Here is a 57,671-nt window from a genome sequence, read left to right as displayed (position 1 = left end):
CATAAAGCTCCTGAGAAACAAGTCCAACCTTGTTCCGAGAGGACGGCGGCCTACCCCATCAGGGGCCGCCGGCAGCACGTCGCGGTTCGCGACGTATTACTGCGCCCTTGGACGCATTCCTTCGGAACGCTGAGATGATCTCTCAAAGAGACGGGTCTCTCGACCCGGCATTTCTGCCGGGATGCGCTGAACGCGCACCCGGGTGATTCTGCTCATGGCTTTCAGCCATTCGCGAGAACCGGGAGCACACGGAATGAAAAAGTCCTCATCGAAGATCAAGGAAGACATCGCCAGACTACAAGAGCAGCTCAAGGCCGCAGAAGCACGCGAGGCCGAACGCATCGGCCGGCTCGCACTGAAGGCCGGTCTCGGAGAGATCGAGATCGACGACGCCAAGCTCGTCGAAGCCTTCGAGGATTTGGCGAAACGGTTTCGTAGCGGCGGCAGCGACTCCCGGAAATCTCCCCTCACGCAAAACCCGGTTGGCGCGTCTTCGGGCGCGAATAACGAGGCTTGAGCGCATGCGACAGGCAAGCCAGTCCGACGCGCGCAGGAAAGACACCCGCGAGAAAATCCGGCTTGGCGGTCTGATCGCCAAGGCGGGCCTGCGCTACGAAAGGCGTGCCCTTCTGCTCGGACTGCTGATCGACGGCGCCAGCCGGATCAGGGCGGACGAAGCGGAGCGCGAACGACTGACAGCAATCGGAGCGGAGGCGTTTTCAGATGACGCTGAATAAGCTCCTCCTCGTGATCGCTCCCGTCGGCCTGATGATGGCCGTGTGTCTTGGACTAACCGGCTCCGAAACCTGGTTGGCGCAGTTCGGCAATTCGCCTGAGGCGCAACGGACGCTGGGGCAGATCGGCATCGCCCTGCCCTACGTCTCCGCCGCAGCTCTTGGGGTGCTCGTTCTCTTCGCCGCGCGTGGCGCCATGGCGATCAAATCCGCCGGCCTTGGTGTCCTTGTGGGCGCGGTCGGCGTGATCGGCATCGCGGGAATGCGCGAGTTTTCGCGCCTCAGCGGCTTCGCGGACGCGGTCCCCGATGGACACCGGTTGATCGAATACGCCGATCCTTCGACCGGCATCGGCGCAATGGTGTGCTTCATCGCCGGCATGTTCGCCCTGCGCGTCGCGCTGCGCGGCGATGCCGCTTTCGCAAGCATGAAGCCACGTCGTCTCACAGGCAAGCGCGCGATCCACGGATCGGCGGACTGGATGTCACTCGGCGAGGCAAAACGGATGTTTGGCGAAGACGGTGGGATTGTCGTCGGCGAGGCCTATCGCGTCGACAAGGACAGCGTCGCGAGCCACACGTTTCGGGCTGATGACAAACAGTCCTGGGGGGCGGGTGGCAAGTCCCAGCTCCTGTGCTTCGACGCCTCCTTCGGATCGACGCACGGCTTGGTCTTCGCCGGCTCGGGCGGTTTCAAGACGACGTCCGTCACGATCCCCACAGCGCTCAAATGGGGCGGCGGGCTGGTGGCGCTTGACCCATCCAACGAAGTCGCACCCATGGTCATCGACCACCGGCGCAAGGCGGGCCGCGAGGTCTTCGTGCTCAGTCCAAAGGATGCTTCGGTCGGCTTCAATGTGCTCGACTGGATTGGCCGTTATGGCGGGACGAAGGAAGAGGATGTCGTCGCCGTGGCGAGCTGGGTCGTTACCGATATCGGCAGACAGACGTCGATGCGCGACGATTTTTTCCGCGCCTCCGCCCTTCAGCTCATCACCGCGCTGATCGCCGATGTCTGCCTCTCCGGGCATACGGCAAAGGAAAACCAGACGCTGCGCCAAGTGCGCATGAACTTGTCCGAACCAGAACCGAAACTGCGCGAGCGCCTGCAGTCAATTCACGACAATTCGGAATCCGATTTCGTACGGGAGAACGTGGCCGCCTTCGTCAACATGACGCCGGAAACCTTCTCCGGTGTCTATGCAAACGCGATCAAGGAAACCCACTGGCTGAGCTACCCGAACTATGCGGCGCTGGTGTCCGGATCGAGCCTGTCGACGGACGACCTTGCAAACGGAGAGACGGATATTTTCGTCAATCTCGACCTGAAGACTCTGGAGGCGCATCCGGGCCTGGCGCGCACGATCATCGGCGCACTGCTGAACGCGATCTATAATCGGAATGGAGAGACCAAGGGCCGGACGTTGTTCCTGCTCGATGAGGTGGCGCGGCTCGGCTATCTGCGCATTCTGGAAACCGCGAGGGACGCCGGCCGCAAATATGGCATCAGCCTGCTCCTCCTCTTCCAGTCGATCGGGCAGATGCGCGAAATCTATGGCGGTCGCGACGCCACATCGAAATGGTTCGAGAGCGCGTCCTGGGTCTCGTTCGCCGCGATCAACGATCCGGAAACCGCCGAATACATCTCGCGGCGATGCGGCAATACCACCGTCGAGGTCGATCAGTTGAGCCGGACATCGCAGATGTCGGGGTCGTCGCGAACACGCTCAAAGCAATTGGCGGCGCGGCCTCTGATCCTGCCCGAAGAAGTGCTGCGCATGCGCGGTGACGAACAAATCGCTTTCACCTCCGGCAATCCGCCGCTCCGCTGCGGGCGTGCGATCTGGTTCCGGCGCGGGGACATGAAATCGGTCGTTGCGACGAACCGGTTTCATCGCGAAGGCCAAGGATGAATGACGTGAATCGCTGACGGGTTATCGATTCATAGAACTGATTGGACACAAGAGTCTCTCTCAGCGAGACTCTTCCCATGTCCCTACGCGAGCCAGAGCCGGTTCATCTTCGCCGCATCGACCCGGCACAGAACATGCGGCGCTTTTATAGCCTGAGCGTTCAGCCGACGCTGTTCGGCGGCGCCTCGCTCATTCGCGATTGGGGGAGGATCGGGACGCGCGGCCAGACAATGATGGAGACATTTGACACGGCCGATGATGCCGATTTGGCATTCGACCGTCTGGAGCGAAGCAAGAGACGCCGCGGGTATCGCGGTGCGTTAGGGGATCAAGCCGCATCAGTGAGTGCGATCGATAAACGCTGACATGCGAAAGGCCCCGCCTTGCGGCGAGGCCCTTGTCTTCCAGGGAGATCAGTCGCGCTTGCTGTTCGGGCGCGACCAGATCAGCTGCATGCCGTCTTGGCCTTCCACCTCAACCAGCGTGGCGTAGATCGGAGCCGCGAAGCTCGGGTCGTCCAGCTTGACCGAGAGGTAGTCGCGTTCGGTCTCCTTGGCCTGCTTCTGCCACCCGGCGCCCAGTTCAACGTTGCCGGAGAAGATGCGGAACTGCGGGCCATTGTCGGAGGGGTTCTCGACGCGCTCGAAGCGGGCCTTGATGTTGAGTGCGAGGGTGTTGATCTGACCGGTGAAGCCGTTCTTGGTGGTGGTGAAAGTGCCGATGTTTGCCATTGTCCTATTCCTTTTCGATGTTTCGGGCCGCGCCCATCGCGGCCTCGATGGCTGTCGAAGAGACCGGCAACGATCGGCGCGCATCCCGAAAGGGCCGCAATGAAATGGAGGACGGCGGAACGGGGCTTTCTTGTTTCGCGAGGAATGGCGGCGCAGCCGCCAGGGGAAGAAAGTTCCGGCCCGCCGTTGCGACAAGCCGGGCGAGGCGAAGCCGCTTGCCGGTCAGACATGCCAAATCGAGACCGCGTTGGGCGAGCTCCGTGAGATACGACGGAAAAAGGAATAGGCCGAGACGTGGCGAACATGCCGACTACCACCCGCTACAGGCTCCCCATCGGCAGATCGATCTCGTCACAGAGCAAGGTAGCCCAACTGACGGATCAGGAATCCCGGCACTATTGGCCAGCCATCTGCCCATCTTCGGTGACCGAACGCGCGACCGGAAAAGAGAGAACAGGCAACGGTCCGAAAGTGGCATCCCTCTGCAAGGCGCGCGGCTATTGCCAGGGTTGTGCTCCAGCACCGCATGGTGAGATTAGGCGAGCGCCGCAGGTGCTCTGTCGTCCAGGGTCATCGAACTGAACTCTGATGACGAGAACGCGCCGCTGAAGCGGTCTGACATCAAACGCCGCACATTCCCTCGCATTCGTTCGGCCAGAGATCGAGTTGACCATGGTCGGCCAGCGTCGAAAGGTCGGCCTCTTTGAGGGGAACACCGGACCGGTGCAGATAGACCTCGCCGCGAATACCCCGGATCCCGGTCCGGATTGCGCGGTCGATGACGATGGCATCCGTCCAGGCCTCTTCGTCATGGTCGCGCATGGCGCGCCATCGGGCATTGTCGTGGAAAGGACATCCGATGCAGGCCGATTTCGGCGGATCGGGATAGCCGCGTTCTCGCAGCCAGGCGAGGCAATCGCGGCGGGTCATCCGCTCCTCGATGAGCGGCCAGCGGTTGCGCTGCCAGGCCTCGCGGCAGGGCTTCATGCGGATCACCTCGTCGAAGGAAATCCCGATCCATTGTTCGACGACCGCGAAGGTTGGCGAGCGTTTGCGGGTGAGTTGGACGAGTTCCCGAACCTTGCGGCGGATCGGCTCGATCTTGTAATCGCCAGTACATTGGCGGCGGATCATGCCGATGGAGACATTGCCGCGAAGGTCAACCGATCGGGCGAATGCGGGGATCGACGCCCACCGTTCGCCGCGAGCGGCGGCCAGCAGATTGTCCCGCATGTTGCCAGGCCCGACGATGATGACGGGGAACGGCAGCACGTTTGGCGACATAAGCCAGTCGAGATGCTCATAGACGGCTCTCGGCTCCCAGCCTGTATCGGCAAAGATGGCACAGTCCGGCATGGGCCCAACCGCGCCATGCGCTGCCATCAGGGCGAGTGTCGTCGACTTGACGCCGGCGCCGAGCGAAAGCGCGCGCAGCCGGATGGCGGATGGCTGGAAGCCCTCCGCACCTCCATTGGAAAGGGAGAGCATCAGGCTGCCTCCCGCTCTTCAACCACCTCAGCAGGCTGGAGCCCGTGGAGATAAGTCACGGCGCGTTGCGCGTGCGCCGCCGCTTGGAAGATTGCCCGCTTGTCATCCTTGAGTACACGCAACCACGAGTGCAGGTAGCTGGCGTGATCCGGCCGCGGCTCGAGCTCCGGCACGACGCCGAGATCGGCGCACAGGAAGCAGCTCCCGACCTCGGCAATGAGTTCTTCGCGGGCGCGTTCGGTGCGATCCTTATGATAACGCGAGAGATCGCGTCCGACGCGGTGCGCTGGCGCCGTCCAGTGAGTGGCCTCATGGCTGAGAACGGCGACGTACGATTCCGCATCCCGGAAGCTCTCGAAGGGTAGCATCTGGATGTGGTCGCTCCCGGACGCGAAGAAGGCCTTCGACCCGCCATTACGGATCACCGCGCCGGTATTCTCGAAGAAGCGGTCGGCGTGCTCGATCCGCGAAACCGGATCGATGATCCTGTCTGGCCGGTGATAATAGTGATCCGGCAGCCCATCAATCTGATCGCAATTGAAGACTGTGTAGGTCTTGAGAAACGGGATGTCCCGCTCGACCTCGTCGCCACGGGAATCCGTTTCGGTTTTGATGAAGCGGCTCGCATAAACGACCGTCGTGCCGGATTCGCCCTTTCGGACCTGTGCCCCGATCTGCCCGGCCTGCCGATAGGTCATCCAGAGCGGTGCTTCGAAGCCGCGGGCGATACTCTCCGACCAGAGAAGGAGCACATTGATCCCCGTATACGGCTCGCCGGTGTGCCGGAGTGGCCGCGTGATCCGGCCTTGGAGGCCCCCCGCGCTCCAGGGTTTCATCCAGGGGCGCACGCCGTTCTCAAGATCCGCGACGATCTTCTCAGTGATCCGCTCGTAGATGTCGACGCGCGGGCCTTTCTCTTTCCTTTTCATTTTCAGACCTCCTGATTTTCAGGACCGCGCCGATCGCGGTCCGTCACGAGGTCGGCCAATGGCGGGGCTGAAGGCAGGAGCGGCACCCGAGCCGGGGCCCCGGTGTGCGCAGCACAGCGGGGTGGCGAAGGGCCGGAACGAAGAGGAGGACGGCGAAGCCGTTGCCGCTGCTGCCGGCCCCGCCCGGACCTTTCCCGGGACGGACCATGGTCGGTGCCTCCGCGCAGCGGAAAAGCGGCGCAAAGCGCCGCCGGTGAGAAGTGAGAGGGTGACCGGTCAGTGGACCGAGTGACCGCCGGTATAGGGGTCGTATTCGAAGAGGATGACGATCTCTGCGTCGTCGACTTCGTCGGCGGGGAGGACGCCGTATTCGTCGTCGAACTTGAAGATGACGATCGGGGTCATGAGGGTGCGGGCGAGGTTCCAGGCGTGTTTCTGTGCGAGGGAAAGATCGTGCTGCATCTGAGGGCTCCACCGTTGGAGCGGGCCAATCCCGCTCTTGATGGCTCCGTCAGTGTGCGGCTTAGCGGACGCGATCACCGCGCAGGCCAAAGACAAGCGGCCGCCGCTTGCGAGCGGACCCTTCATGGGTTGATCGTGGAAGTCCGCGCCGCACCAGGAATGCCATCCCTAAAAAGAGCGGGATTGGACGGCCACGATGGACGCCTGGTGCATAGATCGGGACGCGTAGATAGGCGAGACCGTCTCGGCGGCCGTGCGGATTGACGGGGTCTGTATCGAGGTGGGCACGGTACACTCCTGCACACGAGAGTTGTTTTGCGCACGATATTGTGTTTTCGTGCGTAGTATCTATATTTGCTGCGTGACAGCGACATTGCAGGACCTGTGATCATGACATTTCGAGCAGACGAAGCGGCAACCAACGGATTTGAGCGAGCCAGGAATTACCTCGTTTCGAGAAATTTCTCGCCGAAAGAGCGCGAACAAAGCGAAAAGGCGCTATTGGATATCATCGAGGAACACGGCCCAGTGGTGGAAGGCTACCCGACCTGGCATCCGTTGGTGGTCAATCACGACGACCGCAATCCAGAAACATATCCCAGCGACCGCTGCGGATACCGAGGCCTTGATCACACCATCTGCTTCGCCCACGCCTTCCTGACCTGTCCCTATGTGAGCGGCGAGGAAGTCGTCCGGTCCGTGGAGCAGCTTCCTTCCCACCCGCGCGCTACGGTCAGCGCGGATATTCTGGACGTGCCCTTTTACAATACAGGTACGCAGCCGGTGCTGGTAAGCTGCGAATGGGAATCGTTACTCGATACGGGTCATATGATTCCAAAGAAGTTGGCCCTCCCGCTGATGCTGGAAAAGGAGCTTCCGGTATGGCGTTGGTCGTCGCGCGCCGAGAACTGGGAGACCATGCGGCCCTACATGCTGGGCGCGCCCCATGGCAGCAGGTCATCACTTTTCGTCAGTCAGGACACGGCTCTCGCGATGAAGAAAATCTATGTGGCGATGGCGGAGAGCGGGATGTTCGGTCCGATGAAAATGGGCTGATGTCCGGCTCAGAGTCGCCAATGTAAAGGCGAGTTAGGGGCGGAGCCAAAGCTCCGCCCCAGCGGTTCAACCAAGAGCCGCCATCTGCAGTTCAGCCGCCTTGCGATCGACCGTCTGGCCAGGATTCTCGACCTGGCGCTGGAAGGGCTTCCACGCTTCGCCGACGACTTCTTCATAGGCCGTTACGACGCCTTCTGCGGCGCAACGAAGCGCATGGGCCTGAACACCCATGTCGGCCGCGAATTCGCGCTTGCGTTGGGCACTGCTCTCGAACCCGACCGGACCGTCGAGATCCTCGTCGCGGGCGTCGTTTGCCGACTTCGCGGTCGCGTCTCGGGCTTCAGAGACCGCGCGGGAGTAGAACTGGCCGGCGCCATGGGCGGAGCCGACATAGGAGCCGACGATCCGCTGAAGGTGGATCTGCATGGCCCGTTCGCCGAGGCCTTCGTTCAGGGACTCGGCTGTGTCGACGATGATCTTGCGGTGGAGATCGCAAATACCGTCGCTGTCGATGACGGGAAGGCCGAAGCTTTCGGAGATGAGTGAGGCTTGGGCGCTGTCGGGGCAGGCGAGCCGGACCATTTCGAGGGAAGCGCCCTTGCGGAGTTGGACGATCTTGCCGGATTGACGAGAGGAACGAGCGTTGCTGGTCATGTGAATTCCTTTCCTTCACGGTTTGACCGAAGGCTCGAGCCGGCCCCTGCCGGCCCTCCCTTCGGGCGCGGGCAAAACAAACCGGCGGAAGAACGGGGGCTTCAGGGTCCGCACGGACCGGGACGAGCGAACCTGTCCTGCGGGCCAGCAGGGCTTATCAAGCCCTCGCGCAGTCCCGCGGGACCGGTTTGGCGAGGATGGGACGTGCGGCCGCACCGCGGCGCGTCAGCGGCCTTGAATGCTCCGGCCGCCGGTTTACGACCGCGACCAGAACCGAAGGGAGGCCTGCGGGGGTGGCACTCCACCGGCGCCCGACGTGAAGGAAATGACCGTGGCCCGCCGCACATTCTCCTGCCGGGTGAGCTTCCGGCTGAGCGCATCGATTTCGCCGCGCCGCTCGAAGCTGAGCTGTTCGACATAGGCCCGGAATGCGGCCTCATCAGACCGTGTCCAGCGCGATCCACCACGGGGATGTCTTCGGGCCTTGGCCTTGGCTGTCGTGGTCATGCGTTCCGCTTTGGCCAATATCTGGCGTTCGATCCGTTCAAGATGCACCCTCGTTTGCCGGTGTGCCGCTTCCATCCGAAAGAGGAGGTTCGTTCCCCCGGAGACACTCACGCCGCTCTCCCTGTATCCGGCGCCGGCACCGTGACCTCCTGCAGCTCGGCTTCTGGATAGCCGTGCCGAGTGAGCCAGTCTTCGGCCTCGCTGCAGTTTGCGGCGAGATGGACCAACTCCCCGAGGTCGCCCGGCCGGCTCATGACGAGGACCGACCCGGGCTCCGGCTGCTCGCGCACCGTGAAATCACGTGGTGAGTTTACGTCGAAGGTCTTGTGGACCCGCATGACGATCGTCCCATTCGACCCGTAATCGCCTTCATGCAGGGTGAAGGAAGCGGGGATCGTGTGCGCGCCCCGCACGACGGCGGCACGTTTGCAAATCAGCCGACCGGCCCCGTTGCGGTTCTTCCAGTCGGCAAGTTTCCTGCGGTGACGATCGGGCGGCCGCGGCGTGCCATCCGAATAGGCGATGATCGCGTCGATGGGCGCATGGTCGAAGATGAGCTTGGCGGACATGGTGTCCTCTTGGTTTGATAAGTGGAAACGGAAACGCCGCCGGACGATGCCGCCGGCGTGATCTGCGTTCGAAAAGGAAGAAGACCGCTATTCGGCGGCTTCGCGAAAACCTTCGGAGACGGCATCCGGGTCGATGTCGCCCTCATCCGGCTCTTCGACGGAGCCATCGACGTCGGTGGCGTCTTCGTCCTCGACGATCTCGTTGTGGGCCTTCCAGTCGGCGAGTTCGTTCGCTTCGGGCGCGAACAGCGCCGACGCATGCACGAAGCGTTCTTGGCTGAAATGCTCGACAAGCGCGGCACGAGTGTCGCGGACCTTGTTGCGGGGTAGAACCGAGGTCTCCGCGCACGCGGCCTCAAGCGCCTGCCGTGAGAGGCAGAGGAGGAAGTCCTCCGTTCCCATATTGGGCAGGAAGCTGTCGGCTCCGACAACCGCGCCGGCGATCCGCGAGACAATGCCGCTGTTCGACATGTTGCGGCGGCACGACAGCACCTCAATCAGCACCGAGCGCACAGCAACGCGCAACGTGTCCTTGTCAAAGGCGAGATTGCCGGTTTCATCGACGAGCATCGCGGCGTGCGGTGCGATCTGGCTGCGGAACGAACCGGTATTGCCCGAGCCGGAATCGACGCGGATGTTTTGACCGGCAAAGGCGATGACGAGCAGCGCCATCAGCGTGTCGTCCTCGATCGGTGCGCGTTGAAGCGCTTCGTGCAACGCGTCAGTGCGGAAGTCGCCGATCATGTCCTGTCCCTTCTGGGTAACATCGGGGCGCTGCGCCGGCGCGACGGCGCCTCCGTCGGCGGCCTTGCCTTTCGCCGCCTTCGGCTCGGGCATCCGGTAGACGACCGACTGCACCTTGCCGTCGCGGTCGAGATACATGGCCGTATGGTCGGATTTCTTCGGCTTGCCGTAGACGCGTTCGGCCTTCTTCGGCAATTCCGGCTGGCCCCAATTGTTGGACTCGGTGATCATGCCGTTCTTGGGCAGGTTGTTGGTCATCCACTCCTGCTGGGCGCCAAGGAAAGCCTCGACGTCGGTTGTGTAGCGGCTGTCCTCGTCCGCGGGCGCAAAGAGGTCCTCGACCCAGGCGATGCCGTAGGCCTGAGCGAGCTCGTCGTCGAAGCTGGCGTCACGGGCATACATGCGGGTCTTGGAGAGGCCGTTGGCGACCGACCACCACGAGGTGGTCTCATTCTTCTTCGGCTTGTGGGCCTTCCAGACTTCTTTCTGCTCGGCAATCGACGCGGCCGCGATCGTCCTGAGCTGCCGCTCGTCCGGCATGTCGCCCTTCGCCATCTGGTCCAGCATGGCGGGAAGCACATTAGCGAGCAGCCGCAGCTTCTTGATCTGGCGCACCGAAAGCGACAGCGCCGCGGCGATGCCTTCCTCGGTCCAGCCGAGCGCGACGAGCCGCTCGATGGCCCGCCACTGATCGACGGGGTTGAGCGGTTCGCGGGCGATGTTCTCGACCATGGAGCGCATGGCGCCGCCATCCTCTGCGGCATCGGTCACGATGACCTCGATCTCCTCGAGTTCAGCCGCGATCGCGCCCCTGGTCCGGCGATGGCCGGCCTGGATGATGAAGCCGTTACCGCCATCGGCTTCGGGGGAGACGACGGGCGGCTGGATGATGCCGACGGCCTTGATGGTCGCGGCGAGCAGCGCATCGCCCTGCGGCGTGGATTTGCACTTGCGGGCGTCGTCGGGATTGTCCTTCAGCGCGCGCGGATCGATCTTGATGATATGCATGGGAAGCTCCTGTTCGAGGATTTTGGGGCCAGCACCACGCTGGCTCCCTTTCTCGTCTTCTTCTCGAAGACATCCCCGGGACCGCGGAGCGGGCGGGCCGGTGCAACTGCGGCCGAGCGTCCCTGCCCGGCCGGACAAGCGGGGCTGACAAGCCCTGCGAAGGACGACGGGCCGGGATGGCGCAGGCGGCGGTTGAGCGGAAGCGTCACTGGACCCGACCGGTCTGCGACCGGTCCCCCTCCCGCTCTTTTCCTTTCCTCAGGCCGCCTCCATGGCCTTCTTTCCCTCCTCCAGGACCTCGTCTGCCAGATCGGCCTCGATTTGATCGAGCTGCCGGCGTTTGTCGGCAAGCTCCTCCTCGAAGCCGAATTCCCCGCCCTGGCGGGACTGGTATGAGGCGAGCCGGCGCTTCGCGTCATCTAGCCGAAACCGGTATTGCGACCGCTCGTCCTCGAAACCGGCCAGGACATGTTCGATGCGCGAGACGGCGCCGAGCGGGGTGACGGTCAGGGCGAGATCGATGTCGGTCTCCGCGCCGGTTCGAGCCAGTGCGACATCGTATTGGAATTCGTCGTTGCCGAAGCGCTGGCCGGAGAAGACCAGATCGAAGCCGCCGATCTTCCCGAGAGTCATCTCCTCCTCCTCCCGCAGATGCACGAGGGTCATGATTTCTTTCATCAGCGCGCGGCCCGCAGGCTTGCGCTCGGTGAAGGATTGTTCGCCGACCGTCATGGCGAAGGCGTCGCCGGCAGTCGGAATTCTGCGCTCGATATCCTTGCCGATCTCACCGATCCGCCGCGTATCATGTTCGATATCGCGCTCGGCATTGCGGATCTGGCGGCGAACGGCGAAGAGATCGTCGCGATGGGCCGCGCGCAAGCGTTCGAGCCGCGCAATGTCGGCTTCGAGGCCTGCCTTCTGCATCAGCCGCTGATCGCCGGATGCGATGGCCTTGGCCATGGCGAACTGGTTGGCCTGGCCCTCGCCCAGATCGTCCAGCCGGCGCACGGACGTGTCGCCGGAGAGCGCGGCGGCAATGAAGCGGGCCTTGCGCTCGTTGTTCTGCCACATCTGCGCGTCCATCGAACCTTCGGTGGCATAGGCGAAGATATCGATCTCCTCATGCTGGTTGCCCTGCCGCTCGATGCGGCCCTCCCGCTGTTCAATCTGCGAGGGGAGCCAGGGCACGTCGAGGTGGTGGAGCGCCTTGAGGCGAAGCTGCGCGTTGACGCCGGTGCCCATCGTTTCCGAGGAACCAATCAGGAAGCGGACCTTGCCGGCATTCACATCGGCAAACAGCCGGTGCTTGGCCTCGGTCTTCTTGTAGTCCTGCATGAAGGCGATTTCGGAGGCCGGAACGCCAAGACGGACGAGTTCGTCGCGGATCCAGCGATAGGCGGAAAAGCCACGGGATTTCTCGACACTGATCGTGCCGAGATCGGAAAAGATCATCTGCGCCCCACCGGGCAGATCGAAGGGCTTGCCGTCGCGGGTCAGGTAGGTATTGGCGGCCGTCTCGCGCCAGATGCGCAAAGCATTGGCGATCAGCTTGTTGAGCTTGTTGTCCGGCTCATTGTCATTGTCGGGATCGACCAGGCGGAGATCGATCGCTGCGTGGCGGCCATCCGTGATGACGGAGAGCAGGATGTCATCGCCGGGCTGCGCCGGACCCTCGCGCTTTTCTATTCGCTTGATGCGCGCCTCGAGGACCTGCTGGTAGAGCTCGAAGTCGTCGGTCGGTTTGACGGTGACGATCTGCCGTTTGCCGGTCGAGACGGCCGGGATTTTCACATATTGCTTCAGATCCTCCGGCAACACGACATCGGCGAAGGAGCGGAACATGGCGATCAGCTCCGGCACATTGACGAAGGTCGCGAACCGCGAGACGGGCTTGTATTTGCCCGAGGGCTGCAGCTCGAGTTCGGTCGCCACGTCGCCGAAGGTCGAGGCCCAGGCGTCGAACTCGTGCAGTCCGCGCTCTTTCAGTGCGTCGAAACCGAGGAAGCGCTGCACCGAGAACATTTCGCCGAGCGTATTGGTGATCGGCGTGCCGGATGCGAGCACGAGCGCCCGGCCGGGGTTCTTCGTGTCGATGAACCGCGACTTCACATAGAGGTCCCAGGCGCGCTGCGAGCCGTTGGGGTCGACGCCCTTCAGCGTCGACATGTTGGTGGCGAAGCTCAGCTTGCGGAACTCCTGCGCCTCGTCGACGATGATCTGGTCGACCCCAATCTCGGAAATCGTCAGGAGATCGTCCTTGACCGAGCCGAGCGATTCCAGCCGGTCCTTCAGGCCCTCCTTCAGCCGCTCGAGCCGCTTGCGCGACACCCGGTCGTCGCCCTCGACCCGGGTGAGCAGCTCCTCGTAGAGCGCCAGCTCATCCTCGATCATCTGCCTTTCGAATTCGGCCGGGACGGCGATGAACTTGAAGGCCGAGTGGGTGATGATGATCGCGTCCCAATTGGCCGTCGCGGCGCGCGACAGGAAGCGATGGCGTTTGTCTTTGGTGAAGTTGGTCTCGTCGGCAACGAGGATCCGCGCCGTCGGATAAAGCGCCAGGAACTCGCGGGCGGCCTGCGCCAGGCAATGGCCGGGCACGACCAGCATGGCTTTCGAGATCAGGCCAAGCCGGCGTTGCTCCATGATGGCGGCTGCCATCGTCATGGTCTTGCCGGCGCCGACGGCGTGGGCGAGATAGGTCGCGCCCGAAGAGATGATTCGCCAGATGCCGCGTTTCTGGTGGCCATAAAGAACAAAGGCGCCAGAGGCGCCCGGCAGCTGGAGATGCTCCCCGTCGAAGGATCGGGGCGCGATATTGTTGAAGGTGTCATTATAGACCCGCGCCAGCCGGTCGGACCGGTCCGGATCGGACCAGACCCATGTCTGGAAGGCGGTCTTGATCTTGCTGAGCTTCTCCTTGGCCGCCTCGGTGTCGACGACATTGAGGACCCGGCGCTCGCTGTCCCCGTCTTTCACCGTATCGAAGATCTGCGGGATGCGGCTGTTCAGGGCATCGGCGAGCAGCTCGCCGGCATGCCGGCGCTTGGTCCCCCATTCGGACGTCCCCTCGGCGCGGTAGGCGAGCATGCGGGCGTCGACCGTCCAGGAGGCGAGTTCTGGCATGTGACGGATTCGGATGTCGGTCCCCATCGTCTCCCAGACGAAATCGACGACATCGCTGGCGGGAATCCACGGCGCGCCAAGCCGGGCGGTGATCTCGGACGGGCTGAGATCGGCCGGTTGTACTCCCTCGAGCGCCTCGACATTGCGGCAGTAAGCCGGGTCGAGCTCAGCGGCCGCCTCTGCGATCGCCAGCTTGTCGCGCACCGGGCCGGAGAGATAGGCGTCGGATGTCTGCCAGGAGCCGTTGGCGGGATCCCGGTAGATCGCGCTGCCGAGTTCCTCGATGACGGTGTCGCGGTCCTCGTGCAGCAGTTCGGCGATGTGATCGGGATCGACATGGCCGCGCTCGTTGAGGACGACGGCGAGCGCATCGGCGGCATTGGTGATCACGGGCGGCGATGGCGGGGCGATCACCCGTTCGGAAAAGATCGGTCCGGGCTTGGCCGTATCCGTGTCGAGATCGTAGGTCTCGATGGAGGCGACCAGCCAGCAGTCCGGATCGTCGAGGAAGGGTTGCAGGTTCGGGCGGCGATGCGTCTCGCGGGTCTCCCCCGTCGCCTCGTTCTCCGTGATCGACACCTTGGTGTGATTGATCGGACCGAAGTCGCGCACGAAGCTCGACCAGGCGATGCGCAGCTTCACCTGAAGGTCGCGCCACGACTGATCGGTCTCCTGGGCCTTCAGGACCGCGCGTACCGCGTCGCGCACCGGGATCAGCTTCCTGACGATGTTGATCTGCTTTTCCGAGAAGCCTTCGCCGGATCGGCCCTTGCGGACGGGAACCGGAGCGGGTTTGCCGTCGAGCACCTGCATCAGGCCCCTCGACGCATCTGAGACAAAACTGCCCTCGCGGATATGGGCATCCTCGGTTTTGACGACGTCGGTCTGGGCCATCCCAAGTTCGAGATCGACATCGATCACGTCAGGCTTCCCGTCATAGAGGTCGTCCGGAAGGGAGAGGATGGCCGCGTCCAGATCGGCCGCGAGGTCGCCGTCACCGGCGAGGCAGGTGTAGGCTTCGCCGAAGGGACCGGATGTGGTCGCGTGGCGGCCAAGGACATGATCGGGGTGGTCGGCGAACCAGCGGTTGACCCGGATGGCGTCGCTGTCCTCGCTCGCGGGAACGACTTCGGCAAGATCGAGCCAGCTTGCGTCGCCCTGCGGCTCGCCCGGCTTGCGCTTGCGGAAGAACAGGATGTCGACCACCACGTCCGTGCCCGCATCGGCCCGAAAGCTGCCTTCGGGCAGACGGGTCGCGGCGATCAGATCGGCCGACTTGGCAATGTGCTCGCGGGCCGTCGCGTCCGTCTTGTCCATCGTGCCCGAAGAGGTGACGAAAGCGGCGAGCGCGCCGGGTTTCAAAAAGTCGATCGACCGAGCAATGAAATAGTCATGCAGCCGCAATCCCATCGACCGATAGGCCCGATCCGAGCGAACGGTCCGGTCGGAAAACGGCGGATTGCCGATGGCGAGATCGAAATGCGCCGGCAGATCGGTGCGCGCGAAATCGGCCTCGATGATCCGGGCGACCGGCTGCAGGAGCCGGGCGATGCGCGCAGTGACCGGATCGAGCTCGACGCCGGTCACGAAAGCAGCTTCTCGCAACGCCTTCGGCATGAGTACGGGAAACAGTCCTGTGCCTATCCCCGGTTCGAGGACGCGGCCGCCGCGCCAGCCGAGCCGTTCGAGACCCTTCCAGATTGCCCGGACGATAAACTCGGGCGTGAAATGGGCATATTGCGTGCAACGGGCCAACAAGGCGTAGTCGGCCTCGTTCACGGATGCCTGCAGCTCCTCACCCAGCTCTTCCCATCCCTTGCGGAATCCCTCCTCGCCGGGCCGGGTGAAGATGGTATTGGCCAGATCGGAGGCGCCGAAGCCGGTGAACCGGATGAGGCGCGCCTGCTCGGCTTGAGTCGCGGGCCGATCCTCGGCCACGATCGCCCCGGCTAGAGCAATGGCATCGAGATTGTCGCGGGCGCGGGCTTTCCAGCCTTTTGCCAGAGCGCGGTGTCCGGAAAGATGGAAGTTGTTGCCGCGCTCGGGGACTTCGGCGCCCGACTGATCGAGCAGTCTTTCGGTTGCGGGGGACTTGGGTGATCCAACGGCCGGCGGATCGGGTTCGGTGATTTCGGTTTTGGGTGCCGGACTTTCGGCAAAGGCGGTTACGCCAAGGCCGAGCCCCGAGGACAAGGCCGAGCTACCGAACATGTCTAGGGTGAAAGGGTCGTGGTCTGACATTGGTGGATTCTCCTGTGATGCGGGCGCACGAAGCCGCGCCGCCGGGCGAGCCGGCAGCGTCGGATAGGTGCGGGAGTGGAAGTGCGGTTAGCGGGTGATCAGCGAGAACGAGATGTCGTTCTCGGTGAGCTGGATGCCGAGATGAGTGATCCCGAAGCTCCGGTTGAAGCTTGGGACCAGCAGATCGGCATCGATGAATTCGATGCCGTCATCGCCGCCGAAGTGCCGGCGCTTGTAATCCCACCAGTCGGTATCGCCCTTCGGATGGCATTCGGTCGAATAGACGACGAGCGGTTTCTGGCCCTCGGCGAGCTTGCCGTTTGAGAGAATGTAGACCCCCTCGTCGCCAACGAGCCAGAAGCCGGGCTTTTCGCCCTCTCCCGGACGGGTGCCATAGTAGGGATTGCGGAAGCCGCCATTGGCGGCGGCATCCTCTTCGCCGCGCGCGATGACCTTGCGCACCGCAAGAACCGGAAATGTGAACATGACCGACCTCACGCAGCTTCTGGCAGCGGCAGGTGGCGCAGGTGGACGGGCAGCTTCTCGGAGATCTGCTGATCGGTCAGGCTCTCGAGCAGTTCGAACCGCGTGCCCGGCTTGCCGTAGACGATGACGGTGCGCTTGCCGCGATGTTCTGGCCGGAAGTCCGCGCCGGCATAGCCGCGATACTTGTCGTGGGTGGCGCTCCAGATATGCTCGATCCGCTCTTCGCGGGTCATCGCCTTGACCGGCTGCCGTTCGCGCTCGACGATGGCATCCCGCGTCTCATAGGGCGAGCGGCGATCGGACAGATCGCAATAGGCGTGGAAGTAGCGCGCGACGCCATTGATGCTGAGCGTATAGAAGACGCTGGTGATGCTGCCGGTCAGGAATTCGCGCATGGCGAACATCTCGCCACGCATCCAGAGCGGCGGCAGGATCTCGAGCATGTAGTCATGCTCGGCGCGGGCGATCTCGAACCACTCGCCGGCGTAAAGCTTGGCTCCGTCGGTCTGCCAGCGATCGGGTCGCTGCGCATGGCGGTCGAATAATCTGAACATCTGGTGGCGGTCGGCGATTCCGAAATGGATCTTGCGGATGGGAGAGGTCATGGCGGGCTCCTTTTGGGCCTGTCCCGGGCTGGAGCGCGGCGCACCCTCATCGGCGTCACCATCTTCTTCAGCCCTTCCGGACCCCTTCCCGCAGCCGCCTCTCCGTCCGGCCGGGTCAAGGGCCGGCGTCAGCCGGGCGGAGCTTCACCCTTGAGGCGGACGGCGGGCATGCGGCAGCCGTCCTCCTTCTTTCCATCCTTCCTTCTTCTTCCTGCCTTCAGATCCTCGTTCCAGTCCTCCAGCACCGGCCGCAGCCGCACGAACCCGCAACCGGCATCGGCGGCGAGCGCCTCGAGCCGCGCGGCAAAGCTCTCCCCTTGGGCATTGTTGTCGGTGGCCGCGACCAGAAGGGCGTCCGCCCGGACGGCGAGATCGAGCAGGGCCTCGGAGCTCGCCGGCGACCAACCGCCTCCAGTGCTCAGATAGCGGGTGTCAGGGCGCTGTTCCTCGAGTGCGGCAAGGCTCATGGCGTCGATCGCCGCCTCGGCGACGCAAAGCCGCGGCCCATCGACGGGCCCGAGCCGGAAAAGCACTTTCGCACCGCCGGTCGCAAAACCACGCCAATCCGGCCCGCGTTCTTCCCAGCCGGTCACGGCGCCCGTGCGATCGCGGTGCGCCGCCCACATGCTCCCACGGGGGCCTTCGCGCAGGATATCCTGGGTGATGGCAGATCTCAGGATCGCTTCGGGAATGTCACGCCCGTCGCGCAGATAGCGCCATGTTGCCGAGCCAGGCCAAGGCTTGCGCCGCGCGTTCCAGCGTTCGGGGATGGTGAGGTCGGGCGCGCGCTCGCGCGATTGCCGCTTCCATTCCGGTTCTGAAGGGACGAAGCCGACCAGATCGGCGACGACATAAAGCGCCGCCGCAAAGGGAAGGCCGTCGAGATGTTCGACCAGGCGAAAGACGTCGCCCTTGGCATCAGACAGGGGATCGAACCAGCCCTGCCCGTCATGGATGACGATGATGATGTCGTCGCCGCGGCGGTACTTGACCGCCCGGCGCGTGCTTTCTTTGGGGTCGACGGCAAAGCCGGCGGTCTCGAGCACTGCGCCGCAGGCGACCTTTCCCTTCAACTCTTCCAGGTCTGCTTTTTCCATTCTCTTTTCCGCGTCCGGCGCGGTCCTCTCTCCGGTTTCCGCTCCCTATTTTGTAGGGGCGGCAACCCGGAGGCCGCGAAGAGCAAGGCAGGACAAGGGCGCTGATGGCAAGCCGGCATTTGTGCCGGGTCGCAGTTTTCGGGGCCAGAAGCGGCGAAGCCTCCCTTGCCGGCCGCCGCGCGCAAGCGGCACCAAGGGTGTTTTTGGCAGTTCTCCAATTCCCCCGGCCGCCCGGCGTCAGGGATGGCCGCCCGGATGGGGGAAGACCGCTTGCGGGCTTCAGCTTTGCCAACAGCCCGGCCCGCAGGGCGACGCCAATCTGCTTCTTCAACACGGCTGCAGCCGCATCCCGAAGCCGAGGTCGGAGCCGACACGCCAGCGCGCCTCTCAACCCTTTTGGACCGCTTTCCCGTCACGGCCCCGCTTTTTGAAGATCGTCCAGATACCCATCGCAACCGGAGAAATAGCCCTCGAGTCCGTGCATGACGTCGGTAAGCCTGTGGAGGTCGATTTCCTGATGCGCAAGGAGAACGGGATTGCCCTTGGTGTCGACGGGATAGCGATAAGAGAATGATCTTGGATCCACCTTTGCAAACTCCAGAATGATCTTTTCGACGGTTGCGTCGGTGCCTTCGGCATCATCGTGACCATAGCCCTCCAGAACCTTCAAGAAGGTCTCCCAGAGGGATTTGAGGTCGTGGGTGTTCCATTCGGCCTTGATACCGACGGTGTGACCGTAGGTGGCGATCAGGAATTTGAGCGACAATTCGATGAACTGCCGGTAGTTGAAGACAACCGGAAAGACGAGGACATCGCCGTCATGGCGATCACGGGCGACCTGGGCGACCATGAGGTCGCCGGCCATTTTGTAGCCGTTCATCATCATGACGATGCGGCCGTGGCCAAACCGGTCGATGTATGCGTTTTGCTCCCAGTCTTCCGATTGCGTGAACGGCGCGTTCCCTTCCGTCGGCCAGCGGAAATCCGTGTGCAGAAGGGACTCGAAGTCCGGTTTTTCCTCTATGTCGTCGACCATGGGGCGGCATTCTCCTTTCGCTTCCCGCGTTTAGGAAGATAACCCTTGGGGCGGCTCATCAATGTCGAGGTCCGCGAAATCGTCGATGTAGTCCCGCGCGCGGCGCGGAAAAAACGCGCCAAGCTCGCCGAAGTCGAGCCGGCATTTGCGAAGCTGGAAGGTTCCGTGTTGCTCCCGCATCTCATAAAACTTTACGGGGCGGCGACGATCCTCGAGCGCCTTGAAGATCGTGTATTTCAAGGCTGAGTCGCATCTGATCCCGAAAATGACCTCTTCGAGCTCGAGCGGAGAATTCTGCACGCCGCGGGTGCCGATCAGCCGCCATTCCTGTTCATAGCGCCATGAGCTGGCCTTGCGGAGCAGGACTGCATCATCGACCCGCCGTCGGGCGGCTGGGTCATGATCCATGATGGCGACATCGCTTGCCTTGACGTTCCGGCTGCCGCGGTACTCGATCTTGTTCAGTTTGTCGGAGGCGTCTTCGGGAACCGAATAGCCGGCGCAGATGCCGCGGTGCTGGTCGCCGTAATGGCTCCACATCAACGGACAGGTCGCTCGGGCGCCGAACGAGACGATGCCTCTGTCGTAGCGCCTCAGTAGCTCTTCCTCGAGATACTGGGTCAAGAGGAAATGCTCGGGGTCGTCCATCTCGTAGGCCGGATCGCCGGCATTGTAGCGGATTTCGTTGAGCAGGCTGTCTGCACGCTTCCGGCTGTGGCGCGCGATGTGATCGATGGTCTTTGGACCTCGATATTTGAGCGATTTCGCCGCGGTCAACATTTCGGCCTTGATGCGCTGCTCGACGAGGCGGCTGAGGATTTGCTCGAGTTCGTGATCGGTGATGTCGCCCTCGACATTGGGCCGGCTGTCGAGCGGATCGTTGAAGTCTGCGGGATCGGAGAAATAAAGCTGGTCGGCAACCAGCATGTCGAGCACCCGGCCGCTGAACGCGCGAAACTTGTATATGCGACGGGGTATGCGGGTCATGGCCAAATCAGCCCTTCGTGGCGCGGCGTGCAAGAGCCGCAATTGCTGTGCAGATCCTAGAGCTTTTTGCTCTGTTTGTGGCCAGTTTATTTGTTCGCGGAAGGACTCCGCGCTTATCGATTATTGGAATTCGTCTTTGGATTGAAGAACTGAAGACTGTCGCGCCCCGATCCCTTGGCCCGGTACATTGCCGTATCGGCATTCTTCAGCAAATTCTCGGCGTCGGTGGCATCTGCGGGATAAACCGCCAGGCCCATCGAGGACGTCATCGTGACAGTGTGATCATCCAGCGTTATCGGCGCGGAAATGGCTCGGCGGACATTGTTCGCTACCGTCGACAGCGCATTGTAGCATTCCGGTGGCTGGGAAAAAATGACAACGAACTCGTCGCCGCCCAGACGAAGCACCGAGTCGGTGGCTCGCAAGGCCTCGACCATTCTGTTTGCAACAATCTTGAGAAGCTCGTCGCCAGCCGCGTGACCAAGCTCATCATTGATCAGCTTGAAGTTGTCGAGATCGATGAAAGCTGTCGCCACCGAGCCGCGGTTGCGATCGGCATTCGAGATTGCCTGTTCCAAGCGGTCGGTGAGCAAGGATCGATTTGGTAACCGCGTCAATGGATCGTGGTGCGCCAGAAACCTGACCTCTTCTTCGGCCTGTTTTTGTGCTGTGACGTCACGCGCGATGCCGACCAAACCGATTATCGAACCGGATTTGTCCCGGATCGGAATCCGTGACAAACGGATCCAGATTTCCGCTCCGGTGTTCTTGTCGGTGACGGGCGACTCGTAGTCCAGCTGCGCTTCGCCAGTCCGAAACAGCTCCTCTTCCTGGGCCCGAACCTTGGCGGCAACCTCTGGAACATTTATGTCCCAGGTGGTTTTTCCAATGAGCTGGTCCGCCGTCATGTTGCGGCCGGGCAATCCACCGTTGGCCATGACATAACGCCCGTCTCGGTCCTTGATAAAGAGGAAATCCGGGACACTTGCCACCATGATGGACAGGAGGTCCTGATGCGGCCACAAGTGCAAACTTTCGTCTCGAGAAGCAGTGCTCTGCTGAACCCGATCATTTGCATCCGCAAGCCAATCAAGTAGGTCCTGTGCATCCTGTCGCTGACTTGACGCGGAAGGCTGCCGTTTGAATTTCCCCATTCAATCCTCGTTATCCCCTTGGATGGCGACCATGGCTCGGATTGGCGCAACAGGCACAAGACCGCGTGCAGGATTCCGGAGCACCGGCATTGGTAATCGTCGGGCCGTTAAAGATCGTTGAATCAACAACTTGTTGAGGCCGGGAGCTTACAATTAGTGCTGGAACGGTAAATGGGTTCGTAATTATTCGCGCGATATCGAATTTCTTTGTAGAGTATTAGGTGAATAGGGATTTGAGCTTGATAACGCGGCGGATGTCTTTCGCGGCTCCGTTTCCTTGTATTCAGTAATTCCGAAACCCGGCGCGTGGACTTGTCGGGGAAAGGTCATGCGCATTTCGTCAACAGGAGGGTGCACGAAGTCGGAGATTCATCGCGCAATGCCGTTTCTGGCCGAGGGATTCGAACCTTCGGGCCCCAGGTAAGCAGCGGACCCTATTTCGCGATATACCGGTCGCTCCTGTGATTGATGGCAAGAAACACGTTCAGGACGACAGCGCCGATCACCGAGTAAAGGACCGCCGTACGGTCGACAACAGCAAAGCTAAGTCCGAGAATCGTCAGGTCGACGACCAATTGGGTGAGGCCGGCGCGCCAACCAAATCTCTCCTGCAAGAAAACGGCGAGGATGCCCACACCACCAAGGCTTGCCCGGTGGCGAAACAAGGCGAGCATTGCGAAGCCGATCAGCAGACCAGCGACAACCGCGCCCGCGAGGGGATCGACCTCGCCAAATGTGAACAATTTCGGCTGAACCCCAGTCATCACAGACAGCACCGCGATGGCGACAAAGGTCTTGATCGTAAAAGCCCTACCCATGCGCGTAGCAGCCAACACGAAGAATGGCAGGTTGATCAGGAAGAAGACGAGACCGACATTGAAGCCGAAGGCGTAGGAGATAATGAGCGCAAACCCGGCAACGCCAGTCGTGAGAAAATTCAAATGAGCAAGCAGTGCAACGCCTAGCGTCGCGAGAACCGTTCCCGTCACAATCGCCTGGGCATCCTCAAGCGGGTTGTGATGCGTAGCTGTCGAGCGCCAGCCTTCCAATCGCGCCCTGTCAGGAACCGGGCGATCTGCACCGCCGGTCGGCTCGGCGTTTGTGACGGTGCCTGAAGACGGGAAATCGGTGGTGTTTTCTGTTCTCTTCGAGGTCATATAGGCAGGGTTCCGGGAATCTGATCTTTACTCGGCGGCCGCAAGTCTGGCCGCCTCGACCCGGTCTTCTGCCATTTTCATGGCAACGTAGTGCGGAGATCGGTTTTCTATTCGGGAACGATCGAGAACTTTCTGCATCGTATTGACGAGCGTACTGATCTGATCTTCGACCCAGTCGCTGTTCGTGATCTTCTTGATTTCGCGGGCGGCGTTCAAAATGCCACCGGCATTGATCAAAAAGTCTGGCACATAAAGGATATCGGCCCCGTGAAGCAGCTCCGCATCCGACTCGCATCCGAGTTGGTTGTTGGCCGCGCCGGCGACTATTTTCGCTTTGATTTCCTCGATCGAATTGCTCGTCAACGTGCCACCTAGCGCGCAGGGTGCATAGACATCGCACTCGACAGCGTGGAGCCGGTTGGGATCGGCGATATCCGCACCGAACCTTTCGGCGGCCGATCTGCAGCGATCGTGATTCACATCGGAGATGATGAGCTGTGCGCCGCTCGCGCGCAGCATCTCGCACAAATACCAGCCAACATGTCCGACGCCCTGGACCGCAACGCGCAGACCGTCAAGTTCGGAGCGGTCGAACACATTTGCGCAAGCGAGTTTGATCCCTTCAAAGACTCCTCGCGCGGTCACGGGAGACGGATTACCGCTGGCGTATTTGCCTTCGGACAATCCGGCGACATAGCTCGTCTGCGTCCTGACGGCTGCCATGTCCTCGGTCGTGGAACCGACATCTTCGGCAGTGTAGTAGTCGCCCTCGAGTTTCTCGACCGCCCTGCCGAAGGCAAGCATCATCGGCTTGGTCTTTTGCTGCCCATCTCGCAGCATGATCACGGCCTTCCCGCCGCCCAGATCGAGACCCGCAATGGCATTCTTATAGGTCATGCCCCGCGAAAGCCGCAAAACGTCGGAAAGGGCATCGGTCTGGTTCCGATATGACCAAATGCGGCAACCGCCTGCGGCAGGCCCCAAAGTGGTCGAATGGACAGCAATGATTGCCTTCAGTTCCGATGCGGGGTCATCAACAAAAACCACCTTTTCATGCCCGCAAAAATCGGGATGAGCAGTGAAATCCATTATCCATTTCCTCTATGGCTCATGAGCTGCGCACTTGCGAGCGTGACTGACTGCTATCTCGAGCCGAGCAGAATGCTTGCTCAAGATCCCGGACAAGATCGTCAGGATGCTCGAGACCTACCGAAAGCCGGATTAGGCCTTCGGTTACGCCAGCGTTCTTGCGCGCCTCCGGGGACATGCCGGAATGCGTGGTCGAAGCGGGATGACAAACAAGCGATTCTGATCCGCCGAGGGAAACCGCTAGCTTGAACAGCGTCAGCCCGTTCAGGATCCGGAAGGCGAGGTCGCGGTCGTCTTCGACAACAAAGGCAAAGGTAGAGCCTGGCCCATCACATTGACGTCGATAGATTTCTTGGGCTCTCGGATCGCTCTCGTATTCCGGATGCAGCAGTCTGCACGGGATATAGTCGTTGGTCGCAAGCCAATGTGCGACTTTTCTGCCGGACGCGGCAGCGCGCTCCATACGGAGCGTCAACGTCTCCATCGAGCGCGACAGCATCCAGCTCGAATGCGGATCGAGATGGAAACCAAAAACGCCGCGCGCTTGACGAACCGGCTTCAGGTGCTTTGCGGACCCTGTGATACCGCCGGCTACCAGATCCGAGTGACCTCCCACATATTTGCTGAGTGAGTAGACACAGATGTCGGCGCCGCATTCGATCGGCCGTTGGAATACCGGACCGATCATTGTGTTGTCGCAGACGATCAGCGGTGTTTGACCAGTTGCGGTGCCCCATTCATCGGCCACTTCACGCATGAGGCGGATATCGATCAACGCGTTTGTCGGGTTTGCAGGCGTTTCCAGATAGATCATCTTCACTGGCCCGGTCTGCGCGCCTTCTTCCAGAGCGCGCAGCACAGCGTCCTTGCAGGTGCCGTCAGTGAATGGAACTGGCCTCACGCCCCACTGGGGCAAGACATTTCCGAACAAGGCCTCGGTCCCGCCATAGAGTGGAGTGTAATGCACGAAGCTGTCACCCGGGCGTAGATAGGTTAGCGCTACTGCACTGATCGCTGCCATGCCGGACGAGGTCAGCAATGCGGTCTCGGATCCATCACAGATCGCAAGTCTGTCTTCGACTATTTCGGTATTCGGATGGTTGAAACGAGAGTAAACCAATCCTCCTGCGCCCATGCCTTCCGGCACGGGTATGCGGCCGGACGCCAGATCGAAAAACTCTGCGCCTTGCTCGGCATTCTCGAAAACGAAGGTTGAAGTCAGGAAGACTGGCGGCTTTACCGCACCTTCGGATAAGGCGGGGTCATAGCCGTAGGCTGTCATTTGGGTGGCGGGATGAAGTGGCTTTCCACCGAGTTCCGTGCGCCTGAAATTCTTGTCTGGCATCGCAATTCTCACAAAACAATCACCGACACGGCGCTGAAGCCACCGCGTTTTTTGAAGCGCCTAGCGTCAGGCGCGTATCATGATGAGCATAGTGCGAGGCGGCTCACGGTATGACCCACGCGCCGCCTCGCTCCCCCGCCGCACCGCTAACCGATCAGGTCATGGCCTCGGCTGTATCCTCTGCGACGACCTCGAAAGCGGCCTTCAGCAAAGCCTTTGTGTAATCCTCTTTTGGATTGGAAAAGATCTCATCGGCAGGCCCGCGTTCCACAACCTTGCCTGACTTCATGACGATCACATCCTCACAGAGAGCTTTCACAACTTTCAGATCGTGGCTGATGAACAGGTAAGCGAGGTTATGCTTCTCCTGCAGGTCGCGAAGCAGATCGATGATCTGGCCCTGAATGGACATGTCCAACGCGGACGTGGGCTCGTCGAGGACAACAAATTTGGGTTTCAGGATCATGGCGCGGGCAATCGCGATGCGCTGACGCTGGCCGCCTGAGAACTCATGCGGATGACGATGTCGCATTTCTGGATCAAGCCCAACCTCGACCAGGATCGACTTGATCATCTCGTCCCGTTCTTGCCGCGAAGATCCGATGTTGTGAATTCTCAACCCTTCGCCGATGATGTTGGAGACCGATTTGCGCGGGCTCAGCGACCCATATGGATCCTGGAACACGATCTGGATGTCCCGCCGCATGGCCCGCATAGATTCTGCATCCAAAGCCCCCAGGTCGCGACCTTGAAAATGTATGGAACCTTCTCCGTGATTTAGCCGCAGTATCGCCATGCCGAGGGTTGTTTTGCCGGACCCGCTCTCGCCGACGACTCCAACGGTGTGTCCCTCGCGAACGGTCAGATCTACGCCATCAACTGCTTTGAGGTAGGCAGTCGGACGCCGAAGAAAGCCGCCCTTCGTTCCGAACCATACTTTGACGTCGGCCGCCTCCAGAATGACCTTCGCGTCATCTGGCGCCGCCACGGGCTGCCCCTTGGGTTCGGAGTCGAGCAAATGGCGCGTATAGGGATGTTGCGCCGCAGTGAAGATCTGTTTTGTCGGGCCGGTTTCGACGATCTCACCCTTGTTCATCACGCATACCGTATCCGCCATCTTCTCCACGACACCCAGATCGTGGGTGATGAGAAGCAGCGCCATCCCGAGACGCTTCTGCAGGCTTCGGAGCAGTTCGAGAATCTGTGCTTGAACGGTCACATCAAGCGCTGTGGTCGGCTCGTCCGCGATCAACAAATCGGGATCGTTGGCGAGTGCCATAGCGATCATCACACGTTGTCGCTGGCCTCCAGAAAGCTCGTGGGGATAGGCGTTCAGGCGGTCTTCCGGCGACGGGAGCCTTACAAGGGTCAGCAGTTCGATTATTCGCTTTCGCGCCTTCTCACCGCGGATCTTTTTGTGAAGCGCGAGGACCTCGCCGATCTGATGCCCGATCGTCTGAAGCGGGTTGAGAGACGTCATCGGCTCCTGAAAGATCATCGAGATTCTGTCGCCTCGGATGCTCTCCATCTCGCTTTCGCTTGCGCCCATCATTTCCCGGCCCGCGAACAGAATGCTGCCCGAGGTTTCGTTCTTGACCGCGTAGGGAAGCAGCTGGAGGATCGACAGGGCTGTGATCGATTTTCCAGATCCTGATTCACCGACCAGTGCCAGCGTCTCTCCCTTGTTCAACTGAAAGGACACTCCCTTTACCGCCTCGACACGGCTGTCTGTGGACACGAAGTCGACGCGCAGATCCTTTACTGCGAGTAGGGCATTCGAAGGGTTTGGTGCTTGGTGGGTTGCATTCATTGTGGGACGTTCCGCTGGATAGATGTTTGCCTTCAGCCCGCCATGACCGAGTCTACGGCGGCATCAAGCTTCGCCCCGGCCTCCCGAAGTCTGGCGCGTTCGGATAATAGCCATTTCCGGTCGGTCGAAAGCTGGGTTCTGGCAGTTTCCAGCATACGATCAACTTCACCTGGCGAGACGCTCCCCGTTGAGACACGGGTTCGCACAAACACTTCGGGGTCGAGCGCCTCACGCAAAGAAGTCTCATCGATCTCCACGTCCTGACCAACGGTCTGCTGCGCGGCGCGATTGAGATCGGCCAGCGTGATGTTCGTGGGGGCGATCTCCTCTGAAAGGCAGATGCGGACAAGACGAGCCACGATATGGTGGACCTTCCTGAACGAGAGACCGGTATTGCGTACGATCACGTCTGCCAGATTGCTGGCGGTACACCAGCTGCCATTCAGTGCTTCACGCATTCGATCTTCATGCACAATCAAAGTTTCGATGATGCCGGTGAACAGGATCAGCATGCCTTCTGTTGTCTCAAGAGACTCGTCGATAAAGGGCAGATCACGCATGGTCTGATCACCCGTGCCCTCCGCCCGGAAGGTTGCGAGCGCTGCCGCGAGCCAGGTCACCGAGCCGCCGGCGGCCTTCTTGATGGCCTCAAGTCCGGCCGGGTTCTTCTTTTGCGGAAAGATACTGCTGGTGCCGCAATAGGCGTCGCCCGATTCCACAAATCCGAATTCGGTTGCCGACCACAGATGAAGGTCAGTGGAAAGGTCGTTCAATGTCGCCATCAAAATAGAGAGTGCCGCAGCCAATTCCGCAGAGTAGTACCCTTCTCTGCCCAGCTTCGAGTTTTCCAGGACACCACCGAACCCCAACAGTTCAGTCGTTCTGTCTCTGTCGAGTGGCCATGACGTGCCGGCAAGTCCGACAGCGCCGAGTGGATTGAGATTGACTCGTGCATAGACCTCGACGAGCCTGGCGAAATCATCGTTCAATCGTGCGCTGACACTGAGAAGATAATGTCCGAAGACCCAGGGCTGGGCCTGTTGCATGTGCGTATAACCCGGCATGATTGCGCGCGAGTGTCGCTCGGCCTGGGCAACAAGAGCATCCCGGAAATTGTTCAGTTGCTGGAGCACATCGAGAAGGCGGTTTCGTTCGTACAGCCGCCGAACCGTAGTGCCTTGGTCGATCCTGCTGCGGCCTGTATGCATTTGTCCTGCAATATCCTCGCCCATCCGCGCGGATAGATAGGACTCGACTTGAAGCAGGAAGCTGCCCTTGAGGGGATCGGTCGGGAATGTCTGCGGATCGCTGTCGCGCAGTTCCACCAAACCTTTCAGGATGGTACGGGCCACATTTCTTGAGATGATGCCCTGCTCCGCCAACATCACGGTGTGCGCCAGATCAACCAGGTTGAATTCGTGGAAGTGACGTTTCTCATGCTCGAGAACCGGCAGGTCATAATACTTGATGAGACTCTCCGCCGGCGGACTGCTGAGCCGTGCTTCGGTGAGGTAAATCTCTTGTTGGACAACCGGGCTGTTCATTCTCGTTCCAGTTTGTAGTGGGGGTGCCACAGCATGCGCACGCTCGGGCCGACCCGCGAAGAAATCTGATCTGTTCAAATTCGATGTTGGCGAGGCCCAGGCGGGCACGACTAACGGCCGCCCGGGTCTCTCTTCAGGTCAGTGAGCTTGGGAGGATCACTCTTTTGAGACCTGGTCGAGATCGATCAGGCCGGTCGTATAGACCTCGAGGCCTTCGATCCCTTTCGCAATGCCTATCAACTGGACATCGTTGAACAGGGTTAGAGCGTTCGGTGCTTCGTTCCACGCAATGTCCTGCAACTCGGCGAAGTAGGACATGCGTTTGTTATAGTCGAGTTCAACCGCTGCCTTGTCGAGAAGCGCATCGACCTCTGGGTTGTTGTAGCCGGTGAGGTTCGACGGGTCGGTGCTGTAGAACTTGCGGCGGGTGCGCCAGTCCGCTTGCGTAATCCCAGTGCCAAGCAACCACATGTTGGAGTCGTTGCTGCCGTACCCGGTGCCGTTGCCCGGTTGAGGATTGTAGAGAGTCTTCTGGTATGCCGCCCACTCCCAGACCTTGAACTCGGTCTTCAGACCGATTTCGTTCAAGTAGCTCTGGACGACCTCTGCGACGGTCTTGTCCTTCGGATAGCGGCCGTTTGGTGTCCAGATGACAATGGGTTCGGTGACACCGCCTGGAAATGCTTCCGCCAGCAATTCGCGGGCTTTGTCTGGATCGAATGAGTAAGGGCGCTGCGGCACTTGGCCCTGCACTCCCTTCGGGAAGATACCCTCAGGGACCTCACCATAGCCACTGAGGATCTTGTTGATGATCGCCTCACGGTCAATCGCGTGGTTGATTGCCAGGCGCGCGCGTGGGTCGCTGAAAGGTGGTTTTGCCGTGTTGAGCTCAAAGAAAATCTGGAACGAACTCGGTTCGAGAAGAAGCTCCGTCGAGGAGTCGTCCCTGATCTGAGCCGCCGATTCCGGTGCGATATTGAGCGCAATATCGGCGTTGCCGGTTTGCAGCTCGATCGCCCGCGCGGCCCCTTCAGGGATGGGGCGGAAGGTCATTGTCTCGGGCTTTCCGGGTGTGCCGAAGTAGTCTGGGTTGCGCTCGATTACAACGCGCTCGCCGGGAATCCATTCCGAGACCAAATAGGGGCCGGTTCCGATGGGGTGTTGAGCGTAGGTGGCGGGATCCTTCTGAACGGCAGTGGGGCTGTTCATGGAGGCATACATCTCCGCCAGTTTTTCCAGCAGAGTGGGTGACGGCGCGTTTGTCTTGATCTCGACGGTGTAATCATCGACCACATTAATTTCGCTTATCGCCTCGAGCTGCGATCCGTTGGGCGAACCAAGCTCCGGGCTAACGATACGATCAAGATTGAATTTCACCGCCTCAGCGTTGAAGGGCGTGCCGTCCGAAAACCTGACACCCTCGCGTAGATTGAAGGTCCATGTGAGACCGTCCTCGGAAGTCGACCAAGACTCCGCGAGATCCGGTACGATCTCGGACAGGGATGGGCCATTCCATTTCACCAACTTGTTGAACACGTTGCTGAACACAATCTGTGACGGAATGCTGCGCGACACATGCGGGTCGAGCGTGTCGACGTCAGAACCCTGCACCACACGGAGATTGAATTGGGCCAATGCCGTTGTAGGCGACATCATTGAGGTCGCGGTCAATAGGCCGAGTCCCAGCGCCAGGCAGGAACGCCTTGTTAGTTTCATGAAAGCCTTCATTGTTACTCCCCTTTCGTTTCGAGTTTGGCTTTGCGGATCAAAGGGCCTTTCGCGAACGCGGATCGATGTAGTCGCGAAGCGCGTCGCCGATGAGGTCGAAACTCAAGATGACCAGAAACAGAGCAAGGCCCGGCGCGAAGATCACGTGTGGGTGCAACGTGAATTGCGCCCGAGATCCAGCGATCATCGCACCCCATTCCGGGATCGGCGGTTGTGGTCCCAATCCCAGGAAACTCAATCCGGAGCCGATCAGGATCGCTTCCGCCAGCGAGAGCGTTCCCTGTACGATCACCAAGGACGTCGTATTGGGCAGGATGTGGGAGAACAGAATGTTCAGATCCCGGGCGCCGAGCGACTTGGCAGCCATCGTGAACTGCCGGTGCTTCAACGCGAGTACCGGTCCGCGAAACAAGCGGACGTTGGCCGGGATGGTCGAAATGCCAATGGCGAGCGTCAGGCTGACGACGCCGGGCCCGAGGATCGTCACGATGACGATTGCGAACAACGCTCGCGGAAAGGCGATGAGCGAGTCGATCAGACGCATCACGATGCCGGTGAACCAGTTTTCGAAATAACCGCAAAGCCCACCGATTATGACACCGGCCACCATGGCAATTGTGACCGCCAACAAGGCGACGAGCAAAGTGATCCTCGCGCCCCAAACGACCCGGGCAAGTAGATCTCTTCCAAGTTCATCCGTTCCGAGCGGATGGCTTAAGGAAGGCGGCTCTAATGAGTTGAGGAGGTCGACTCGCGTCGCCGTTTCCCAGCTGTAAAGCCATGGCGCGCATAGAGCGGCGACCACAAGAGCTGCGACAACAGCACAGGCCGCGAGCGCAACATAATTCTTGCGATGGACAAGATAGCCGAAGAAGCTCGGCGCGTTCTCTTGCTTACGCATAGGTGATACGAGGGTCGAGAACGCCATAGATCAAGTCCACGATTAGATTGACGATGACAACCGCGGCCGCGAACGCGAGAATCGTTCCCTGTACGACATAGATGTCGCGCGCCAGGATCGCCTCGACCATGTAGCGGCCCATACCCGGCCAGGCGAAAACGGATTCCACGATCACCGCGCCACCAAGGAGACGGCCGAAATCGAGGCCGAGGACTGTGACGATCGGAATGGCCGCATTCCGTAACGCATGACGGTAGGTGACCTTGCGCCAAGAGAGACCTTTGGCTCTCGCCGTCCGAATGAAATCCTCGGACAAGACGTCGAGCATGGTCGAGCGGGTCAAACGGGCAAACGTTGCGACATACGGCAAACCCAGCGTCACGGCGGGGAGCACGAGATGGGCCAGACTTCCGCGGCCTGTCGGCGGTAGCAACCCTAATTGCAATGAGAACACGAACATCAGGACGAGGCCCAGGAAGAACCCGGGTGTGGAGATGCCCAGCACCGCGATGCTGGTGACAATTCGGTCAGCAGGCCCGCGCGGATGAAGCGAGGAATAGATACCGAGGGGAACACCCAATAAGACCGCGATTGCCATCCCCGCGATCGTCAGCTCCAAGGTCGCAGGAAAAGTTCGGGCGATACCTTCCGACACCGGCGCAAGGGTCCGAAACGAAGTTCCAAGATCGCCCTGGAGGAGTTTGCCGAGATAAATTGCGTATTGGACGGGCAAAGGTTTATCGAGGCCGTAGTTCACCCGGATCTGCTCGATGTCGGACGCCGAAGCATCCGGCCCGGCGGCCATCCTGGCGGGATCACCCGGAATAAGGTGAAGGACCAAGAAAACGGCGATCGATACGCCGAGCAGCATTGGCACGAGCATCAGCAGGCGTCTGAGGATGTAATTCACCATGGTCGCTGGCTTCCTCCCTGATTGCGCCTGTCACAACAATGTCATTTTGTGGGCAGGCAAGGTATTAGGCAACTGTACGTAGAGTGTTCAGGACATAACATAATATTATGCAGAAATCCGTTCGAATGGGGCGACATCGACGCATGACGGCCGCGTTTCCGATCTCGATTTGAACTGCTGAGTAGGTCCGCGGACTGGCCCGATAATCTCGCTGAGCAGTGCAGTGCAGTGCAGACGAAATGCTCATCCGCCACGTCTGCATCAGCCTGACGGGTGGAGCTTACGCGCCGACAGGAGACGCTTCCATTGCCCTAAACAAGCCTCTCATAATATTGGAGAACTCATCGCAAAGCTTCGAATTTTGGAAATGGCTTGGCGTAATGACCGAAACATCAAAGGTTAGTCGCGGGCTGAACGGTCGAATTGCAAACCGGCCATTGGCAAACGTCGCCGCTGTGAAAGGATCGACTATGGAAACGCCTAGCCCCGACGCGACAAGACCTATCACGCTTGCAGACAGTGACGTCTCGAGAAGGAGTTGTCGGGAGACCCCCGCAACTTCGAACGCCTGATCCACCCGGAGGCGAAAAGGGCTGTTCTTTCCCAGAGAAATAAATGGAAGATCCTTCAAGTCCTCAATCTCAATGCTCGGCTTTGTGGCTATGTCATATTCTGCCGGAGCGACGCATACCGCTTCGACCGGCGGCAACGGTTTAAGATCAACTCCAGGAAATTCGCCGCCAACTTGCGCAAAGCCCACATCGAAATGCCGCCCTGCGACGAGTTCCAGTATTGAGACGGAGTTTAGGCTTTCGACCGTTACATTGACCGCAGATCTGCCTTCACGAAATCGGCTTATCGCTTCGGGGATACAACTGAGCGAAAGCCCTCCCATAGCTGCAATTCGCAGCGAACCAGCTCTGGTTGTCTGGAGTTCCGTTGCAATCTTCGCAATCCGATCAATGCCAAAGTAATACCTGTCGACCTCTGCAAAGAGCGTTGTACCTTCTTGGGTCGGTATGAGCCGGTTACGGTCGCGTCGAAACAATCGAAACTTCAGTTCTTTTTCGAGATCCTTCACCAAGCGGCTGACGGCTGGCTGGGTAATCTGCAGCAGTTCGGCGGCGATGGTCATGCTTCCCGTCATCATGACCGCCCGAAACGCTTCAAGTTGCCTCGGATTCAGATGCAAACTCGACCCTCCCTATGAAATCAATACTCAACCATAACATTTCGCGCAGAAACACCGTACCTAATCAAATGATATAATGACTGGATGTGATCGACATAGGGTGCGTCAACCGGGAGCGGCACCTGTTTGCCTCCCATAGGCTGGCGTCACATGTATACCGCGCGGTGGCGAGCCGACATGCACATTCTGCGATGTATCACATTATCAACCCTTAGGATCATCTCGCTGGAACGCTTCCGATCCTCGAAGCCGGCGGCAATTCCACCCGCACAGACCGTCACCCCTACGATGTCGCGAACCGCAGCAGTGCTTCGGTGATAGCGACAGACTTCGAGAACCGGGAAATTCCGACCCGCGAGGTGTTTTCTGGAATGGCGTCCTGGAGGACGGCTCGGCTCAATATTGCTAGAGTGGCAATCATGGTCCTACACAATGGATGCTTGAGGCAGCTTTGTTTGTAGAGCCCAAGGCATTTTAATCGACGGATCCAGTAGTTCCCACATGTCCGAGCCCATTTACGACAAGATCAACGAGTTGCTGAAGGCAATTCGCTCCTCTCAGCGCAACATCGCTCTTGTCTGCTTCGTCACGCTCGCGTCAATCTGGGGTTTCGACGGCAATGATCTTGAGGCAGTTGACACTGAACTCCAGCAGGTTCGCTCCCTGGCATCCACGTGGGACACGAGCGCGGTCTGGTTGTCAGAATGGGCGAGCAGCACTACCGGTTTTGGATCGTCTCCGGTGCTTCTGGACAAACCGCTCGTTTTTGCACCTCAGGATCATGGGTCCGACCATATCGACGCCTACAAGAACCCGGGATTGGTGGCAAAAAGCGTGGAGCCCTGGTCCGTCTTGCCACTTCCTGGCACTCTAGACGCTCTGAGAGAACAGGCGAGGCGTATCGACCAGTCCGGAGGAAAGCGGGAAATCCATCTCGCGATGCCAGCAAACATTGCGCAATTCAAGGACTTCTGGAACGACCTTGGTCGGATTACCGTGAAGTCGATTTCTCTCGATCCGCCGCCGTTTCCGCGAAGGCTGCGCTATCGCCGACTATATTTTGCCGAAGACATCGATGAAGCTTCTGATCGCTGGTTTGATGAAATCCTGAACATCAGAGAGGATATTCCCTTTGATAGTGGATTTAGCGAGGTCGTTCTAAAACTCACGGGAGTGGATACCAGCAGCGGAAGCTACACTGATCTTAAGTGCGGAGTTGAGAACTGGTGGTGTCGATCTGACGGTCATCTGAGATATAACGCCGTCTTGTTCTCAAGCACCTTGCTTTCGAGGGGCGACGGGCGCGGAGACACAGATACCATCGCCATTCCTGTTAATGCCCAAGAGGAAACGTCTTCTGCAAGAATGGCGTTTCGAGCCTTCTACGAAGAGAGAACGAGCGCTGTTGCCGGCTGGAGCGATGCTGAATTCGAGCTCGCATTTCCCGCTCTCAGCCGTTACGCGGAAAATGGTCGCGAAACGCTGCGCCTGAATGATCTGCATATCGTTGTGCAGAGCGATCTTGCCCGCAATCCTGACCGGATCTCTGTGTTTGGAGCATCAATTCCTATTGGTGATATCGGCTTCTGGGTCGTCTCAGCGGTCCTGGCCTTACAGGCCTTCTTCGCTACGCAACTGGTTGAGTTGCGCAGATTGTTGGCCTCGGAGCAGATCGACCCACGCTCCATCAGCGAGCCATGGATCGGCATCTTCCCAGGTTTTCTTGGACGAGCCGCAGTAATATCTGCGACCGTCGTGCTTCCCGCTGGCTTGGCCCTGTTCATCAACATTCAGACGTATGGGACGGCGATGTCTTCAGCGTTAATTGCCCTCGGTATCGTTTCGTCGCTTCTGGGCGCGTACACCGCATTGTTGATTTGGAACTCCGGCCAGCAGAGTGGATCCTCCTGATCAATAGAGGCCAGTTCACTATGTGGCAGAATGCGGCGCGCTCGAGTTCGATCAACGAAAGACACAACAGAGAGCCGCTCCGCCTTGCGCATCATCGAAAGTCCCGCGTCTTCACCTTGATCTCGTCGATATGGCCATAGGGGTCGAACATGTCCCTCGGCTTAGGCATCCCGCGCGGATCTGGCGCCGGCGACCCATGATGAAACTCGTCGCCGCGCCCATGCGGGAGCGGGAAGGCCTCGTTGCGAGTTCCCACACTCGCAAGCTCTGAAGACAGATCGATCAGCTCGCGGGCGACGATATGGACCACCTCGCCTTCCCGCTGAACCCGTCCTTTGACGCCGAGCATGCCCGAGCCGAGCACGGTACGCCGGTATTTCTCGAAGACCTTGGACCAAACGACGAGATTGGCGACCGTTGTTTCGTCCTCAAGGGTGATGAACATGACCCCCTTGGCCGACCCTGGCCGTTGGCGCACCAGGACCAGGCCGGCGACATTGACCCAGCGGCTGTCGCGCAAGGCGACCGCTTCCGCACAGGTCACGAACCGGCGGCGGGACAGATCGGCCCGGAGGAAGGCAACCGGGTGGCGGCGCAGGCTCAAGCCCACATGCCCGTAATCCTCGACCACCTCCCGGCCCGCTTCCATCGGCTTTAGGGAAACTGTCGGTTCGGCCTGCTCGGGGATAATGCCGGCCTCGCGATTGGCCGCGGCGGCGAAGAGCGGCAGCGGTTCGTCCCGTAGCGCCTTGATGGCCCAGAGCGCCTCGCGCCGGGCGAGGCCAAGTGACGGCCTGAACGCATCGGCTTCTGCGAGTTCGATCAGGGCGGCGGCTGGAACGCCTGCGCGGCGCCAGAGATCGTCGACCGAGACGAACTCGTGATCCTCGCGGCAAGAGACCAAACGCGCCGCTTCCGCATTGCCCAGACCCTTCACCAAACGCAGTCCCAGACGGACAGCGAAACGGCTGTGGTCATCATCGTTGGGTTCGAGCGTGCAGTCCCAGCGGCTCGCATTGATGGAGACCGGACGGACCTCGACACCATGATCGCGCGCATCGCGGACGATCTGGGCCGGTGCATAAAAGCCCATCGGCTGGGCATTCAGAAGCGCGCAGCAAAAGGCATCCGGGTGCCAGCATTTCATCCAGGAGGAGGCATAGGCGATCAGTGCGAAGGAAGCCGCGTGGCTTTCAGGGAAACCATAAGAACCGAAGCCCTCGAGCTGCTTGAAGGTGCGTTCCGCGAACTCGCGGTCATAGCCGTTACCGACCATACCCTCGATCAGTTTGGTGCCGAACTTCGAGACACCGCCGGTGTGCTTGAAGGTCGCCATGGCGCGGCGGAGCTGATCGGCCTCGCCGGCGCTAAAGCCCGCGCATTCGATCGCGACGCGCATGGCTTGTTCCTGAAACAGGGGCACACCAAGCGTCTTCCCGAGCACCGCCTCGAGCTCCGGCTTCGGAAAGGTCACCTCTTCCTTACCCTCGCGGCGGCGCAGATAGGGATGGACCATATCGCCCTGGATCGGTCCGGGCCGGACGATGGCGACCTCGATGACGAGATCGTAGAAGGTGCGCGGCTTGATGCGCGGCAGCATCGCCATCTGGGCCCGGCTTTCGATCTGGAAGGTGCCGAGCGTGTCGGCCTTGCGGATCATCGCATAGGTGCGCGGATCCTCGGCCGGGATCGTCGCGAGATCGAGCCGGATATCCTTGTGCGCGGCGAGTAGGTCGAAGGCGCGGCGCATGCAGGAGAGCATGCCGAGCGCCAGCACGTCGACCTTCATGAATTTCAGAACATCGATGTCGTCCTTGTCCCATTCGATGACCTGCCGGTCCTCCATGGCCGCCGGTTCGATCGGCACCAGCTCGTCGAGCCGGTCGTGGGTCAGTACGAAGCCACCGGGATGCTGGGAGAGATGGCGCGGAGTGCCGACGAGTTGGTGGGCGAGTTCCATAGCAAGGCGCAGCCGCCGGTCGCCCATGTTGAGGTTCAGCTCCTCGGCGTGCTTCTGCTCAACGCCCTCCGACCAGCCCCAGACTTGCGACGAGAGCGTCTTGGTCAAATCCTCAGTCAGGCCGAGCGCCTTGCCGACATCGCGCAGCGCACCCTTGGAGCGGTAGCGGATAACGGTGGAACAGAGCGCAGCCCGTTCGCGCCCATAGGTCTGGTAGACCCACTGGATAACCTCCTCGCGGCGCTCATGCTCGAAATCGACATCGATATCAGGCGGCTCGCGCCGCTCCTCCGACACGAAACGTTCGAAGAGCAGGTCGTTGCGGTCGGGGTCGACGGAGGTGACACCGAGGACATAGCAGACGGCCGAATTGGCGGCCGATCCCCTGCCCTGGCAGAGAATATCCTTGGAGCGGGCGAAGCGCACGATCGCGTTCACGGTCAGGAAATACGGCGCGTAGTCCAGCTTCTCGATCAGCGCCAGCTCGTGATTGAGATTGGACCGCACCTTGTCGGGCAGGCCCTCGGGATAGCGCTCAGCCGCGCCCTCCCAGGTGAGCTTTTCGAGCGCCTGTTGCGGGGTCAGGTCGGGATAGAGCTTCTCCTCCGGATATTGATAGGCCAGCTCCTCGAGCGAGAACCTGCAGCGATCCGCAATCTCTGCGGTCCGAGCAAGCGCCTCCGGATACCGCTCGAACAGCCGGTGCATCTCTTCCGGCGGTTTCAAATAGCGGTCTGCGAAACGCTCCCGGCGATGGCCGAGTTCGTCGATGGTGACATTGTGCCGGATCGCCGTCACCACATCCTGCATGAGCTGCCGACCCACCTCGTGGAAGAGCACGTCATTGGTGACGACAGTCGGAACCCGTGCCGCGGCGGCCAGGTTCGAGAGCTGCCAGAGGCGGAGCTGATCGTTGGGACGCCGGCGCAATGTCAGCGCCACATAGGCGCGGTCGCCGAAGGCCTCCCGCAGCCGTCTCAGATGCAGCGCGCAGTCATCATCGGCGCGATCCGGCACGAGAACCGCGATCAGCCCCTCCCCGTAAACCACGAGGTCAGCCCATTCGAGGTAGCACTTGCCCTTCCCCGCGCGGCCTTTGCCGAGCGACAGCAGGCGGCAAAGCCGGGCATAGGCCGGCCGGTCGGTCGGATAGACCAGGACCGGCAGAGCATCGGCAAGGTCGAGGCGGCAGCCGACGACCAGCCGGACGCCTGTCTGCCGGGAGGCTTCGAGCGCCCGGACGACACCGGCCAGCGAGTTGCGGTCGACGACGCCAAGCGCCGCGATGCCAAGTTCGGCGGCGCGCGCGAAGAGCTCGTCGCAACTGCTGGCGCCGCGCAGAAACGAGAAATGCGTCGTGACCTGCAGCTCGACGTAGCGCGGCCCGGTCATCCGAAGATCCCGTGCAGGAACCAGCGTTGCGAACCGCTGTCCTCATGCTCGCCGTCTCCGGAGCGGAAGAGCCAGTAGCGTTCGCCCGCCTCGTCCTCGACCCGGAAATAATCCCGGACCGTCGTCAGTTCGGCATCGCGTTTCCACCATTCGCCACGGATGCGTTCCGGACCGTCGGCGCGGCGGACCCGGCGGCGCACGCCGCGCCATGTGAACCAGACGGGCGGATGGTCGGGAAGCAGCGCCATGGTCTCGACCGGCTCGGGCCGAGGCAGGAGGCGCGGCGGCCGCGGCCAGTCGCCCTCCCAGGTCAGCCCGGTTTCCGGCGCCAGCGGCGGAATGCGCGCCACGGACCGTTCCGGCACATCGCTTTGCACTGGTGTAAACCGGCAAAGCATCCGATCGCCGACCCGGTTGGCGAGCACATCGACGAGGTCGGAAACGTCCGCCTCGGGTTCCTCGACCAGGGAGGAGATCGTCTGCTTTTCACGAACCGGCTCGGTCTCGATGGCGACCAGCACCATGATCTCGATCCCGAACCCCGGATCGACGGTTTCCAGCTTGTCGCGGAAGAGCCGGGTCAGGCGTTTTGGATCGCGCACCGGCTGGGCCATGCCGGTGCGGATGAATTGCATCGTGTTGTCGACCCGGTGAAAGAGGAGATCGAGCCGCCGGGCCCCAAGCCCGGCTTTCTCGAGTTTAGCGCAAAGGGCATCGACCAGTTTGGCGATATAGCGGGCAATAGTTTCGGCGGCGCCGATCGGCTCCCCGAAGACCTTTCGCGCTTCGATCAGCTCCGGCGACCGGACGGGATCGACCGGCTCGGCGATCCGGCCGAGCGCCTGGTCCAGCCTTCGGCCGATCTCCGGGCCGAACCGCAGGGCCAGAGGCGCGCGCGGCCGCTTGAGGAGCTCGCCCACCGTCTCGAAACCGAGGGTGATCAGGCCGGACACCGTTCCGGGATCGAGCCGGAGCGCCTGCAGCGGCAGGGTCCGAAGCATGGCTTCACCCTCGCCGGGCGGAATGATGATGGCCGGCCGGGCGACAAACCGGGCCGCGGCATGGGCCGCGCCCCAGGTATCGGCGACCGCGGCGCGGGCTTCGACGCCGGAAGCGGCAAAACGCTTGATCATATCGGCAAGCATGGTCGCCTCTCCGCCATGCAGATGATCGGCGCCGGTCGTATCGATCATCAGCCCGTCCGGCGGGTCGGCCATGACGACAGGCGAAATCCGCTTCAGCGCCCAGAGCGCCAGCTTGGTCAGGCCCTCGGTCTCGGCGGCGGGATCAGAATCGGCAATGATCAGTCCCGGCACCAGAGCCTGCGCCTTGGTGACGGCCATGCCGATGCGCACGCCAAGCCGTTCGGCATTGGCATCAAGCGCGGTGATCAGACGGCGGCGGCCGGCCCGCCCGGCCATGACGAGCGGCGCATCAGCCGGAGGCGATGCGTCGCCCGATTTCCTTCTGAGGCGATCTGTGGGCCACCTCGGAAGGAAGAGCGAGACGACCCGTGTCATCACACGCCTCCACTTCAAAATCTGCACTTTCTCCGGCGCGGCATCGGATGAGTTCGACCAGCCAGCGGGCGCGGCCAAGACCGGGCACCGGCAAGGGCTGCGACGGCAGGACGGAGACCCGCCAGCGGCTGATGCTGGCGGTCGGTTGCCCGAAATCGCCGGCCTCGGTCTGCCGGCGCCACCGGCGCAGCGCCAGGCCGATCGTGTTGGAGCCCTCGGCAGCCAGTTGCAGGCGCCGCGAGGCGGTCATGGGCAGGCGCGCAGTTTCGGCGACGACGGCGCCGAGCCCGCCATGGCGAAGCCCTTCCTCGAAACAGGCGAGCAGCGCCTTTTCGTCGCCGGCCTCGACATGGATTACCCGGTCGGGCACGAGCCCGACCTGCGCGATCGCCGGCGCGAAAAGATCGGGCCGCGTGACCACCCAGAGCACCTTGCCCTTGGTGCGCGCCGCGATCCCGGCCGTAAACAGCGCGGCGGCCGCCCCATCCACGGCGCCATTGCCGCCGCCCGCCACCTCATGCAGACACCCAAGCCCCAGCCCTCCTCCCGGAAGCCTTCGGTCGATGTCTGTCAGCCCGAAGGGCAGAACCGGGCGCGCACGTCCCCCCGGACCTTCAAGATGCGCGATGCGCTCTCGAAGCTCGGAAATAGCGGGACTGACCGAATGGCTCGGCATGACGCGGAAAGGTCTCCTTTAAGGCTTTGCAACGGCGAAAATCTCCGGTATGTTCATTATTTGTTCTCTTTCCGGTTTTGAGTCAATCGGACTCTTTGATGGGCTCAGGCCACCTCGACCGGCAGAAAACGCCGATGCGTGGGACGCGCATCGTTGATTCCCAAGGGTTTGAGGCGGGACGGGATGAGCGCAGCGCATCTGGAAAAATTGAACGACAATCAGCGGGCCGCGGTCCTGCACGGCATCGATCTGCCCGATGGCGGCATCGGCGGGCCGTTGCTAATTATTGCCGGCGCAGGCTCCGGGAAAACCAATACACTCGCCCATCGGGTCGCCCAACTCGTGATTTCCGGAGCCGATCCGCGGCGCATTCTTTTGATGACCTTCTCCCGCCGCGCGGCCGCCGAAATGGGAAAACGGGTCGAGCGGATCTGCACGAAAGCACTTGGCGACAAGGCGGGGATCATGGCGGACGGGCTTGCCTGGTCGGGCACGTTCCACGGGATCGGGGCGCGGCTGCTCCGGGAATACGCCATCGAGCTCGGCCTCGATCCGCAGTTCACGATCCACGACCGCGAGGACTCCGCCGACCTGATGAACCTCGCCCGGCACGATTTGGGCTTCTCGAAAACCGAGAACCGGTTTCCCGCCAAGGGCACCTGTCTTTCGATCTATTCGCGCACCGTCAATGCCGAGGCGCCGCTGGATGAAATCCTCAGGGCGAACTTCCCCTGGTGTGCCGCGTGGGAGAAAGAGCTGAAGGACCTGTTCGCGGCCTATGTCGAGGCCAAGCAAATCCAGAACGTCCTCGATTATGATGACCTGCTGCTCTACTGGGCGCAGACCATGGGCGATCCGGTGCTTGCCGATGAGATCGGCGGATGCTGGGATCATGTCCTGGTCGACGAATATCAGGATACCAACCGCCTGCAGTCGTCGATCCTGATGGCGCTCAAGCTCGGCGGGCGCGGCCTGACGGTCGTCGGCGACGACGCACAGGCGATCTATTCGTTCCGCGCCGCCACGGTGCGCAACATCCTCGACTTCCCGAATGAATTCTCACCGAAGGCCGACGTGATCACGCTCGACCGCAATTACCGGTCAACGCAACCGATCCTCGCGGCCGCCCACGGCGTGATCGGTCTTGCCCAGGAGCGCTACACGAAAGACCTCTGGACGGAGCGCGCCTCCAATGAAAAGCCGCGCCTGGCGACAGTCCGCGACGAGGGCGATCAGGCGCGCTTCGTCGCCGACGAGGTGCTCGACAACCGCGAGGGCGGCATGCGGCTGAAAGACCAGGCCGTCCTGTTCCGGGCGAGCCATCACAGCGGCCCGCTGGAAGTGGAGCTGACCCGCCGTAACATTCCCTTCGTGAAATTCGGCGGCCTGAAGTTCCTCGATTCCGCCCATGTGAAGGACATGCTGGCAGCACTTCGCTTCGCCCAGAACATGCGCGATCGTGTGGCCGGCTTCCGGCTGATGCAGCTTTTGCCCGGTGTCGGCCCGGCCTCGGCGCAAACCGCTCTCGATGCCGTTAGCGAAACCGCGGATCCCGTCGAGACGCTCGCCGCCCTGCCCGCGCCGTCGCGTGCCGCAGCCGACTGGCCGGGTCTCGTCTCGTTGATCGCGGACCTCCGCACTGCCCAGATGGGCTGGCCGGCAGAGATCGGGCGGATCAGGGCGTGGTATGAGCCGCATCTGGAGCGCATTCATGAAGACTTCGAAATGCGCCGCGCGGACCTCCTGCAGCTTGAGGATATCGCCGCCGGCTATCCGTCGCGCGAGCGGTTTCTGACTGAGCTGACGCTCGACCCGCCGGATGCGACCTCCGGCCAGGCTGGCGTACCACTGCTCGATGAGGATTACCTGATCCTCTCCACCATCCATTCGGCCAAGGGGCAGGAGTGGCGCTCGGTGTTCGTCCTCAACACCGTCGACGGCTGCATTCCCTCCGATCTGGGGGTCGGCACGACCGACGAGATCGAGGAAGAAAGGCGACTGCTCTACGTGGCGATGACGCGGGCGAAGGACAGCCTCAACCTTGTCGTCCCGCAGCGTTTCTTCACGCATGGACAGTCTTCGACCGGCGACCGGCATGTCTATGCCTCGCGGACGCGGTTCATTCCCGCTATGTTGTTGCAGTTTTTCGAGAATAGGACCTGGCCGGTGGTCGCGCCGGGCCAGACAAGCAATGCCGGACCGCGGCAGATGCGCCTCGATGTGGGGGCGCGGATGCGCGGGATGTGGCGCTAACGGGAGAAGGATTTGTGCAATCTCTATAATCTGACGACGACACGGGACGCGGTTGTCGAGTTCACCAAGGCGATGGCCGACAAGGCAGGCTGGAACGAGCCTTCCTTGAACGTCTATCCAAACACCCTGGCGCCGATCGTCCGTGTTGGCGACGATGGCAATCGGGAGATCGTCAGCGCCACCTGGGGCATGCCGACGCCACCGGCCTTCGTCAAAGGCAAGGCCGATCGCGGGGTCACGAATATCCGAAATGTCGGATCGCCGCACTGGCGCCGCTGGCTGGGGCCGACAAGCCGGTGTGTTGTCCCGTTCACGTCGTTCGCGGAGCCCGATCCCGCAAGCAAGGTGGAAGGCGGCCGCGTGCCGAACGCCTGGTTCGCGCAGAACCCGGACAGGCCGCTGATGTTCTTTGCCGGGTTCTGGACGCCCTGGAAGGGTGTGCGGAAGGTCCGCGACGGGGAGCAAGAATATGAGCTCTATGGGTTCCTCACGACGACACCCAACGAGATCGTCAAGCCCATCCACGAAAAGGCCATGCCGGCAATCCTAACGACACCGGAAGAGGTCGATCTCTGGCTGACCGGGGAATGGACCGACGTCAAACACCTGCAGCGGCCGCTGCCCGGCAACATGCTGGTCATTGTGGAGCCACCGGCCAATCCGAAGGATGATGAATAGGTCGATCTGAGAACTGGCCGCTGAGACCAATTCGTCGATGAATGAGGCGGCCGCTCACGCAGGGTGGGTCGCTAACTAACCGATACCAAGTCGAGCTTGTCGCAAATGAGATTGCGGTTCCGACGATGTTGACGAATGCAGCGACATCGCATTGATGAAATCTTCGGGCGCTTTCAAATAGCGTTCGAGCTTGTTTTCCCTCGTAAGGGATACAAACAGCGCACACGATTTTGCCTGACAGTTGATGGACTTTGCCGGATTGAACTCTATGTCGGTAAATCCGGCGTAACGGATCTCTCCGTCTATTCGGTTCTTCAGCCAGACGCGATGCGGGAAAATCGCTGTCAGGTACAGCCAGTCATAGAAGACGGTCGGCGGCGTCAACGGGAACTCGAAGCCGTCAAACCGGAATCCGACTAGCGGACCAGACTCCCGAAGTCGCGGGTCTCGCTTGGCCACCTTGGGTTCGGCACCGTACAGATCCGTGTATGGACCACCCCGCTCGAATACTTTGCTTCCCTGAAATGCACATTCTAAGGGCATGTCAGTCGATCCGAGCTCGATGCGGAGGTGAAAGGCGCTGAGGTGACGACCCGCGACTTCGTCCGATTTGCTCGATATCTCCAAGAGTGGCGAATAGCCCGCGCGCTCGGCGGCTTCGTGAAGCGAACGGATGTTCTTCTTTTTCTGAACGTCGGCAAAGCCTCCCGCCCACTGGATATCGAAATCCATGCGCTTCACGTACCCGTCTGCCTCGAGCGCAGGGACGAAGATCGGTCTTTCAGCCATTGGGTATGTTCCGTATGAGCTCCAGTGGGATGGGATTAGGCACCAATACCTCGTACTTTTCGGCCTGCTTCAAGCGTTGCTGGACCCCCGGATCCGACCAGTCTGTCCGAGTGTACAACACTTGGAAGTCGATCAATGCATCCGCCTCACCTATCGGCACCGACTCGACGCCGCTCTTATTGGCAACGTCGTCGGTGAATCGAACGCCATCGTACTGCATGACCGACGGGTGGATCTGCAGGAAGATCGAGTCGACAATCCGGCTGTCCTGCCGAGCCGCAAATTCCATGGGATGATTGTTCCGAAAGCAGAGGTGCACGTAATTGCCCATGCCTTTCCAGGCATCAGCGTCGCGGCTCCATTCGTTGCCCCCGGGCGCAGGAACCTCGACTCCCTTCTCCAAAAGCTGCGACAGTGGGAAGAGGCCGCCCATTTCCCGGATCAGCGGCAGATTCCTTCTGTCCGTGAAATGATAGAGGAGCGGTATTCTAGCTATTGAGTCGATTGCAACCATAACAGTGCGAAAGCCTGATTTTTCGGTGAAGCGCAATACTAGCAGTATATTCATCTGACAAACAGAGATGCATCAGCGGGTTTTCGACAGCGAGTGGTCTTCAGCAACTCAGCAAACAATGAGGATTTCGAGATCGACTTGGGCGCAGCAACTACTTTTCCTTTACTAATGCCGAGCCGATTGCCGCCTTTCGCAGAAAGCGCAACCTGTTATGGTGGAAGCGTGTAGGAGGAACGCATTGGACGAGTTGGACGACAATTCAACGGCAGAGGAGCCACCCGCAAAGGTGAAATCGGTTGCCGCCAAAATCCTCGAGGAGTTCTTCGATACCCTCGAAAAGGATGAAGGCACCACTGAGCCTGCGAAGCGGCTGCGCAAAGTCGTGCTCGAAGACGGTGTATTCGCTGAGCCTGCCATCCGCGCCGCCCTGTTTCCGGACGCGCCATGATCCGGATCGATAAAATCACGATCAAGGAATTTCGCGGCATCCGCGATCTCACTCTGGATCTCAAGGGCGAAAACTTTGCCGCCTGCGGTCCGAACGGCACTGGAAAGAGCGGGATCGTTGACGCGATCGAGTTTGCCTTGACGGGCAACATCTCCCGGCTTGCCGGCGCGGGCACAGGCGGTTTGTCGGTCAAGGCACATGGCCCTCACGTGGACAGTCGTAACAAGCCGGAAGCTGCCTCGGTTACGGTGGATGTGATCATACCCGCGCTCGGGAACAAGAAGGCCAGAGTCATTCGGACGGTGAAGTCCGCCGGCGCGCCGACCATCACTCCACCGGACAAGGACGTTGTCGACGCTCTGGAGACGGTCAACCTGCATCCGGAATTCGTTTTGTCGCGCCGGGAGCTCATCCGGTATGTCCTGTCGGAGCCCGGCCAGCGCTCAAAGGAGGTCCAGGCGCTTTTGCGATTGGACGACATCGAAAAGCTACGCGGCGTGTTGCAGAAGATCGCCAACACTTGCAATCGAGCTTTGCCAGGATTGGAGAGGACCGAAACGGACGCGATAAACAAACTGCTGGCCGTTCTGGACACGCCACAACTCACTAAGAAATCGGTGCTCGAAGCCGCCAACCCGAGACGAGAGCTACTTGGCCTCACGCCTTTGTCCGACCTGGAAGCCAATACCTCGGTCAAAGACGGGCTTACAACGACCGCAGCCAGTGCGCCCGGGCGCGTACCAAAGGGTCAGGCAGGAAAGGACCTCGAGACGCTGAGTGAGGCACTTGAAGCCCTGAAATCCGATGCCTTTAAGGCCGCTTGCAAAGCAGTGGACGATAGCGCCGCAGAGCTTGGCAAAGATGCCGACAGCCTGGATGGCCTGTCGCGGGAAGCGTTGCTGAAATCAGCATTGGAGCTCTATGACGGGAAGGCCTGCCCGGTGTGCGACACGGCCTTCGAGCCTGACGTCTTCGAAGCGCACCTTGCCGAAAAGCTCTCTCATCTTGAAGACGTGAGCAAACGGCGGGCGGCACTTGAGACCGAGTTGAAACCAATCCTCGATCAAATGCACACAGCCGGCTCTGCGCTGGCAACGATGATCGATCACGCCGCGCTCTTCTCGCCGAAGATCGACGTTACGGCGCTGGACGAATTCAGGACGGTATTGCGCGGCCGATATCAGCAGGTGCAGAAGCTCCTTCCCCTCAGCGACACCCGTGACGTACTCGCCGCCGCAACTGCGGTCCCGGATCTGCAATCGGACCTGGCCACACTGCAAACGGCGATCGCGGCGATTCCGGAGCCCACGAAGCAGGATGCCGCTCGTGAGTTTCTGATTCTGGCGGACGAGCGTCTCGGACACTATCGCGCTGCACGGCTGGCGCATATCGCTGGAAAGGAACAGGCCGAGCGTGCAACGTCGGTTTTGAAAACCTACGGAACAGTCACGACGGCAGCGCTGGAGAAGATCTACAAGGACGTTGAGACAGCTTTTGCCAACTACTATCGCAAGATCAATGAGGACGACGAAAACGCATTCACCGCAAAGCTGATGCCTTCAATCGGCAAGCTCGGGTTTGACGTCGACTTCTACGGACGAGGCCACTTTCCACCCGGGGCATATCATAGCGAAGGTCACCAGGACGGAATGGGCCTTTGCCTGTATCTCGCTCTCATGAACCACCTGCTTGGCAAGCGTTTCACATTTTCTGTCCTCGATGACGTCCTCATGTCGGTTGACGCCGGCCATCGGCGCCAGGTGTGTGCGCTTCTCAGTGAGATGTTCCCGGACACGCAGTTCATTTTCACCACCCACGACGAGATATGGCTGCGCCATATGAAGTCGGAAGGTCTGATCAAAGGCCGGAACTTCGCTCATTTTCGGACTTGGACCGTCGACCTTGGTCCGACCGAGTGGGATGACCGGGACGTGTGGACAGAAATTGAGGACTATCTCGCCAAGAACGACGTGCGCGGTGCCGCAGCACTTCTCAGGCACTATCTGGAACATTTCTCCAAGGAGGCCTGTGATCGGCTGCGCGCGAATGTCGAGTTTCGTGGCGATGCCCAGTTCATGCTTGGCGACCTGTTGCCAAACGCCACTTCGACGCTTGGGAGCTTGCTGAAGAAAGCGAAGTCGGCCGCCAACTCTTGGAACCAGAAGGATGTCGTCGAGCGCATTACTGCGATTGAGGCGGCGTTCTCGGAGGCAAAGGTCAAGACCGGCTACGACAATTGGCAGGTCAACACGGCTGTCCACTTCAACGAATGGGCCGACCTGAAGAAGGAAGATTTTGGACCGGTTGTGGCGGCGTTTCGGGAGTTCGCCAGTTCCTATGCATGCGACACCTGCGGCGAGATGTATTCAGTCTCGCCGGACCGCGGGAAGAAGGAAGCGCTGCGTTGCGGATGTGGCAAACTGAATCTCAATCTCCTCGAAAAAGGCGCCTGACCGCGCCATTGGCTCCTTGTGCCTAGGTCCACGAAGACTGGTCTTTGGGAAGCCGGCCGTCGGGGTCGTGGACGGCGACTGAGTCCGCACCCGTCAGATTCGCGGGAAATAAGACGAGGTTCGTCCCCCCGGCATGACGCAGAGACGGGAAAAGCAAACCGCGTAGGCCGGAAGAGATAACGATATCGGCGAGTTTCCACGATGGCGGAATGTTCTTGTCGATGCGCGCGATCTTGCGCCACTGGCAATCCCACTCACTCCAAGTGGAATCCCAATGATCCGGGTCGAACCCCTCCGATAGATCGGCAACCTCTTCCAACGTAATCTTGTATGCCGCGAGTGTGGCAGGCGGAGTGATTGTGGCGCCTTGCCGATATTCCTCAAGCGCTGTTTGTGGGGCCTCCGACAGGTACAATGCTTCGACGCCCGGCCGGTTGAAGCGGCCGCCATCTCCAGCCGCTCCCGCCCCGCTGATCGGAAGGAACGCCCATCGCGGTGTTAGATATCTATGGTAGACGGAGTCTGGACCAATGCGAGTGATTTTCACCCGCGAGCTCCGTTCTCAAGGTCGCGAATATAGGCCAGGACCGCATCAGCATGACCATCCGCAACCAGCTCGGCCGCCGTCCGGTGGTCGTAGTCGGCGATGGGTTCATTTCGATACCAATAGATGGCCTTTTGAATATCGCCCGTGAGTTCTGCAGCAGCCGAAATCACCTTGATCATCTCACGCATCTTTAATTGCAGACGCTCGGATGATGGATTTCGCAGCGTGTTGCGATGCACGCCGGTCAGCTCCGCCAAAGCCATGACCTTCACGCCAAGCACCTCGGAAAAGCGCGCCGGCGAGATATAAGGTGTCCGAGGCTCCTGGAGGCTGTCCACGAACTTCGATACGACTACGTTGGCCTGTTCAGCAAGGGCATGTGCCATGACTAATCTCCGCACTGTTCAACGCACAATATATGCACATTTTCCAGCATATCAAGTCGAATCGGTAAAAGCCCTAGCTGCTCATCAACGCCCCATCCCCCAAAAAACAAGGCAAATTTAGAGGCTTCTGGATGCTTGACGCCATTATGACCCGAAAAGATGTCCTTGAAGCTTCTGTGCTTGTAAGTGACGGCAGAAAGCGCACATAATAAGAACAAAGAAGCGAACTAGTCCGAAGCTATGAGCATCACTTGGAACGAAATTGTCGAGGTCTATCGCAGCCAACCATGGTGGGTTTGGGCAGTCGACGTCGCTCTGATCTGGTTTTCCCTAAAGTGGTTGATGAGATCCGCGATAGCTATCGCGGAACGGCCAGTTGTTACGCCTGAATCATTCAGGCAACGCCGGGTACGCGTCGATTATTGCGCCGGCACGATCACCATGCCCAGAGGCAATACCTATCCGGTGTCCAGCGTCCGCGGGTTGCGTTGGGAGGACTTCTCAAAGGCAGGGTCTTTCCACGCATACGTAGACGTTGATGACTTAGCCAGTCCGACCCACTCCGTTTCGTTTTCGACCGCAGACGGACCAGAGAATTTCATCGGTCGACTGCGGACTGCGATCGAGAAGGCCGGTGGTGCCCGCTTCGCGGCAATCGGCAGTGACCAGTTCGATATCATCGAACGTGATTTCAGCAATCCTATTATGGCCGCAACGGCAACACGCGTAGCAGGTCGAGGGCAGCGGGTATCATATAGCCGGCTGCTCTGACCCCTTTTCCGATCTTGATCACGAACCGACGGGCATAGCGCAGGCACCGAATTGACTAAAAGCGATGAAGTGTCGCTTCCAACGTTGGTCGACAGGCGCGATGTTGAAGAGGGGCATGGGTTCTGTGTCGGGAAAGGAAGGAAACCAAATGAGTGAAATCGAAATCAGCATCATAGGTGCTAAAGAACTGTCCGAAGAGATGGCAATGGCTCTAGCGGGCTATGACTATTCCGAAGTCGAGGGAAATGAGATCACCGGCGTCGAGGGGGAACTCTCTTGGCTGATTGCAGCCATCCTTGGTAGCCCGGTAATCAGCAAGGTGCTTGATGTTTTGGAGAAGTCAGTTGCCCGCAAGAAGATCTCAAAAGTGACGATTTCCAAGGACGGAAAAGTGGAAATCGAAGGAGCAACTCCAGAAGAGGCAGCAAAGATTCTCCGCTCGCTCCATAACAAGGAGGACGGGAGCGAGAGCGATTGATCATACCGCGTTGGGCCCGCACACGGTTGGATTTCGATCGCATGTGCAGGACGGATTTTGAAAGCGATGAGTATATTGTCGATGTCCGGCACGTTTTCGGTCAAGCCCTACCTGATGGTGTCGCTTCGATCATCGAAGTATCCACGACCGCGTCTTCGGTAGAAGTTTTGTTCGAACGGCTCAGCGAACGAGCTGTGCTTCTTTGGGATACGGACTTCACCAATCGTCTGGACGGACTTCTGGCTCTCATTTTTTGTGACGAGCAGGATGGCGATGCGAGCGTCCACCAGGCTTTGGGGCTAGCGGCTTACTCCAACCTCGCAGCTTCGATATTTCTCAAGAAGGACCCGGCCGTCGCACAGTTCATTCTGAGGCTGACTGACGAATTCATGCCGGAGTCGCTCTCAGTGACCGTTGACGACGACCATCGAATGGACCGCTACCGGCGCCTGATCCGAGTTTACGTCGCCCTCCATGAACTGGCACACATCCTTTATCGCGTCTTGCCCGAAATGATCCCTGAGATCGACGAGCGGATCCGATCAACGATCGCCAATATTCATCCATCCCATTCAGACAAACGAAAACGGGAACTTACGCCCGTTGATCAAGAGCTTCAAGAAAAGGGGTTGCTGGTAAAAGACCATGAGTTAGGAGATGTGGTGGCGCAAATTCGCAGACACCTCCAACGCCCAAACGACTACGAAGAAATATGGTGCGACGTCTTTGCGAGCGAGCACTTGCTCGGTTGGGCTGACGAACACGGGTACAAGGCAGAGGAGTGTGTTGTCGCGGACGACCTGTTGCACCTGATGTTGGCGGGGCGCATGCAATGGTTCTGCTTTTGGGATCGATCGGTCAAAATTCAGGACTGGCGTCAGAGTGGCAGACTAAGCAATCACGAAAACCGTGCCAACATTCGCGGTCTGCTTATGGCAGCCAATGCCGCTCAATCTTGGGGAGCGAACCAATCCGGCCCTGAACCTCACGAAGTCAGTTCCGCTTTCGCCGCCCTCGTGTCTGCCGAGGGAGATACGCTCAAGAAGCGCTTCGTCGACAGGAACCATTTCTCGTTAGGACTTTTGGGCGGTCTCGATCGCGAGGAAATGTTCGAGCGTGCGAACCTCGGGTGGTCCCGACTCTCGGTTGCCGGGCAAGACAGCGCCATTGGCGAAATGCTCACCTCGCTATCCTGATTGACGCACCTTCGAGTCACCCAGGATGATGATGCCAATTACACATAGAATTTGAAGGGTTGCTTTTCTTCACCCTTCGCAGAACCCATCGTCAGCACGTCGCCCACCATACGAGCGAAGCGCACCGTGACCGGCAGACCGTCGTTGAAGTTGCAGGAATTGTAGTTGATCTTCGTGAGGCCCATGATGTCCGCAAGGACCGTTCGAATATCCGGCAAGGCGTTCTTGCTTCGCATGACCGTAATGTGCAGCGGGTTCGGCGTCTCTGGACCAATGTAGGTATCAAGGTGCGGGACATATCCCGTCGTCCACAGATAGGCTGTTTTCTCATCCAGCAGTAATGCCGTTCCACGCAGCACCGGGTAGTCGCCATCACGAAAGAGTTTCATTTCGCCGCCCGTGGTGCGTATGCGGACACCAATCACGTTTGTCTCTTTTGGCGCCGCTTCAACGAACGCGTTCCACTCTTCATCATTGAAGTAGGTCTGCCCGTGGATGAACAGCTCTTTCGGCGGTCCATCATACGTAGAGGTATAGGTTTCCAAGACGAGCTCGAGGAGGTTCTTCGCTGCATCCCTCTTCAGATGAAACTCGTAGTCACCCGTCTTCCAGGGGCCGTTTGCTCCGCGGAAGACGACACCGTCTCCCTCATTGAGGAACATCTGGGCCGCACAGCAGGCGTGGCCATCGGGATCGTTGGGCAGGCTCTTGTAGACCATGCCGATGTAGCAAACTCCCGGCCGCACCCCTGCAAGGCGCCACGGTGGGCGAGGCTGGGTCTTGTAGTAGAGCCCAGTCGCCAAGTTCCATGCGACTGTGGCCGCATCCTGCGTCTTTCGAACCGGATACCCAGCCTTGTTGAGAAACGCTTCTGGCGCAAGTGTCGTCTCCCGGATGAGCTGCGTCGGCGCGATCTTTAGGAACTCGGCCTTGATCCGACGATGGAAGTCGGGAACGTCTTCAAAGATCTCTTCACCAGACTGATCGATCACGCCCGCGGACGACAAAAGAGGAAGATCTGAACGAGCCTTCTGCTTTTTGCCGAAGTCGCCTTTTTCCATGGGAAGACCGGTTCGTTTCGAACCAGGCCGGCATCTTTCATAGATAATTTCCGGCAAGACCAGCACCCAGAGATCAACCGAGCCTTCTTCGTTCTTCAGATGCTTTTTCACCCGATCGATATAGAGCTGTGCAACCTTCTCAACGGCTTCATTGAGATTGAGGATACGGGTCGCCCTGTCGATGTCCTTCAGAGGAATCGATAGCGCGCTGCATTCATCAGGATCGAATGCGATCCCAAAGGTTTCTTCCAGTCCGGGGAAGTTGGCCAGGTGAAGCCGGTCCGCCTTCTCACCCTTTCCGGGCGGTGGAACCTCTACGACCTTTTTGAGCTTGTGGCTCCAGTTGCGAAAATGGCTAATGCCCGCGCTCGTGCCGACGACTCCTACCCTGATATCCCGGGTCTTTCTTGCCTTCGCGTGTGGCCCATACAAGAAAAGACCATCCTTCGGATGCGGACTGTTTTGCCCGAAGGAGAACTCGAGCTCCGGTTCGTGAAAATGTTCGACCTTGAGCGAGGTTTCTGGAAATTTCATGCTGCACCCTCCTCGTCGTCATTGGCGGGTCGGCCCAAGGTGCTGAGATCGGTCTCCTCCTCATCGGCGTCAAGAATGTCGGGAAGCGCTGTACTGACAGGCGACGAAAACAGCACGGGGGCCGCTTCTAGGACAACTGCGGTGTCCGAAGACATTGGCAATCTAATGTAGGCAGACTCCCCCGACAGGAGCTCAAGGAATGCTAGCATTCGACCGAACCACTGCTTGTTTCGCCAGCCCTTGCACAGGCTCCTTCTCAGTCGATGAAGCTTTTTTGGGTCGTCAATATCGATCCCTGTCGCAGTACCGTTGTCGGTCGAAAAGAGTACCCTCGACTTCAGCTTGAAATGCCAGAACGGCCAGAAGAAAGGCATGGCCGTTACGCCGAACTGCCAGATGTGGCCTTTGGCCACGTTGCGGAGCATCGAGGAGCGCCGCTCTCCTTGCTTTCCCCATGGGATCCGTTGACCCGTCGGTGCCTGTTCTGCCGATGCATGGAAGCCCGTTCCGTTAGAATACTGATACTCTAGGAATCCGCATTTCTTGCAGTATGCGTACCAGGCCTTCTTCAACATCGCGATGACTAGGTTGGAGGCTACTTGGCGCTCAATGCCGATCTCCGGTATGCCATTGCCAACAAAGTCCAACAGCGGAATTTCCCGCTTCAGCTTAAATCGTCCCGCGGACTCGAACGCCTCATCAACTTCAGCCTGCGCGGCAAAGGTGATGAAGCCAGATCCCTGGAGCGCGCTTGGATATGGGTAGGCATCGATAGCCGTCTGAAGCGAGCGAGCGTCGATGACGCCTGAGGCCTCGTAGAACCGAATAACATCAGGAGCTTCAACGACACGAAGCCAATTTGAGGTCAGTCGCTCGGATTCTTCGACGAGCGGGACCGCTCCGCGTCTGCGAAAGATTTCCCAGTTACGGTCGATCGTCGGAGCCTCCAAGCTGCGCGGAACCTTCTGGCGCGACAGCGCATCGACGAGCGTTGTCAGTCCCTCGGCCCAGCCGCGAACGAAGTCGACCGGAACCGCATCGCCAATACCTTTGACTTTTCGTCCAGGTTCCAGCCGCAACGGAACAATGAACCGGCTGTCGCCGAGCTCATTTCCGGTCTCAAGTGCTATGTCGAGATCGTCCTGGACATGTTGGTCGGCAAGCGTTGCGTCTTTCGAGAGCAGCAAAACCTTCGCCGTGCGAGCTTGCAAGACAGCGTTGGTTTCCCGACGCCAACGATCACCGGGCTGCAGCGTGAGGATGTCAGCGAACACACGATATCCCTCAGCCTCGAGCTTGGGGGCCAGCCAAAGAACGAATTCGTCGTCGATCGGGGACGATTTGATCAGATAAATGACGTCGCGCTCGACAACCTCGGTGCCTTCCTCCGTGGAACCGCGAGGCGAAAGCAGATTTGCCAGGACAGGAGGGACCTCGCTCGGTCGGGCCATTGCCTGTTTGACAGCGCCTGAGACGACCTCCTCAAGGACCGTCGTGCTCTGTGCCCAGAGCCGTTGGTGGGACTTCTCAATGTCCGGGAATTTTCTGAGGAGAGCATTCAGGTCGTCAGGCCCGAACAAGTCACCCTCGGAGAGAAGGGCCGGTCCAATGATGCCCGCGAGGATTCGCTTGTTGTTTGGGGTGAGCGGCGTCGATGTCGTCAGAAGGTAGCGCTTTGGCTGCAATCGATCGATCGACGCCCTTTCCTTACCCATCTTCGATTTGAGCGCTGAAAATCCAGATCGGTAATAGTGCTTCGCCTGCAGGATGATCGATCCCTCGCCTACACAATGGCGACCGTCCATTCCGTCGTCCGGGCCTTCCGGAAACGCTTCGAAGCGCACACCCAGTTCACGCCCCAGCAGGTCGCGGGAGAGATCCTCGAAATCGTTGTAAGAAAGGCTCGAAAAATCATATTTCATATGCACAGCATGGCGGTACGGAATCAGAAGGGTCAAGCGGCACAATCGGAAACAACCGATTCCGACTAGTTTGGCCCACACTGTTTTCTATTTGCGCACTAAAGTCCTGGGCATTTCTTTGGTGCGCAATACGTAGCCGGTGCAAATCATCCACAAATCATATGCTAGTAGTATTCGTAGCACATCAGTAACGAATCCGATCGGCGTTCATGCACGCATATTGTGCGTGAGATCAGCGATACTAAATGATCAACCTAAGAAATTGGTGCGTAGTGGAAACACGGAATGGTCAAAATCCCCAGTTCTGACATCACCTGGATAGCGCAGAGGCATGGTCAGGACTGGCGCGACGAGGCAATTCTTACAGCCGCCGACTGGCTTGAACAGTTGGTTCCTTCCGACGCGTGGAAGACTCGTGCCGACGCTGTGGAGGCGACATTCCAGGCGGCAAAGGAAAAGTGGGCCCTCGGTGATCGCGTCCCACTTTTCGACCCGGCTGACGAGATCGCTTGGTATCTGCATCAAGCGCGGCGTTATGCCGATCCCACCATTCGTCCTGATTTCTTCCTGCCCTTGGGGTATCGGATCGTGACGCTATTCAGGCGGATCGGTCAAATGCTTCCAACGCTTTCGCAGATCGAGGGCGCAAAGGAAAGAGCCGAACGTTTGATGACGAAGAGCCTATCGCAACCGGACGATGGGATCTTCGAACTCCTGGTCGCGGCCACCTACAAACGGCGAGGATGGGACAGTGTGTCCTTCGTTCCTGAAGCACCAGGGCTCGGCAAACGCAACGACCTGTTCGTCGATCGCGGACGCTCACATTGGGCCGTGGAGTGCAAGCGCGCCGGCCGGTCGGGATACGCTCGCAATGAGCGACTGGCGGGAGAACGTATGGCTGAACGAGCGCACGCCAGGTCACGGCAAGCTGATCGGCCACTCATCATTCTCGTTCGGTTCAAGGAAGAGCTTCATCGCCTCGGTGACGACTATTTGGTCGACCGGGTTGAGACCTTCCTAGATGGCAATAAGCCGTTTGAATGGGCTGACGATGGAGCGGCCGGTGTCGTCTTTGATGTCGATTGGGCACAATTGCACAGCGTCCTGACACACGACGATATCTATTTTGGGTCAAGTCGAATGGTTGAGTTGCTGCTCGGTGCTTATGAACCAACCATCGACTATACCATCGAAGGTGAATGGCAGCCGGCCGAGGGTCGGCCGCTTCATGCGACGTGGGTCGACCACGTCAGCCTTGTGGCGTGGCGATCCAGTTCCGAGGAAGCCGCACGTCGAAAGGCAATGCACTTCAGGGGACTCGTAGCACGAGCCTCTGATCAGCTCCCAGGCGATCGCCCCGGCGCTATCCACGTTGGATACGAGGCCGTCGGCGGTAACAGCGCGGACGGGCTTCGACACAAATTCAATCGTGACCAGATGCGAACCTTCGACCCTGGAACAACCAGATTGCGAATGGTGTACGGGAACTATTTCATGAACGAGCTTGTCACTGCGCGCAATGAAAGCGCCGCTGTCACCGAGACCATGGCTTGGTATCCGGTGGGATCGGCCAAAGGAACGGGACCACTTCCCAACCATCTGCTCTTCGGCGATGACGACGGCCTTCCGGGCTCGCATCTGCGATGACTCATATGGACCTCGAGCCGACTTCACTACGAGCCGCGACTTCGCTCCCAGAAGTCAGCACTGAAATTGTTCAGATGGTCGCAATCGTCGGTTTTGACCTCGAACTCGTCAGGAATGGCAGCACCGTCGTGCCCTGCCCGAAAGTAATCTCGCACTGACCAATGCGCCAGTTGCTCGAGATGCTCCCATTCGCGGCGCAGCTCATTCTCACGATCTTCAGCCAGCTTTCTCGCGCTCGGCTTTCGCTTCGGCTTCGGTTGCGTGAGTGTGTAGGGGTCCCTGCGGGGCCGAAACTTGTACTTGAAGAGAATGGATCCAGAATTCCAATCGTCTTCCGGGCTCTCGCGCCACCGATAGCTGACACGGACCCGCATGCTCTCGCTCGGAGCGACTAGGGGCATCGATGGATCGAAGACATGAAATATCTGACCCTCACGCTCCTCGACCTCCAGTCGCTGCTTCATCTGCCTGACCGCAAAGGTCAGATCGCGACCAGCCTTTTGCGCATAATAACGTGTCTCTTCGCGCTTTTTGGCCGACTTTGCTTTCCGGTAATCGGCAAGCGCTCGATCGAAGTATCGCAACTTGCTGGACACATAGTCCCCACAGTCGTGCAGCGGCAGATTATTGAGTTTGCCGTGTTGCTCATAGGTGATGGCCTCATCGACCAACCGATCAAGCTCGCCATTGTCGATCGCGGCGATGGCCCGTTTCTCGCGGTCTTCAAGGTTTATCAGCCCCATACAGGCCTCCGCAAAGCTTGGGCTAGTCCCACCCTTATCGTTGCTATTTTCCTATCACACCGCGGTCGCGCCAACTGACGGATCCATGATCGTGGCCGCTTTGTCCTCCGCCCGAAGACGCTGATGAGCTGTTTCTTGTGCCTCGATAAAGAAGCTTTTCCCCGAGATACCGGCGCGGTCGAAAAAGGCCTGATTTCGCTCTCTCGCGTCGCTAAGGAGAGTGTCCCACGAAATTAACTCGATTGATCCCTTAAAGCCCGACCGAGGTTGATAGAAACGCCCTCTACCATCAGCCGTTCGATCCCATGAGTAGGTCCAGTCATCCATTTTGCCCACGATGTCAGCGACGATAAAACAATAGAAGACCGTATCCTCCTTCAGCTTAATCGGCCGCCCCTTTACATCTAGCTTCCCTCCCTCCAGCAGCCGACGGACATAGCGCTCGACCTGATGCTGAGGGTTGTCATCCGCAGAATAACTCGTTCGCCCAGGTCGCTTGAACTCGACGAGCAACACTCGCGAGGGATCTTCTGTTTGTCGCAGCCCGTGGACATGATCGAAAATCAAGACGTCTGGGCGCTCCTCGCTAG

At 60.0% G+C, this 57,671-nt stretch carries 48 protein-coding genes; 13 read left to right on the top strand and 35 right to left on the bottom strand.

The window, feature by feature from the left end; translation table 11 throughout:
- Positions 1–253 precede the first annotated feature (253 nt).
- From traC to O6760_RS30875, 4 genes are all read left to right on the top strand, one after another.
- Positions 254–517, top strand: a complete 264-nt coding sequence (gene traC / locus O6760_RS30890) for a conjugal transfer protein TraC (RefSeq protein WP_209181166.1) — start codon at positions 254–256, stop codon at positions 515–517.
- Positions 518–521: 4 nt separating this feature from the next.
- Positions 522–737, top strand: a complete 216-nt coding sequence (gene traD / locus O6760_RS30885) for a type IV conjugative transfer system coupling protein TraD (protein WP_209181167.1) — start codon at positions 522–524, stop codon at positions 735–737.
- The gene (gene traG / locus O6760_RS30880; RefSeq protein ID WP_269586447.1) at positions 724–2,646 is read left to right on the top strand and encodes a Ti-type conjugative transfer system protein TraG; all 1,923 of its coding nucleotides are present in this window, start codon (positions 724–726) and stop codon (positions 2,644–2,646) included. The genes traD and traG overlap by 14 nt, the downstream gene beginning before the upstream one ends.
- A 77-nt stretch (positions 2,647–2,723) precedes the next feature.
- Positions 2,724–3,011 carry a WGR domain-containing protein gene (locus O6760_RS30875; RefSeq protein ID WP_269586446.1) on the top strand — a complete coding sequence of 96 codons (288 nt, stop codon included), beginning with the start codon at positions 2,724–2,726 and terminating at the stop codon, positions 3,009–3,011.
- Positions 3,012–3,059: 48 nt separating this feature from the next.
- On the opposite strand, the gene O6760_RS30870 is transcribed toward O6760_RS30875, so the two are convergent.
- The 4 genes from O6760_RS30870 to O6760_RS30855 form a co-directional block, all read right to left on the bottom strand.
- Entirely contained in the window at positions 3,060–3,377 is a 318-nt protein-coding gene (locus tag O6760_RS30870; RefSeq protein WP_209181171.1) for a DUF736 domain-containing protein, read from the bottom strand.
- 621 nt (positions 3,378–3,998) lie between these two features.
- Complete coding sequence (locus O6760_RS30865) at positions 3,999–4,865, bottom strand: hypothetical protein (protein WP_269586445.1); 867 nt, start codon at positions 4,863–4,865, stop codon at positions 3,999–4,001.
- Positions 4,865–5,794: an ArdC family protein gene (locus O6760_RS30860; RefSeq protein WP_269586444.1), complete on the bottom strand. Its 930-nt coding sequence runs from the start codon at positions 5,792–5,794 to the stop codon at positions 4,865–4,867. The genes O6760_RS30865 and O6760_RS30860 overlap by 1 nt, the downstream gene beginning before the upstream one ends.
- Before the next feature lie 276 nt (positions 5,795–6,070).
- Positions 6,071–6,256 carry a hypothetical protein gene (locus tag O6760_RS30855; RefSeq protein ID WP_269586443.1) on the bottom strand — a complete coding sequence of 62 codons (186 nt, stop codon included), beginning with the start codon at positions 6,254–6,256 and terminating at the stop codon, positions 6,071–6,073.
- Between the two features lie 390 nt (positions 6,257–6,646).
- Here O6760_RS30855 and O6760_RS30850 point away from each other — a divergent pair, with 390 nt between their 5' ends.
- The gene (locus O6760_RS30850; protein WP_269586442.1) at positions 6,647–7,312 is read left to right on the top strand and encodes a hypothetical protein; all 666 of its coding nucleotides are present in this window, start codon (positions 6,647–6,649) and stop codon (positions 7,310–7,312) included.
- A 66-nt stretch (positions 7,313–7,378) separates the two neighbouring features.
- On the opposite strand, the gene O6760_RS30845 is transcribed toward O6760_RS30850, so the two are convergent.
- The 20 genes from O6760_RS30845 to O6760_RS30750 form a co-directional block, all read right to left on the bottom strand.
- Positions 7,379–7,966 (bottom strand): hypothetical protein, encoded by a 588-nt coding sequence (locus O6760_RS30845; RefSeq protein ID WP_269586441.1) that lies wholly within the window; start codon positions 7,964–7,966, stop codon positions 7,379–7,381.
- 255 nt (positions 7,967–8,221) lie between these two features.
- Entirely contained in the window at positions 8,222–8,473 is a 252-nt protein-coding gene (locus tag O6760_RS30840) for a hypothetical protein (protein WP_269586440.1), read from the bottom strand.
- Between the two features lie 107 nt (positions 8,474–8,580).
- Positions 8,581–9,042, bottom strand: a complete 462-nt coding sequence (locus O6760_RS30835) for a hypothetical protein (RefSeq protein WP_269586439.1) — start codon at positions 9,040–9,042, stop codon at positions 8,581–8,583.
- Positions 9,043–9,129: 87 nt separating this feature from the next.
- Positions 9,130–10,794 (bottom strand): ParB/RepB/Spo0J family partition protein, encoded by a 1,665-nt coding sequence (locus O6760_RS30830; RefSeq protein ID WP_269586438.1) that lies wholly within the window; start codon positions 10,792–10,794, stop codon positions 9,130–9,132.
- Between the two features lie 258 nt (positions 10,795–11,052).
- Positions 11,053–16,158, bottom strand: a complete 5,106-nt coding sequence (locus tag O6760_RS30825) for a DEAD/DEAH box helicase family protein (RefSeq protein ID WP_269586437.1) — start codon at positions 16,156–16,158, stop codon at positions 11,053–11,055.
- Between the two features lie 87 nt (positions 16,159–16,245).
- Positions 16,246–16,644 carry a DUF3085 domain-containing protein gene (locus O6760_RS30820; protein ID WP_269586436.1) on the bottom strand — a complete coding sequence of 133 codons (399 nt, stop codon included), beginning with the start codon at positions 16,642–16,644 and terminating at the stop codon, positions 16,246–16,248.
- An 8-nt stretch (positions 16,645–16,652) separates the two neighbouring features.
- On the bottom strand, positions 16,653–17,249 hold the full coding sequence (locus O6760_RS30815; protein ID WP_269586435.1) for a DUF1419 domain-containing protein: 597 nt from the start codon (positions 17,247–17,249) through the stop codon (positions 16,653–16,655).
- Between the two features lie 128 nt (positions 17,250–17,377).
- Positions 17,378–18,346 carry a DUF3991 and toprim domain-containing protein gene (locus O6760_RS30810; RefSeq protein ID WP_269586434.1) on the bottom strand — a complete coding sequence of 323 codons (969 nt, stop codon included), beginning with the start codon at positions 18,344–18,346 and terminating at the stop codon, positions 17,378–17,380.
- Positions 18,347–18,758: 412 nt separating this feature from the next.
- Positions 18,759–19,382 carry a hypothetical protein gene (locus tag O6760_RS30805; protein ID WP_269586433.1) on the bottom strand — a complete coding sequence of 208 codons (624 nt, stop codon included), beginning with the start codon at positions 19,380–19,382 and terminating at the stop codon, positions 18,759–18,761.
- Between the two features lie 30 nt (positions 19,383–19,412).
- Positions 19,413–20,309, bottom strand: a complete 897-nt coding sequence (locus O6760_RS30800) for a DUF2971 domain-containing protein (RefSeq protein WP_269586432.1) — start codon at positions 20,307–20,309, stop codon at positions 19,413–19,415.
- 173 nt (positions 20,310–20,482) lie between these two features.
- Positions 20,483–21,523, bottom strand: a complete 1,041-nt coding sequence (locus O6760_RS30795; RefSeq protein ID WP_269586431.1) for a GGDEF domain-containing protein — start codon at positions 21,521–21,523, stop codon at positions 20,483–20,485.
- Between the two features lie 434 nt (positions 21,524–21,957).
- Positions 21,958–22,680: a YitT family protein gene (locus O6760_RS30790; protein WP_269586430.1), complete on the bottom strand. Its 723-nt coding sequence runs from the start codon at positions 22,678–22,680 to the stop codon at positions 21,958–21,960.
- A gap of 27 nt (positions 22,681–22,707) precedes the next feature.
- Positions 22,708–23,769: a Glu/Leu/Phe/Val family dehydrogenase gene (locus O6760_RS30785; RefSeq protein ID WP_269586429.1), complete on the bottom strand. Its 1,062-nt coding sequence runs from the start codon at positions 23,767–23,769 to the stop codon at positions 22,708–22,710.
- A gap of 19 nt (positions 23,770–23,788) precedes the next feature.
- The gene (locus tag O6760_RS30780) at positions 23,789–25,114 is read right to left on the bottom strand and encodes a cystathionine gamma-synthase family protein (protein WP_269586428.1); all 1,326 of its coding nucleotides are present in this window, start codon (positions 25,112–25,114) and stop codon (positions 23,789–23,791) included.
- A gap of 154 nt (positions 25,115–25,268) precedes the next feature.
- Positions 25,269–26,924 (bottom strand): ABC transporter ATP-binding protein, encoded by a 1,656-nt coding sequence (locus O6760_RS30775; RefSeq protein ID WP_269586427.1) that lies wholly within the window; start codon positions 26,922–26,924, stop codon positions 25,269–25,271.
- Between the two features lie 32 nt (positions 26,925–26,956).
- A complete protein-coding gene (gene argH, locus O6760_RS30770; protein WP_269586426.1) occupies positions 26,957–28,468 on the bottom strand; it encodes an argininosuccinate lyase in 1,512 nt (503 codons plus the stop codon).
- A gap of 156 nt (positions 28,469–28,624) precedes the next feature.
- Positions 28,625–30,196 (bottom strand): glutathione ABC transporter substrate-binding protein, encoded by a 1,572-nt coding sequence (locus O6760_RS30765; RefSeq protein ID WP_269586425.1) that lies wholly within the window; start codon positions 30,194–30,196, stop codon positions 28,625–28,627.
- A 37-nt stretch (positions 30,197–30,233) separates the two neighbouring features.
- Positions 30,234–31,124 (bottom strand): ABC transporter permease, encoded by an 891-nt coding sequence (locus tag O6760_RS30760; protein WP_269586424.1) that lies wholly within the window; start codon positions 31,122–31,124, stop codon positions 30,234–30,236.
- Positions 31,090–32,010 carry an ABC transporter permease gene (locus O6760_RS30755; RefSeq protein WP_269586423.1) on the bottom strand — a complete coding sequence of 307 codons (921 nt, stop codon included), beginning with the start codon at positions 32,008–32,010 and terminating at the stop codon, positions 31,090–31,092. The genes O6760_RS30760 and O6760_RS30755 overlap by 35 nt, the downstream gene beginning before the upstream one ends.
- Positions 32,011–32,290: 280 nt before the next feature.
- On the bottom strand, positions 32,291–33,202 hold the full coding sequence (locus O6760_RS30750; protein ID WP_269586422.1) for a LysR substrate-binding domain-containing protein: 912 nt from the start codon (positions 33,200–33,202) through the stop codon (positions 32,291–32,293).
- A gap of 501 nt (positions 33,203–33,703) precedes the next feature.
- On the opposite strand from O6760_RS30750, the gene O6760_RS30745 reads away from it, so the two are divergent.
- Positions 33,704–35,113, top strand: a complete 1,410-nt coding sequence (locus O6760_RS30745) for a hypothetical protein (protein ID WP_269586421.1) — start codon at positions 33,704–33,706, stop codon at positions 35,111–35,113.
- Positions 35,114–35,204: 91 nt separating this feature from the next.
- On the opposite strand, the gene O6760_RS30740 is transcribed toward O6760_RS30745, so the two are convergent.
- The 3 genes from O6760_RS30740 to O6760_RS30730 are packed head-to-tail and all read right to left on the bottom strand — an operon-like array spanning position 35,205 to position 40,661.
- Positions 35,205–38,465, bottom strand: a complete 3,261-nt coding sequence (locus O6760_RS30740) for an error-prone DNA polymerase (RefSeq protein WP_269586420.1) — start codon at positions 38,463–38,465, stop codon at positions 35,205–35,207.
- Complete coding sequence (locus O6760_RS30735) at positions 38,462–39,985, bottom strand: Y-family DNA polymerase (RefSeq protein ID WP_269586419.1); 1,524 nt, start codon at positions 39,983–39,985, stop codon at positions 38,462–38,464. Before O6760_RS30735 ends, O6760_RS30740 begins: the two co-directional genes overlap by 4 nt.
- The gene (locus O6760_RS30730; RefSeq protein ID WP_269586418.1) at positions 39,900–40,661 is read right to left on the bottom strand and encodes an ImuA family protein; all 762 of its coding nucleotides are present in this window, start codon (positions 40,659–40,661) and stop codon (positions 39,900–39,902) included. The genes O6760_RS30735 and O6760_RS30730 overlap by 86 nt, the downstream gene beginning before the upstream one ends.
- Positions 40,662–40,844: 183 nt before the next feature.
- On the opposite strand from O6760_RS30730, the gene O6760_RS30725 reads away from it, so the two are divergent.
- Together O6760_RS30725 and O6760_RS30720 are read left to right on the top strand one after the other, a co-directional pair.
- A complete protein-coding gene (locus tag O6760_RS30725; RefSeq protein WP_269586417.1) occupies positions 40,845–42,914 on the top strand; it encodes an ATP-dependent helicase in 2,070 nt (689 codons plus the stop codon).
- Between the two features lie 12 nt (positions 42,915–42,926).
- Positions 42,927–43,592 (top strand): SOS response-associated peptidase, encoded by a 666-nt coding sequence (locus tag O6760_RS30720; RefSeq protein WP_269586416.1) that lies wholly within the window; start codon positions 42,927–42,929, stop codon positions 43,590–43,592.
- A gap of 75 nt (positions 43,593–43,667) precedes the next feature.
- Here the strand turns inward: O6760_RS30720 and O6760_RS30715 are convergent, their stop codons facing one another.
- Both O6760_RS30715 and O6760_RS30710 read right to left on the bottom strand, forming a co-directional pair.
- A complete protein-coding gene (locus O6760_RS30715; protein WP_269586415.1) occupies positions 43,668–44,381 on the bottom strand; it encodes a DarT1-associated NADAR antitoxin family protein in 714 nt (237 codons plus the stop codon).
- Positions 44,374–44,931, bottom strand: a complete 558-nt coding sequence (locus O6760_RS30710; protein WP_269586414.1) for a DarT ssDNA thymidine ADP-ribosyltransferase family protein — start codon at positions 44,929–44,931, stop codon at positions 44,374–44,376. Before O6760_RS30710 ends, O6760_RS30715 begins: the two co-directional genes overlap by 8 nt.
- A 202-nt stretch (positions 44,932–45,133) precedes the next feature.
- On the opposite strand from O6760_RS30710, the gene O6760_RS30705 reads away from it, so the two are divergent.
- Both O6760_RS30705 and O6760_RS30700 read left to right on the top strand, forming a co-directional pair.
- Positions 45,134–45,343 (top strand): hypothetical protein, encoded by a 210-nt coding sequence (locus tag O6760_RS30705; protein ID WP_269586413.1) that lies wholly within the window; start codon positions 45,134–45,136, stop codon positions 45,341–45,343.
- Entirely contained in the window at positions 45,340–47,796 is a 2,457-nt protein-coding gene (locus tag O6760_RS30700) for an ATP-binding protein (RefSeq protein WP_269586412.1), read from the top strand. Before O6760_RS30705 ends, O6760_RS30700 begins: the two co-directional genes overlap by 4 nt.
- 22 nt (positions 47,797–47,818) lie before the next feature.
- On the opposite strand, the gene O6760_RS30695 is transcribed toward O6760_RS30700, so the two are convergent.
- Positions 47,819–48,343 carry an RES family NAD+ phosphorylase gene (locus O6760_RS30695; protein ID WP_269586411.1) on the bottom strand — a complete coding sequence of 175 codons (525 nt, stop codon included), beginning with the start codon at positions 48,341–48,343 and terminating at the stop codon, positions 47,819–47,821.
- Positions 48,340–48,729 carry a hypothetical protein gene (locus O6760_RS30690; RefSeq protein WP_269586410.1) on the bottom strand — a complete coding sequence of 130 codons (390 nt, stop codon included), beginning with the start codon at positions 48,727–48,729 and terminating at the stop codon, positions 48,340–48,342. The genes O6760_RS30695 and O6760_RS30690 overlap by 4 nt, the downstream gene beginning before the upstream one ends.
- A 919-nt stretch (positions 48,730–49,648) precedes the next feature.
- On the opposite strand from O6760_RS30690, the gene O6760_RS30685 reads away from it, so the two are divergent.
- The gene (locus O6760_RS30685) at positions 49,649–49,978 is read left to right on the top strand and encodes a hypothetical protein (protein ID WP_269586409.1); all 330 of its coding nucleotides are present in this window, start codon (positions 49,649–49,651) and stop codon (positions 49,976–49,978) included.
- Positions 49,975–51,174 carry a hypothetical protein gene (locus O6760_RS30680; RefSeq protein WP_269586408.1) on the top strand — a complete coding sequence of 400 codons (1,200 nt, stop codon included), beginning with the start codon at positions 49,975–49,977 and terminating at the stop codon, positions 51,172–51,174. The genes O6760_RS30685 and O6760_RS30680 overlap by 4 nt, the downstream gene beginning before the upstream one ends.
- Before the next feature lie 38 nt (positions 51,175–51,212).
- Here O6760_RS30680 and O6760_RS30675 read toward each other — a convergent pair whose 3' ends face one another.
- Both O6760_RS30675 and O6760_RS30670 read right to left on the bottom strand, forming a co-directional pair.
- Positions 51,213–52,769 (bottom strand): argonaute/piwi family protein, encoded by a 1,557-nt coding sequence (locus tag O6760_RS30675; protein WP_269586407.1) that lies wholly within the window; start codon positions 52,767–52,769, stop codon positions 51,213–51,215.
- Complete coding sequence (locus tag O6760_RS30670) at positions 52,766–54,691, bottom strand: TIR domain-containing protein (RefSeq protein ID WP_269586460.1); 1,926 nt, start codon at positions 54,689–54,691, stop codon at positions 52,766–52,768. The genes O6760_RS30675 and O6760_RS30670 overlap by 4 nt, the downstream gene beginning before the upstream one ends.
- 285 nt (positions 54,692–54,976) lie before the next feature.
- On the opposite strand from O6760_RS30670, the gene O6760_RS30665 reads away from it, so the two are divergent.
- Complete coding sequence (locus O6760_RS30665; protein ID WP_269586406.1) at positions 54,977–56,338, top strand: hypothetical protein; 1,362 nt, start codon at positions 54,977–54,979, stop codon at positions 56,336–56,338.
- 26 nt (positions 56,339–56,364) lie between these two features.
- Here the strand turns inward: O6760_RS30665 and O6760_RS30660 are convergent, their stop codons facing one another.
- Together O6760_RS30660 and O6760_RS30655 are read right to left on the bottom strand one after the other, a co-directional pair.
- Positions 56,365–57,081, bottom strand: a complete 717-nt coding sequence (locus tag O6760_RS30660; protein ID WP_269586405.1) for a hypothetical protein — start codon at positions 57,079–57,081, stop codon at positions 56,365–56,367.
- A gap of 54 nt (positions 57,082–57,135) precedes the next feature.
- The gene (locus O6760_RS30655) at positions 57,136–57,648 is read right to left on the bottom strand and encodes a hypothetical protein (RefSeq protein ID WP_269586404.1); all 513 of its coding nucleotides are present in this window, start codon (positions 57,646–57,648) and stop codon (positions 57,136–57,138) included.
- Positions 57,649–57,671 lie beyond the last annotated feature (23 nt).

The organism is Roseibium sp. Sym1 (genome assembly GCF_027359675.1).
In the GTDB taxonomy this organism is placed as follows: Bacteria; Pseudomonadota; Alphaproteobacteria; order Rhizobiales; family Stappiaceae; genus Roseibium.
This window is presented reverse-complemented; position numbering and strand designations above follow the sequence as displayed.

Coding starts and splice junctions, on each gene's coding strand:
- O6760_RS30715 (WP_269586415.1), bottom strand. CDS start 44,381: ATGGCTGAAAGACCGATCTTCGTCCCTGCGCTCGAGGCAGACGGGTAC.
- O6760_RS30820 (WP_269586436.1), bottom strand. CDS start 16,644: ATGTTCACATTTCCGGTTCTTGCGGTGCGCAAGGTCATCGCGCGCGGC.
- O6760_RS30805 (WP_269586433.1), bottom strand. CDS start 19,382: ATGGTCGACGACATAGAGGAAAAACCGGACTTCGAGTCCCTTCTGCAC.
- O6760_RS30775 (WP_269586427.1), bottom strand. CDS start 26,924: ATGAATGCAACCCACCAAGCACCAAACCCTTCGAATGCCCTACTCGCA.
- O6760_RS30810 (WP_269586434.1), bottom strand. CDS start 18,346: ATGGAAAAAGCAGACCTGGAAGAGTTGAAGGGAAAGGTCGCCTGCGGC.
- O6760_RS30670 (WP_269586460.1), bottom strand. CDS start 54,691: ATGAAATATGATTTTTCGAGCCTTTCTTACAACGATTTCGAGGATCTC.
- traC (WP_209181166.1), top strand. CDS start 254: ATGAAAAAGTCCTCATCGAAGATCAAGGAAGACATCGCCAGACTACAA.
- O6760_RS30875 (WP_269586446.1), top strand. CDS start 2,724: ATGTCCCTACGCGAGCCAGAGCCGGTTCATCTTCGCCGCATCGACCCG.
- argH (WP_269586426.1), bottom strand. CDS start 28,468: ATGAACAGCCCGGTTGTCCAACAAGAGATTTACCTCACCGAAGCACGG.
- O6760_RS30870 (WP_209181171.1), bottom strand. CDS start 3,377: ATGGCAAACATCGGCACTTTCACCACCACCAAGAACGGCTTCACCGGT.
- O6760_RS30735 (WP_269586419.1), bottom strand. CDS start 39,985: ATGACACGGGTCGTCTCGCTCTTCCTTCCGAGGTGGCCCACAGATCGC.
- O6760_RS30865 (WP_269586445.1), bottom strand. CDS start 4,865: ATGCTCTCCCTTTCCAATGGAGGTGCGGAGGGCTTCCAGCCATCCGCC.
- O6760_RS30665 (WP_269586406.1), top strand. CDS start 54,977: ATGGTCAAAATCCCCAGTTCTGACATCACCTGGATAGCGCAGAGGCAT.
- O6760_RS30690 (WP_269586410.1), bottom strand. CDS start 48,729: ATGGCACATGCCCTTGCTGAACAGGCCAACGTAGTCGTATCGAAGTTC.
- O6760_RS30740 (WP_269586420.1), bottom strand. CDS start 38,465: ATGACCGGGCCGCGCTACGTCGAGCTGCAGGTCACGACGCATTTCTCG.
- O6760_RS30830 (WP_269586438.1), bottom strand. CDS start 10,794: ATGCATATCATCAAGATCGATCCGCGCGCGCTGAAGGACAATCCCGAC.
- O6760_RS30755 (WP_269586423.1), bottom strand. CDS start 32,010: ATGGTGAATTACATCCTCAGACGCCTGCTGATGCTCGTGCCAATGCTG.
- O6760_RS30785 (WP_269586429.1), bottom strand. CDS start 23,769: ATGGATTTCACTGCTCATCCCGATTTTTGCGGGCATGAAAAGGTGGTT.
- O6760_RS30745 (WP_269586421.1), top strand. CDS start 33,704: ATGTCCGAGCCCATTTACGACAAGATCAACGAGTTGCTGAAGGCAATT.
- O6760_RS30815 (WP_269586435.1), bottom strand. CDS start 17,249: ATGACCTCTCCCATCCGCAAGATCCATTTCGGAATCGCCGACCGCCAC.
- O6760_RS30850 (WP_269586442.1), top strand. CDS start 6,647: ATGACATTTCGAGCAGACGAAGCGGCAACCAACGGATTTGAGCGAGCC.
- O6760_RS30855 (WP_269586443.1), bottom strand. CDS start 6,256: ATGCAGCACGATCTTTCCCTCGCACAGAAACACGCCTGGAACCTCGCC.
- O6760_RS30780 (WP_269586428.1), bottom strand. CDS start 25,114: ATGCCAGACAAGAATTTCAGGCGCACGGAACTCGGTGGAAAGCCACTT.
- O6760_RS30860 (WP_269586444.1), bottom strand. CDS start 5,794: ATGAAAAGGAAAGAGAAAGGCCCGCGCGTCGACATCTACGAGCGGATC.
- O6760_RS30765 (WP_269586425.1), bottom strand. CDS start 30,196: ATGAAGGCTTTCATGAAACTAACAAGGCGTTCCTGCCTGGCGCTGGGA.
- O6760_RS30725 (WP_269586417.1), top strand. CDS start 40,845: ATGAGCGCAGCGCATCTGGAAAAATTGAACGACAATCAGCGGGCCGCG.
- traD (WP_209181167.1), top strand. CDS start 522: ATGCGACAGGCAAGCCAGTCCGACGCGCGCAGGAAAGACACCCGCGAG.
- O6760_RS30730 (WP_269586418.1), bottom strand. CDS start 40,661: ATGCCGAGCCATTCGGTCAGTCCCGCTATTTCCGAGCTTCGAGAGCGC.
- O6760_RS30700 (WP_269586412.1), top strand. CDS start 45,340: ATGATCCGGATCGATAAAATCACGATCAAGGAATTTCGCGGCATCCGC.
- O6760_RS30795 (WP_269586431.1), bottom strand. CDS start 21,523: ATGGGGAAATTCAAACGGCAGCCTTCCGCGTCAAGTCAGCGACAGGAT.
- O6760_RS30825 (WP_269586437.1), bottom strand. CDS start 16,158: ATGTCAGACCACGACCCTTTCACCCTAGACATGTTCGGTAGCTCGGCC.
- O6760_RS30835 (WP_269586439.1), bottom strand. CDS start 9,042: ATGTCCGCCAAGCTCATCTTCGACCATGCGCCCATCGACGCGATCATC.
- O6760_RS30685 (WP_269586409.1), top strand. CDS start 49,649: ATGAGTGAAATCGAAATCAGCATCATAGGTGCTAAAGAACTGTCCGAA.
- O6760_RS30800 (WP_269586432.1), bottom strand. CDS start 20,309: ATGCTGGTTGCCGACCAGCTTTATTTCTCCGATCCCGCAGACTTCAAC.
- O6760_RS30675 (WP_269586407.1), bottom strand. CDS start 52,769: ATGAAATTTCCAGAAACCTCGCTCAAGGTCGAACATTTTCACGAACCG.
- O6760_RS30760 (WP_269586424.1), bottom strand. CDS start 31,124: ATGGCGTTCTCGACCCTCGTATCACCTATGCGTAAGCAAGAGAACGCG.
- O6760_RS30840 (WP_269586440.1), bottom strand. CDS start 8,473: ATGACCACGACAGCCAAGGCCAAGGCCCGAAGACATCCCCGTGGTGGA.
- traG (WP_269586447.1), top strand. CDS start 724: ATGACGCTGAATAAGCTCCTCCTCGTGATCGCTCCCGTCGGCCTGATG.
- O6760_RS30845 (WP_269586441.1), bottom strand. CDS start 7,966: ATGACCAGCAACGCTCGTTCCTCTCGTCAATCCGGCAAGATCGTCCAA.
- O6760_RS30790 (WP_269586430.1), bottom strand. CDS start 22,680: ATGACCTCGAAGAGAACAGAAAACACCACCGATTTCCCGTCTTCAGGC.
- O6760_RS30660 (WP_269586405.1), bottom strand. CDS start 57,081: ATGGGGCTGATAAACCTTGAAGACCGCGAGAAACGGGCCATCGCCGCG.